43 protein-coding genes (1 of these 43 running past the window's edge) are annotated in these 57,671 nt (G+C 69.3%); 27 read left to right on the plus strand and 16 right to left on the minus strand.

The window, feature by feature from the left end:
• Positions 1-498: 498 nt before the first annotated feature.
• The 3 genes from ACTMTF_RS39885 to ACTMTF_RS39895 all read right to left on the minus strand — a co-directional run bounded on the left by ACTMTF_RS39885 (position 499) and on the right by ACTMTF_RS39895 (position 3,643).
• The gene (locus ACTMTF_RS39885; protein ID WP_441115303.1) at positions 499-792 is read right to left on the minus strand and encodes a helix-turn-helix domain-containing protein; all 294 of its coding nucleotides are present in this window, start codon (positions 790-792) and stop codon (positions 499-501) included.
• Between the two features lie 758 nt (positions 793-1,550).
• The gene (locus ACTMTF_RS39890; protein WP_441115304.1) at positions 1,551-2,486 is read right to left on the minus strand and encodes a Gfo/Idh/MocA family protein; all 936 of its coding nucleotides are present in this window, start codon (positions 2,484-2,486) and stop codon (positions 1,551-1,553) included.
• The gene (locus tag ACTMTF_RS39895; protein ID WP_441115305.1) at positions 2,483-3,643 is read right to left on the minus strand and encodes a Gfo/Idh/MocA family protein; all 1,161 of its coding nucleotides are present in this window, start codon (positions 3,641-3,643) and stop codon (positions 2,483-2,485) included. The genes ACTMTF_RS39890 and ACTMTF_RS39895 overlap by 4 nt, the downstream gene beginning before the upstream one ends.
• A 141-nt stretch (positions 3,644-3,784) precedes the next feature.
• Between ACTMTF_RS39895 and ACTMTF_RS39900 the strand changes: the two genes are divergently transcribed.
• Genes ACTMTF_RS39900 through mftF form a run of 5 tightly spaced genes read left to right on the plus strand, consistent with a single transcriptional unit; the run spans position 3,785 to position 9,449 of the window.
• The gene (locus tag ACTMTF_RS39900) at positions 3,785-5,125 is read left to right on the plus strand and encodes an MATE family efflux transporter (RefSeq protein WP_441115306.1); all 1,341 of its coding nucleotides are present in this window, start codon (positions 3,785-3,787) and stop codon (positions 5,123-5,125) included.
• Entirely contained in the window at positions 5,122-6,168 is a 1,047-nt protein-coding gene (locus tag ACTMTF_RS39905) for a hypothetical protein (protein WP_441115307.1), read from the plus strand. Before ACTMTF_RS39900 ends, ACTMTF_RS39905 begins: the two co-directional genes overlap by 4 nt.
• Entirely contained in the window at positions 6,155-6,724 is a 570-nt protein-coding gene (locus ACTMTF_RS39910; protein WP_441115308.1) for a hypothetical protein, read from the plus strand. The genes ACTMTF_RS39905 and ACTMTF_RS39910 overlap by 14 nt, the downstream gene beginning before the upstream one ends.
• Positions 6,721-8,076, plus strand: coding sequence for a condensation domain-containing protein (locus tag ACTMTF_RS39915; protein WP_441115309.1), 1,356 nt, complete (start codon positions 6,721-6,723; stop codon positions 8,074-8,076). The genes ACTMTF_RS39910 and ACTMTF_RS39915 overlap by 4 nt, the downstream gene beginning before the upstream one ends.
• Positions 8,073-9,449, plus strand: coding sequence for a mycofactocin biosynthesis glycosyltransferase MftF (gene mftF, locus ACTMTF_RS39920; RefSeq protein WP_441115310.1), 1,377 nt, complete (start codon positions 8,073-8,075; stop codon positions 9,447-9,449). Before ACTMTF_RS39915 ends, mftF begins: the two co-directional genes overlap by 4 nt.
• Here mftF and ACTMTF_RS39925 read toward each other — a convergent pair.
• Positions 9,421-10,047, minus strand: a complete 627-nt coding sequence (locus ACTMTF_RS39925) for a LuxR C-terminal-related transcriptional regulator (RefSeq protein WP_441115311.1) — start codon at positions 10,045-10,047, stop codon at positions 9,421-9,423. The two genes, mftF and ACTMTF_RS39925, sit on opposite strands and share 29 nt — an antisense overlap.
• On the minus strand, positions 10,028-10,894 hold the full coding sequence (locus ACTMTF_RS39930) for an inositol monophosphatase family protein (RefSeq protein WP_441115312.1): 867 nt from the start codon (positions 10,892-10,894) through the stop codon (positions 10,028-10,030). Before ACTMTF_RS39930 ends, ACTMTF_RS39925 begins: the two co-directional genes overlap by 20 nt.
• Positions 10,895-11,028: 134 nt before the next feature.
• Here ACTMTF_RS39930 and ACTMTF_RS39935 point away from each other — a divergent pair, with 134 nt between their 5' ends.
• The 15 genes from ACTMTF_RS39935 to ACTMTF_RS40005 all read left to right on the plus strand — a co-directional run bounded on the left by ACTMTF_RS39935 (position 11,029) and on the right by ACTMTF_RS40005 (position 25,308).
• On the plus strand, positions 11,029-12,342 hold the full coding sequence (locus tag ACTMTF_RS39935) for an aspartate aminotransferase family protein (RefSeq protein WP_441115313.1): 1,314 nt from the start codon (positions 11,029-11,031) through the stop codon (positions 12,340-12,342).
• Entirely contained in the window at positions 12,339-13,328 is a 990-nt protein-coding gene (locus ACTMTF_RS39940; protein ID WP_441115314.1) for a Gfo/Idh/MocA family protein, read from the plus strand. Before ACTMTF_RS39935 ends, ACTMTF_RS39940 begins: the two co-directional genes overlap by 4 nt.
• Positions 13,329-13,331: 3 nt before the next feature.
• Positions 13,332-14,399: a polysaccharide deacetylase family protein gene (locus ACTMTF_RS39945; RefSeq protein WP_441115315.1), complete on the plus strand. Its 1,068-nt coding sequence runs from the start codon at positions 13,332-13,334 to the stop codon at positions 14,397-14,399.
• Between the two features lie 86 nt (positions 14,400-14,485).
• A complete protein-coding gene (locus ACTMTF_RS39950; protein WP_441115316.1) occupies positions 14,486-15,448 on the plus strand; it encodes a hypothetical protein in 963 nt (320 codons plus the stop codon).
• Positions 15,441-15,965, plus strand: coding sequence for a hypothetical protein (locus ACTMTF_RS39955; RefSeq protein ID WP_441115317.1), 525 nt, complete (start codon positions 15,441-15,443; stop codon positions 15,963-15,965). The genes ACTMTF_RS39950 and ACTMTF_RS39955 overlap by 8 nt, the downstream gene beginning before the upstream one ends.
• 97 nt (positions 15,966-16,062) lie before the next feature.
• The gene (locus ACTMTF_RS39960; RefSeq protein WP_441115318.1) at positions 16,063-17,823 is read left to right on the plus strand and encodes a fatty acyl-AMP ligase; all 1,761 of its coding nucleotides are present in this window, start codon (positions 16,063-16,065) and stop codon (positions 17,821-17,823) included.
• Positions 17,824-17,982: 159 nt separating this feature from the next.
• Positions 17,983-18,222, plus strand: a complete 240-nt coding sequence (locus tag ACTMTF_RS39965) for an acyl carrier protein (protein WP_441115319.1) — start codon at positions 17,983-17,985, stop codon at positions 18,220-18,222.
• Positions 18,219-19,151, plus strand: coding sequence for a 3-oxoacyl-[acyl-carrier-protein] synthase III C-terminal domain-containing protein (locus ACTMTF_RS39970; RefSeq protein ID WP_441115320.1), 933 nt, complete (start codon positions 18,219-18,221; stop codon positions 19,149-19,151). Before ACTMTF_RS39965 ends, ACTMTF_RS39970 begins: the two co-directional genes overlap by 4 nt.
• An 11-nt stretch (positions 19,152-19,162) precedes the next feature.
• Positions 19,163-20,494 (plus strand): ATP-binding protein, encoded by a 1,332-nt coding sequence (locus tag ACTMTF_RS39975; RefSeq protein ID WP_441115321.1) that lies wholly within the window; start codon positions 19,163-19,165, stop codon positions 20,492-20,494.
• Entirely contained in the window at positions 20,491-21,765 is a 1,275-nt protein-coding gene (locus tag ACTMTF_RS39980; protein WP_441115322.1) for a type III PLP-dependent enzyme, read from the plus strand. The genes ACTMTF_RS39975 and ACTMTF_RS39980 overlap by 4 nt, the downstream gene beginning before the upstream one ends.
• Entirely contained in the window at positions 21,762-22,025 is a 264-nt protein-coding gene (locus ACTMTF_RS39985; protein ID WP_441115323.1) for an acyl carrier protein, read from the plus strand. Before ACTMTF_RS39980 ends, ACTMTF_RS39985 begins: the two co-directional genes overlap by 4 nt.
• Before the next feature lies 1 nt (position 22,026).
• Positions 22,027-22,815, plus strand: a complete 789-nt coding sequence (locus ACTMTF_RS39990; protein WP_441115324.1) for a hypothetical protein — start codon at positions 22,027-22,029, stop codon at positions 22,813-22,815.
• 8 nt (positions 22,816-22,823) lie between these two features.
• On the plus strand, positions 22,824-23,441 hold the full coding sequence (locus tag ACTMTF_RS39995) for a hypothetical protein (protein ID WP_441115325.1): 618 nt from the start codon (positions 22,824-22,826) through the stop codon (positions 23,439-23,441).
• Positions 23,438-24,592, plus strand: a complete 1,155-nt coding sequence (locus ACTMTF_RS40000; protein ID WP_441115326.1) for an acyl-CoA dehydrogenase family protein — start codon at positions 23,438-23,440, stop codon at positions 24,590-24,592. The genes ACTMTF_RS39995 and ACTMTF_RS40000 overlap by 4 nt, the downstream gene beginning before the upstream one ends.
• Before the next feature lie 53 nt (positions 24,593-24,645).
• Complete coding sequence (locus tag ACTMTF_RS40005) at positions 24,646-25,308, plus strand: 4'-phosphopantetheinyl transferase family protein (protein WP_441115327.1); 663 nt, start codon at positions 24,646-24,648, stop codon at positions 25,306-25,308.
• A gap of 53 nt (positions 25,309-25,361) precedes the next feature.
• Here the strand turns inward: ACTMTF_RS40005 and ACTMTF_RS40010 are convergent, their stop codons facing one another.
• The gene (locus ACTMTF_RS40010) at positions 25,362-26,405 is read right to left on the minus strand and encodes a hypothetical protein (protein ID WP_441115328.1); all 1,044 of its coding nucleotides are present in this window, start codon (positions 26,403-26,405) and stop codon (positions 25,362-25,364) included.
• A 173-nt stretch (positions 26,406-26,578) separates the two neighbouring features.
• The gene (gene lexA, locus ACTMTF_RS40015; protein WP_441115411.1) at positions 26,579-27,187 is read right to left on the minus strand and encodes a transcriptional repressor LexA; all 609 of its coding nucleotides are present in this window, start codon (positions 27,185-27,187) and stop codon (positions 26,579-26,581) included.
• A gap of 219 nt (positions 27,188-27,406) precedes the next feature.
• On the opposite strand from lexA, the gene ACTMTF_RS40020 reads away from it, so the two are divergent.
• On the plus strand, positions 27,407-34,315 hold the full coding sequence (locus tag ACTMTF_RS40020) for a DUF2341 domain-containing protein (RefSeq protein ID WP_441115329.1): 6,909 nt from the start codon (positions 27,407-27,409) through the stop codon (positions 34,313-34,315).
• A 50-nt stretch (positions 34,316-34,365) separates the two neighbouring features.
• Here ACTMTF_RS40020 and ACTMTF_RS40025 read toward each other — a convergent pair whose 3' ends face one another.
• The 5 genes from ACTMTF_RS40025 to ACTMTF_RS40045 all read right to left on the minus strand — a co-directional run bounded on the left by ACTMTF_RS40025 (position 34,366) and on the right by ACTMTF_RS40045 (position 43,521).
• Positions 34,366-35,388, minus strand: a complete 1,023-nt coding sequence (locus ACTMTF_RS40025) for a LacI family DNA-binding transcriptional regulator (RefSeq protein WP_441115330.1) — start codon at positions 35,386-35,388, stop codon at positions 34,366-34,368.
• Between the two features lie 77 nt (positions 35,389-35,465).
• The gene (locus tag ACTMTF_RS40030) at positions 35,466-36,917 is read right to left on the minus strand and encodes a non-reducing end alpha-L-arabinofuranosidase family hydrolase (protein WP_441115331.1); all 1,452 of its coding nucleotides are present in this window, start codon (positions 36,915-36,917) and stop codon (positions 35,466-35,468) included.
• A gap of 33 nt (positions 36,918-36,950) precedes the next feature.
• A complete protein-coding gene (locus ACTMTF_RS40035; RefSeq protein ID WP_441115332.1) occupies positions 36,951-38,966 on the minus strand; it encodes an RICIN domain-containing protein in 2,016 nt (671 codons plus the stop codon).
• Entirely contained in the window at positions 38,963-41,689 is a 2,727-nt protein-coding gene (locus ACTMTF_RS40040; RefSeq protein WP_441115333.1) for a beta-L-arabinofuranosidase domain-containing protein, read from the minus strand. The genes ACTMTF_RS40035 and ACTMTF_RS40040 overlap by 4 nt, the downstream gene beginning before the upstream one ends.
• A gap of 335 nt (positions 41,690-42,024) precedes the next feature.
• Positions 42,025-43,521: an endo-1,4-beta-xylanase gene (locus ACTMTF_RS40045; protein ID WP_441115334.1), complete on the minus strand. Its 1,497-nt coding sequence runs from the start codon at positions 43,519-43,521 to the stop codon at positions 42,025-42,027.
• A gap of 501 nt (positions 43,522-44,022) precedes the next feature.
• Between ACTMTF_RS40045 and ACTMTF_RS40050 the strand changes: the two genes are divergently transcribed.
• The 3 genes from ACTMTF_RS40050 to ACTMTF_RS40060 all read left to right on the plus strand — a co-directional run bounded on the left by ACTMTF_RS40050 (position 44,023) and on the right by ACTMTF_RS40060 (position 47,619).
• Positions 44,023-45,354, plus strand: a complete 1,332-nt coding sequence (locus ACTMTF_RS40050) for an extracellular catalytic domain type 1 short-chain-length polyhydroxyalkanoate depolymerase (protein ID WP_441115335.1) — start codon at positions 44,023-44,025, stop codon at positions 45,352-45,354.
• Between the two features lie 134 nt (positions 45,355-45,488).
• Positions 45,489-46,724 carry a cellulose binding domain-containing protein gene (locus ACTMTF_RS40055; RefSeq protein WP_441115336.1) on the plus strand — a complete coding sequence of 412 codons (1,236 nt, stop codon included), beginning with the start codon at positions 45,489-45,491 and terminating at the stop codon, positions 46,722-46,724.
• A gap of 13 nt (positions 46,725-46,737) precedes the next feature.
• Entirely contained in the window at positions 46,738-47,619 is an 882-nt protein-coding gene (locus ACTMTF_RS40060; RefSeq protein WP_441115337.1) for a hypothetical protein, read from the plus strand.
• Between the two features lie 30 nt (positions 47,620-47,649).
• Here ACTMTF_RS40060 and ACTMTF_RS40065 read toward each other — a convergent pair whose 3' ends face one another.
• Positions 47,650-49,272, minus strand: coding sequence for a GH39 family glycosyl hydrolase (locus ACTMTF_RS40065; protein ID WP_441115338.1), 1,623 nt, complete (start codon positions 49,270-49,272; stop codon positions 47,650-47,652).
• A 127-nt stretch (positions 49,273-49,399) separates the two neighbouring features.
• On the opposite strand from ACTMTF_RS40065, the gene ACTMTF_RS40070 reads away from it, so the two are divergent.
• Positions 49,400-50,593, plus strand: a complete 1,194-nt coding sequence (locus ACTMTF_RS40070; RefSeq protein WP_441115339.1) for an RNA-guided endonuclease InsQ/TnpB family protein — start codon at positions 49,400-49,402, stop codon at positions 50,591-50,593.
• A 70-nt stretch (positions 50,594-50,663) separates the two neighbouring features.
• Here ACTMTF_RS40070 and ACTMTF_RS40075 read toward each other — a convergent pair whose 3' ends face one another.
• The 3 genes from ACTMTF_RS40075 to ACTMTF_RS40085 form a co-directional block, all read right to left on the minus strand.
• Positions 50,664-51,479 carry a carbohydrate ABC transporter permease gene (locus ACTMTF_RS40075; RefSeq protein WP_441115340.1) on the minus strand — a complete coding sequence of 272 codons (816 nt, stop codon included), beginning with the start codon at positions 51,477-51,479 and terminating at the stop codon, positions 50,664-50,666.
• 88 nt (positions 51,480-51,567) lie between these two features.
• Positions 51,568-52,509: a carbohydrate ABC transporter permease gene (locus tag ACTMTF_RS40080; RefSeq protein ID WP_441115341.1), complete on the minus strand. Its 942-nt coding sequence runs from the start codon at positions 52,507-52,509 to the stop codon at positions 51,568-51,570.
• 93 nt (positions 52,510-52,602) lie between these two features.
• The gene (locus tag ACTMTF_RS40085) at positions 52,603-53,916 is read right to left on the minus strand and encodes an ABC transporter substrate-binding protein (protein ID WP_441115342.1); all 1,314 of its coding nucleotides are present in this window, start codon (positions 53,914-53,916) and stop codon (positions 52,603-52,605) included.
• 175 nt (positions 53,917-54,091) lie between these two features.
• On the opposite strand from ACTMTF_RS40085, the gene ACTMTF_RS40090 reads away from it, so the two are divergent.
• Positions 54,092-55,135, plus strand: a complete 1,044-nt coding sequence (locus ACTMTF_RS40090) for a LacI family DNA-binding transcriptional regulator (protein ID WP_441115343.1) — start codon at positions 54,092-54,094, stop codon at positions 55,133-55,135.
• Between the two features lie 396 nt (positions 55,136-55,531).
• Positions 55,532-57,671: the 5' portion of an alpha/beta hydrolase gene (locus ACTMTF_RS40095; RefSeq protein WP_441115344.1), read on the plus strand. Its footprint extends 26 nt past the window's final position; the window shows 2,140 of its 2,166 coding nt (coding positions 1-2,140); the start codon lies at positions 55,532-55,534; its stop codon lies beyond the right edge, outside the window.

Consider the following 57,671-nt stretch of genomic DNA (forward strand, 5'->3'; position numbering starts at 1 on the left):
AGCAGTACTCCGACGACGAGGCGCGCGACTACGTCGAGAAGTTCATCCGGGGCGAGGTCGAGCGCTGAGCCCCGCTGCCGCCCGGGACCGGTATGTCAGCACCAGCCAGGTTCCCAGGCAGGGTGCCTGCTGCCATCTCGTACGAGGCGCGGAACCGGACCACTGACCGCGAGCTGCCGACGGCGGGTGACGGTGTCCGCTGAAGGGGTTCATCGCCAACACCGGCGTCAGCTGGACCGGCCGACTCAGGCAGATTTCTTCCGCGTACGCTCACCGAGCCGATCGCTCACCGAGACTGCCCCCTGGACCAGTCCCTGGCGTCCTGCGGAACTTCTGGGGATGCCGCTCAGGGCTTACGGATGACATCTTGCCGGCGGCGGTGAGCATGTGGGAGGTCAGGCGGCGTAGGGCATGCCGCGCACACGTTGTGTCCCTCCCGGGCGAACTCGCCGGCCAATGTGCGGGTGGACTTGATCGTCCAGCGCACGCTACAAGCCCTCAGCCGGTCGCCGATTTCAGAGCGAAAGACTGCCGGTTCGACTGGGCTCTGCGCATCACCCATGACTGCGCGCTGCTGGACAGCAAAATACCAAGCTCGAGGCGGCTTCGCGCGCCCACAAGAGCCATGGTGCGGGATACGTGCCGCTGGACAGTGCGCGAGGAGATGTCCAGCTTGTTGCCGACGGCCTCATCGGTCCAGCCGTCGGCGAGCAGCAGGATGACCTCCTGCTGCGTCCTGCTGATCAGTCCACCACGCATGCAGGCGTTGAGCCATTCAATCAATACGTACATGTGTCTCCCCTATGCAGGCTTCGAACATTCGGGCGAGAAGTACGGACAATGCACGTCACCGGCTGGGCAGCCTGATTGTCGCCCCTGGTCCCCGCCGGCCAGCGGGGTACAAGGAACGTTCGAGCTCGTGAGCTGTACGCCGGCAGCCGCTTCGGTCAATGCCATGAGCCGGGCATTCTTGGCCATCTCTTTCGGGACCTGACGCACCGAGCGCCGAACGCGATCATCCAGCAGGTACGGTTGCGCGCCAGTAATTCGGCCTGCCTGGGGTTATCGCCGGTTTCCGCATCGATTCCACTCCTTGGGCAAGGAAGCATGGAGTAAATGCTTTCTAGCAGTTCCTGGTATAACCCGGGTATGCTCCGAGTAGTCTTTGGGTATAAGCGCGCGTATATCGCTTCCGCGTCCGCGCAGCTGAGTGCCGAGCTTGCCGACTGCGAGGGCGGCCCAGGTGCGAGCTAATGCATGACACGCGGCGTGCGCTGGTGGTCAAGGATGCGTTAATCGCGCCGCGGAGTTCGGGACCGGTCCAATTCTTCGTCGCAGATGTCGCAGATGTCGCTGAGCGAGAAAACGGGACTCAAGCCGGGGAATGGTGGTCGGCATCTTCCCCCCGGCCGCGTCGGCCAAGAGCCGTCTCCGGGTGATCGCCGGCGACACACCGGCCTCTCATCACACGTCCGTGGACGTCACCGCGCAGGCAGGCAGCGGCAGGGCGGCAGGGCGGGCACCCCGGGCACATCGGAAAGCCGTTTCCCCTAACGCAGGTTCTCCGCGACGCTCACCCAGCGCAGGGTTTCGGAGAGGGGGATACGGAGGTCCGCATCTCCCCTGACCACCGCGCTGAAGTGTTCCACCTGCGTGCGGAACTGGTTGCCCGCCGTGGGCGTCCACGTCCGGTCGTCGTGAGCCGTCGCGAGGCGGACGGGGCCCGCTCCAGACGCCAGGAAGGGGAGCTCCAGATCGAGGACGCCGGCGGAGCCCACCAGCATGAGCCGTTCGGCGAATGTCCCGGTGAACCCCCAGGACGCCGTGCCCGTCGCACCCGAATCGAAGCGCAACCACGCCGAACCCGCCATGTCCGGCTCGCCGGTGAACGTGCCATGGGCCTCCGACACATCGCCGAGCAGCCACATCAGAGCGTGAACGCAGTAGCAACCGAGATCCCAGAACGCTCCGCCGCCCAACTCGGTGGAGAGGCGGATGTCGTACGGGCTCTCGAGCGGAACGGTGAAGTGCGCGTGCGCGGTGGTGATCTCGCCGAGTTCGGCGAGGATCGCTGTGAAGGCAGGTGTGTCGTACTGGGGGTGGAAGCGGTACATGAACCCCTCCATCACCACCCGTCGGCCTCGATCAGCGGCGGCGGCGATCTCCTTCACCTCGGCCGACGATCTCGCCATCGGCTTCTCGCACAGGACGTGCTTGCCGGCCTCCAGCGCGCGCACGGTCCACTCGGCGTGCAGGGAATTGGGCACTGCCACATAGATCGCGTCGACGGCGGGGTCGGACAGGACCTCGTCATAGGAGCCGTACGCGCGGGCGCCGGGATGGCCTTCGACCAGCTCCGCGGCCCTGCCGAGATCGCGGGCGCCGACGGCGGCGAGGCGCGCGGAGGGGGACGCCGCCACCGCCGGCAGGAAGTCCGAGCGAGCGATGCGGGCTGCCCCCAGCACGCCCCAGCCGAGCGCCGTCATGCCGGAAGGCTCGCCCACGGCATGGGTGTCACGGGTTCGAACGTGGACTCGATCTTGGTTGAGCCGCACTCCATCATCGCCAGGATGATCTCCAGCACATGCAGGGCCTGCCGGGCTGACACGCGGGCGCCGCGGCGTTCGACGACGGCGTCGGCCACTTCGGCCACCCCCCGCGCGAAGTCCATGTCGTGCAGGTCCTGCTCGGGAGACTGCTTGTAGCGGTGGCGGTAGTCGGCCGGCCGGACCAAGGGGAAGGGGACCGGCGGCTCAAGGTAGTGATCGCACGACTCGCGCTTCTCGGCGGGCACCAGCGTCCGCAACGTGACACCGGCACCGTAGTCCCAGCACTCGGCGACGCGCAGCACGCCGTCGTCGCCGATGATCCGCAGCGCACGGTCCTCGGGGGCCAGCGTGGAGCAGGTCAGCCTGGCGATCACTCCGGATGTGAGGCGCAGGGTCGCGGTCGTGAAGTCGGGCGCGAAGTCCGAGCCGGTCATGCCGGGCACCTTGTCAGGGACCACCAGCGCCGAGAACGACGTGACCTCCGTGACCGGGCCGAAGAAGGCGGTCAGCCAGTTCAGGTAGTACGCCGCGTGTTCCAGGGCCGGGCCCACGCGGAACTCGTCCAGGTAGGGCCACGGCGCGCCGGACTCACTGGTCCAGGTCCGATACGGCATCTGGTGGATGGCCCCGTCGTCGAGTTCGGCGTAGACCAGCCTGGGAAGCCCCACGGCACCGTCGCGCAGCGCACGCCACAACGTCTGCGCGGTCTCACCCAGTAGGGTGCACGGGCCGGCGCCGAGAATCAGGCCGCGGGACTCGGCCAGCTCCACGAGCTCGCGCGCCTCGGCGACAGAAAGGGCGAGAGGCTTTTCCGAATAGACGTGCCGGCCCGCCTCAAGAGCCGACCTGGTCACGTGCGCATGGCTTCGCGGGTTGGTGAGATTGACCACGATGCGGACGGATTCGTCGGCCAGCAGATCGGCCATGGACGCGAAAACGGGAATGCCGTGGTGGCGGCTGAAAGCCGCGGCCCGGGCCGGATTCCTGTCATGGACGCCGACCGCTTTGAGCTGCGGGTGGTTGGGGAGAGTGGTCGCATAGTAGTCGGCGACATATCCACATCCCACTATCGCGACGCCCATTGTTTCCTGCATGTCCAGCACCTTAACCCGTTCCCTATTCCGGTAATAGGACCCTGAACGGGCATAGCCATTCAGGGAGCTGGTCGCCCTTCTCCGCCATGGCTATGGTGGCCGAAATGCAGCGTGTGATGCATTCACCCGGAAGGGGAGATCGTGACGCAGGTCGCTCGTCCACCTGAGTCCGCGCCGTGGGGAGGCCGCCAGGAGATCGCCCGCCTGGCTTTTCCGATCTTTTACGGCGAGGTCGTGGGTGTCGTCACGCCGCTCATCATCCTGGCCATCATGGGCCGCGTGGACGAGGAGGCGCTCTACCTCAGATCGCTCTACATGCCGCTCGCCTTTCTCTTCATCGCCATGCAGATGGGTCTGGACATCAGCAACCAGGTCGCCGCCGCGTTGAGTCGTGGCCGGCGACGGCCTCAGGACGTGCTGCCCACGGCGGCGAGCATGGCCGTCGTGGGAGTGGCGCTGTGGGGGGTCGTCGCTCTCGCCGTCATCGCGGGCGCTCCCTGGATCGCCTCGCTGCTCGAAGTACCGCCCGGTTCCACGGCGGACTTCGTGTCCTTCGTCCGCTGGATCTGCTGCGCCAACGTGTTGTGGTTGCCGGTGTCCTTGTGCGCGTCCAGCCTCAGGGGATACGGCCACGCGCGCAGCGCGGCAGGTGCGGTCCTGCTGGGCGCCGGTGTGGAGATCGCCACGGCAGCCGTCCTCGGGTTCGGCACCGGCCTCGGCATGTACGCACTGCCGATCGCCATGGCGGCCGGAGGCGTCGCCGCGCTCTCCTACGCTGTCCTCGCGTTGGCCAGGACCGACGTATGGCGAGCGAGGGAAACGCTCAGCTGGCGGCCGGAGGCGCTCACCCACCTGGCCGCTGTCGGCGGACCGATCACGATGTCGTTCCTGGTGATCGCGGTGAGCAACTTCGGCCTGATGTGGGTGGTGGCACCGTTCGGCCCCGATGTCGTTTCCGGGTTCTCGGTGGCCGTGGCCCTGGAGACGCTCATCCTGGTACCGTCCACCGCCATCGGCTCCGCGACGGCGATCACGATGAACCGGTTGCGCGGAGCCGATCGGCCTGACCTGGTGCTGCCGGTCATGAAGGCGGGCATGGGCCTGGCGTGGCTGACCTACTCGGTGCTCGCCCTCGCGGTGTGGCTGCCTCGCGCTCCGCTGGCCTCGCTGATGGCCGGGGCGCCCGACGTCGCCGCGCAGACTGAGCTCTTCCTCGGCATCGTCGGGCTCACGTACGGGTGCATGGGAATCACGGTCACCATCATCGTGACCATCGAGCAGATCGGCGGTGGGTTCCTCGCCCTCCTGCTGAACATCCCGTATTTCCTGGGAAGTGTCGTCGTCGGAGCCGTGCTGGCCCGAGTGGTCGGCGTCCAGGGCTTCTACTGGACGCTCGCCGTTCTGAACGCCGCAGGGGTGTCGGTAGTGCTGCTCCTCGCGCACAGATTCGTCCGCCGCCGGTTCCCCGAGGGGGAGCGATGAAGGTCAGCGTCGCGATCATGCATCATCCGGCCCGAGCCCATCTGGTGGATGCCCTGGTCAGAGCCTGCCTGCCGCTGGTCGCCAGGGTAGTGACCGATCCTGAGCCGGCAGGCGTGCGCAGCCCTCTGCGCACGGCCAAGCGCGCGTGGGCCGCCGTGGGCGAGGGCGCCACCCATCACCTGGTCATCCAGGACGACGCGTTGCTCTGCGACGGTTTCGCCGCGCAGGTCCAGGCCGCCGTCGCGGCCAGGCCGCGGCACGTGGTGGCCCTGTACTCCGACTGGAACAGCCCGCAGAACTCCTATCTCGTACGCCGGGCCGCGGCGGCGGGCGCCGCGTGGGCCCCGCTCTCCCGCACCGACTGGGCGCCCGCCGTAGCCCTCCTGATGCCCGCCGATCGGGCCCGTGAGCTGGCCGCCTATCTCGCACCCATTCCCGACGAGGTGATCGACGACGACGAGCTGATCGCTCAGTTCTGCCGTGAGCGGCGGCTGCCGATGCTGGCCACCGTCCCGCACCTCGTGGAGAAGGGGAACGTTGAATCTCTCACCGCGCACGAGGACCTGTATCACGCGACCGTGTTCGCCGGCCGGACGCCGCCGCCGGCGGCTCACTGGGCGCGCGATTCCGCCCAGGACGCCGCGCTGGCGGCCAGGTTCGAGCGGGCGGACCCCTGGGAGCACGTGGTCGAGCTCCGCGGCTCGCGTTGTTACCTCCGCTTCACCCGCCCTCGCACGGAGGAGCCGGCGGGACACGAGTACGGCTGGTACTGGCACGATTGGGCGCCGTTGATCGGCATCGATCCGCGCGTGGTCCGGGGACAGGGCGTGCGGGCGGAGGTCTGGGCGGCGGGATACCTGCTCGGAGCGGACACTCCCGAGTTCGACCGCGCCGACTGGCTCCGGCCGGCGCTGGCCACCTGGGTCGAGTCCGGCCTGCGGCCCGCCGACCGTTCGCGGCTCGGCCCTGAAGGTCAGGCCGCGCTGACGGAGGCGTGCCTGGAAGGCTTCTCGGTCTGGAGGACCGCCGATGTCGCCGGTTGAGGACCTGTGGTCGGTGGCGGCGCGGATGGCCCGCAGGGAGGCGGGGCTGAACCGGCTCATCGCCCCCGACCAGCCACCCGGCGTCATCCGGCCGCCGGCTCCCGACGTGGTGATGCGGATGGTGCCGTGCCCTGTCTGCGGTGCCGCCGGCGCCGATCCGCCGTTCGACCACTGGAGAGTGACCGGCGAGGAGACCGGTCTGCCCACCCTCGCCGTGCTCGGTTGCGAATGGCTGACTCCGCGGGCGGTGCTGCCCATGGCCATCGCGATCGAGCAGGGGACGGGGCCGCTCGCGTACCGGACGCGGGCCGTCGCGCGGCTGGGCGGCCTGGACCTGCGGGCCGTCGACCGGAGCGAGACCTGGGCGGACGCCCTCGCGGACGGGCACGGCACCGCGGGCGACGCCGGCGAGGCGACGTTGCCGGCGGTGACCAGGGCGCGAGACGGCGATCTCCGGCCGATGTTCACCGGCCCGCACGCGCCGGAACCCGAAACCGAGCTCAACGACATGTACCTGGACGTCCGGCTGACGGCCATGGCTGAGGAAGGGATATGAACGATCTGACCTGGCACAAGGTGTCCTTCACCGGGACGCGCGCGGAAACGGGGCCGGCCACGTGGGGCCAGCGACAGGTCTGGCGTGACATACGTCAGATGCCGGACGGCACGCCGTACAACGTCGCCTGCCCGCTGGCCGTCGCCGAGGGGATCAGCCTGGACGACGTGCTGGAGCTGACCACCGAGCTGGTCGGGCGGCACGAGTCCCTCCGCACCGTCTTCACCGAGGAGGGCGGGCTCATGCAGCGCGTGCTCGCCTCCGGCGACATCCTGGTCGGCGTCCTGGACGATCCGGAAGCAGGCCAGGAACAGGTGGACGCGCTGGCAGCCCGGCTCCATGACGCGGACTTCGACCACGCCACCGATGCGCCCTTCCGCGCGGCAGCGGCGGCGCGCGACGGTGTGCCGTACGCGGTCGTCGTGTGCGTCACCCATCTGGCGGCGGATCTGCAGAGCATCCGGCTGCTCGCCGCGGAGCTGGAGCGCATGCTCCGCTGCCGGGCGGAAGGGGCCCCGTTGCCCGCGCCCGCGCCGGCGGCCCAGCCGCTCGACGTGGCGGCCGCGGAGCAGTCCGACTCGGGGCAGCGGATGGAGTCGGCCGCGCTGGCCGACGTCCGCTCCACATTGAGCGCCTTCCCACGCGCCAACTTCGCGCGGCCGGCCGGGCCCGCTCAGACGCCTCGCTACCGGCAGGGCGGCCTGAGCTCGTACGTGGCCGCCGCCGCGCTGGACACGCTGGCCGCCCGTTACCGCGTCGGCAGCTCGGCCGTGGCCCTGGCCGGTGCGGCCGCGATGCTCGGCGCGGTCACCGGCCGTGACGAGGTGGGCCTGCTGCTCGTGGCGGGCAACCGGATCCGGGCCGAGTTGCGGCATGCCGTGGGCACCCTCACGCAGGACGTCCCGGCGCTGATCAAGGTGGCCGGCCCGGCGTTCTCCGACGTGATCCAGGCGACCTGGAAATCGTCCATTCGTGCTTACCACCGCGGCAGGTTCGATCCGGACAAAGCCTGGGACATCATCGACGAGCTCGGTGCGGAGAGGGGCGGGCATCCGGAGCTGCGCTCCTTCTTCAACGACTACAGGACGAACTCCGCCCCGGTGACCTCGTCCGGCGCCCCGGCCGCCTCCACATTCGGCTGGGCGGACCGCACCGACGAGGACGGCGTCACCTTCTTCGCGCAAGTGGGAGACACCCCCGGGCATCCCGGCGCGGTCATGCTGTCGCTGTGCGCCGACACCACGTACCTGCCTCCTGACGCCATCGAACGGTATCTGCGGGGCTTCGAGCGATTGCTGGTCGACCAGCTTTCCCGGGATGTGCAGGTGGCGCGGCTCGGGGAGTACACGTGATCCCGCGGCTGGACCCCGGCACGCTGGTCCTGGCGCAGGGACGCATCCTGGTGGGCGGCCATCCCCGCCGGGTGCTGCGCCTCGATCGGGTTCAAGCCGACGAGGTCGCCCGTTGGCGGGCCGGGCGGCCGCTCTCCGGCTCGCATCGCGCACTCGCCCGTCTGCTGGTGGAGGCGGGGATGCTGCGGCCGGAGCCCGAAGCCGGCGGGCCCCCGGAGGCGGAGGTGACCGTCGTCGTTCCCGTGCACGCGCGGGTGCGAGAGCTGGCCGCGTGCCTCGCCGGGCTGCGCGGGCTGGCGGTGATCGTGGTGGACGACGGTTCTCCGGACGAGGAGGCCGTGTCGAAGGTCGTTTCCGATGCCGGGGCCACCTATGTGCGCCGGGACACGCGAGGCGGCCCGGCCGCCGCCAGGAACACCGGGCTGGCCGCCGTGACCACGCCCTACGTGGCGTTCGTGGACTCCGACTGCGTTCTGGAACCCGGCTGGCTGGACCGGCTGCTGCCGCACTTCGCCGACCAGGAGGTGGCGGCGGTCGCCCCGCGTATCGTGTCGCACGGCGTCGGTCGTGGGTGGTTGTCGCGTTACGAGGCCGCTCGTTCCGCGCTCGACATGGGGGGCGCCGCTGCGGTGGTGCGGCCCGACGGACTGGTGCCGTACGTGCCCACGGCAGCGCTCATGGTCCGGCGAGCGGCGGCGGGCGCCGGCTTCGACGAGCGGCTCTCCCTGGGAGAGGACGTCGACTTCGTCTGGCGGCTGGCCGCTTCGGGGTGGCAGGTCCGCTACGAGCCCGGCGCGAAGGTCGCCCACCGTCACAGGATCCGGCTGGGTGCCTGGCTGGCCCGCCGGGTCGAGTACGGCACCGCGGTGGCGGCGCTCGACCGCAGGCACCCCGGCGCCATCCCGGCGCTCGACGCGTCCGCGTGGGGTGTCCTGGCCTGGGCCGCCGTGGTGTGCGCCCCTGGCCGGGCGTCCGGCGTGGGCCTGGCGGCCTCCTGTGTGGCGGCCCATGCGGCCGGCTTGGCCAGGGAACTGCCCGGCGAGCCCGTGCGGGCGGCCGCGCTGGCCGGCGCGGACGCGCTGACGGCGGGTCGCCTGGCCGGAGCGTCGATCGCGCAGGTGTGGTGGCCGCTGGCGCTCCCCGCCGCGATCGTCGTCCCCCGGCTGCGCCTCCCGCTCGTCGCCGCGCTGGCGTTGCCCGCGCTGGCCGAGTGGGTGGAGCGCCGCCCGCCGCTCGACCCGATCAGGTACGTCGCCGCGCACGTGCTGGACGACGTCGTGGGCGCGGTCGGGTTGTGGAAGGGGATGCTGCGCGAGCGGAGGTTCCGGCCGCTGTTGCCGCGCCTCAGGCGTACTCGATCAGGCGAGCCTTGATCGCCGTGACGACCGCCGCGGTCCTGTTGGGTGAGTCCAGCTTCAGCAACACGCTGGCCACCAGCCTTTTCGCGCCGTGCTCCGAGATCGACAGGCGTCGCGCGATCTGCCTGTTGCTGAGACCGTCGGCGAGCAGGGACAGAGTCACGCGTTCGCGGGCGGTGAGGCTGACCGGCGGCCGGTGCTGCGGCGCTTCCGCCGCGGACGGCGGACCCGATGCTCGCGTGAGCAGCACCCGCGCCAACCGGTCGGGGATCGCCAGCTCGCCCGCGACCACTCGGTGAATGGCGTCGCGCAGATGGTTCGCCGTTATCTCCTCCTGAATGAGGTAGCCGTCGAATGCCGATGAGAGGGTGAACGCCGGGGCGGCCACCTGGGCCTCGTCGAGCAGGAGAATGGTTTTGACGTCCTTGTCACGCGTGCGGGACAGCGGGTCCGTGGTGATCAGGACATCGCAGGTGTCGTCGTTGACCATGAGGTTCACCATGGGGAGCTGCCGCAGAACGGTCTCCAGACCCCGATGAAGCAACTCGCTGCCGATGAGGATCGCGACGTTGATCTGTCCGGTTTCTGTGCCTTCAGGAAAGGTCGGCGTCATGACTCACATCAAATACGTTCGTCGTTCGACAGGGCCAGGCATCTGACGAGTTCCGGACAGAGAGCTCCGCGAATTCCGCGAGGCGGTCAGACAAGCGCCTCCCGTGCGCGGCGAAGAGCGGACCCCAGGCCACGAAACCAGACCGGCTCTCCGTCCCTGGTTCCCCGGGCACTCCCGTGAAACCCCCTCCGGCCGCGGTGACCAGCGATCGCCCGGCGGCTACGTCCCAGATGTATACATCCGCGTTCACGGCCAGGTCGGCCCGGCCCGCGGCCACGTAGGCGAGCGCCAAGGCCGAGGACCCGATCCTTCGCACGTCCGCCGTCTCCACCAGCTCCGCGTGCAACCGGGCCTCGGCCGGGTCCCGGACCCCGGGCGTCGGTATGTCGGTCAGGACGATGGGCAGCGGATCGGGCTCCGCGACGAGCGGGTGCGCCGGCCGGCCGTCGATCCGGAGGACGCCGTCCGCCGAGGTGAACAACTCGCCGCGCGTCGGCTCGTAAACGGCTCCGCCGACCGGCTCGCCGCGCACCGACACTCCGATCGAGACCGCGTACAACCCGAGGCCGCGCGCGAAGTTGTGCGTGCCGTCGATGGGATCGACGTACCACTCGACCTCGCCCGCTCCGCTCGCGCCGGTCTCCTCACCGACGATCACGCTGTCGGGACAGGACGCCGACAGCATGGTACGGATCAGCGACTCGGCCTGCCCGTCCGCCTCCGTCACGACGTCATGCCGGCCGCTCTTGGCCCGCGTCCTGACGCCGGGGCCGTAGCGGGTGACGAGGAGCGAGCCGGCTTCGACGGCGGCCGTGGCGGCGAGAGCGACCAACCCGACATGATCCATCGCCTCACCCTAGGCGGGTGAGGGGCCTGCGGCACCGGCTCGTTCGGGTATGCCCTCTCGCCCGGCCGATCGACGCTTATGTCCCCTCTGGACAGTCGGCACTCTGGAGCGCACACACCTGGAAGGGCCTGGAGATGGCAATTGGACTGACGTCCGAGCGCAGCAGGTCGGACGCTCACTGGGCCGCGGAGCAGCGGGTCATCGGGCCTGGCCTGCAAGCCGTGATGTTGTGGTCGAAGCTCTGCGTCGAGCGTGCGGAAGGCGCCATGCTCACGGACGCCGACGGGCACGAGATCGTGGACTTTCAGGGCGCCGGCGGCGTCAACTCGATCGGACACTCCCACCCCCGATACGTCGCGGCGCTGGCCGCCCAGCTCACCGCCACACCGGCGGGCGCGTTCGGCTCGCCCGCCCGACTCGACATGGTGAACGCCCTGCGCCGCGTGCTCAGCGCACCCCTCGACCGCATCCAGCTCTACAGCGGCGGCACCGAAGCCGTGGAGGCGGCCCTGAGACTGGCCAAGTCGGTCACCGGGAAGCACGAATTCCTGTCCTTCTGGGGTGGCTTCCACGGCAAGACGATGGGCAGCCTGGCGCTCACGTCAGGAGCCAGAGCCGGGCTGGGCCCGCTGCCCGCCGGCTTCTTCAGCGCGCCGTACGCCAACTGCTACCGCTGCCCGCTGAAGCTGAAGAGCCCCTCCTGCGGATTCGCGTGCGTGGACCTGGCGCGAGACGTCATCAAACGCGAATCGACGGGCGCGTTCGCGGCCATCGTGGTCGAGCCCGTGCAGGGCCGCTCGGGCAATGTCGTTCCGCCCGACGGCTATCTCGCGGCGCTCAAGGAGGTGGCCGAGGAGTTCGACGCCCTGCTCATCGCCGACGAGATGATGACCGGCTTCGGCCGTACCGGAGCGCCGATGGCCTACCAGCACGAGGACGTCACCCCGGACATCGTGACGGTGGGCAAGGGAATGGGCGGGGGATACCCGGTCACCGGGGTGATCTCCACCGCGGCCCACATGTCCGCCGCGCCGTTCTCCGACCCGAGCGCCAGCTCCTCCAGCTTCGGCGCGTTCCCCATGGCCTGCCGGGCGGTGGCCGCCACCACGGACGTGCTCGTCGAGGAGGACCTCGCGGAACACGCCCGCAAGCTCGGCGCCGAGCTGCTGGAACTGCTCCGCCCGCTGGTCGACGAGGCGCCGCTGGTGGGAGATGTACGCGGGCTCGGCCTGGCCATCGGCATCGAGCTGGTGGCCGACAAGGCCACCAAGGAAACCGTTTCCGGCCAGGTGCTACGTGAGACGTTCCTCGCGCTGCTGAGGGCGGGGGTCCTGGTCATGACGGGTGGCAACACGTTGCGGCTCTATCCGCCGCTCAACGTCGACGCCGACCTCGCCCGCGAAGCCGCCGGCGTGATCCGCGCGACTCTGACAGGAGGTTCCCGATGAAGGTGGCGATCGCGGGCTTCGGCGTCGCCGGCGCGGCCCGGCTGTCGGCCTACGACCGCCTGGCGGGCGTGGACGTGGTCGCGGTCGCCGACCCGTCGCCGGCCAGACGCGAGACAGCCAGGCAGGCCGGGCTCCGCGCGTACCCCGAGCTCACCGAGCTGAGCGCCGAACACGCGCCCGACGTCGTGGACGTGTGCGCACCGCCGGGTCACCATCGCGCTCTTGCCCTGGCGGCGCTGGAATCCGGCAGCCACGTGGTCTGCGAGAAGCCCGTCGCTTTCCGCACGGCCGACGCGCTCGACCTGATCGAAGCGTCGAAGCGGACCGGGCGCCTGCTCTACCCGGCGCACAACTACCTGTACTCGCCGATGATGCGGCTGCTGGAGGAGTGCGCGGCCGCCGCCGGGACACCGCGTACGCTGTCCTTCCGCATCGAGCGGCAGACCCACGCCAGGGGCAACGACGCCTACCGGCCGGACTGGCGGCGTGACCCGGAGCTCGCCGGCGGGGGCATTCTGCTGGACCACGGCTCGCACTGCGTCTACATGGCCGCCCGCCTCTTCGGGGAACGCCCCGCCAAGGTCTCCGCCGTGGCGCGCTGGCAGACCGAAGGCCTCGACGAGGCCATCGACGTGCGGTTGCACTTTCCCTCCGGAACCGCCGACATCGAGCTGAGCTGGGTCGGCGACCGGCGTACGAACCGCTACACCCTGGCGGGCCCCGCCTCCTCGGTGACCATCACGGACGGCACCGCCGTGCTGACCGGGCCAGGCGGTGACGAGGAACGATCCCTGGAGTCGCCGACGCAGAGCTCCACCCACGAGGAGTGGTTCGCGGACCTCTTCACCGACTTCACCGCCTGGCTGGGGAGACCCGCGTCGTGGGCGGAGCCTCTCCACGACATCGTCTCGACCGCCGAGGTCATCGAGGCGGCGTACACGTCGGCCCGGCGGGACGGCCAACCCGTCCCGCTCCGGCAGGGCTGACGGATGTGGTACGCGGGCGTCGGATGGGAGAAGAGCGCGTACGAGCTGGCCGTCCTGGATCACACGGGAGCCCACATCGTGCCCCCGCTCCGCCTCGAGACCGTGGGCGTGGGTGACGTCGTGGCCCGCCTCCTCCGGCTGGCCGAACGGGAACCGCTGATGTGCGTCATCGACGGCACGAACGGAGTCGTTGACGGCTACCTGACGGCCGCGGGACTCGACGTCTACCGTGCCGACGGGGATGTCGCACCGTTGCGGCGGGCGTTCGGATCGCCGGATGCGGACATCCTGGCGGAGCTGGGCCGTGCCCACAGGTCACGATTGACCAGGATCGCCCTCGACTCGGGCACGCTCACCGGGCTCGACCAGCGGATCGAGGAGGATCTGGAGTCGGCCGCGCTCGTCGAGGCCGAGCAGGTCGCGTCGGGCAGGTGCCTGGTGCATGGCCGTCGTGTACACCCGAGGGTGGCGCTCACCTTCGACGACGGCCCCGACCCCGATCACACGCCGCGCCTGCTCGATGTGTTACGCCACTACCAGGTGCCCGCCACCTTCTTCTGCCTCGGGTTGCACGCTGCGGCCCACCCCCGCCTGGTGGCGCGGATCGCGGAGGAAGGCCACAGCGTGGCCAACCACACGTGGTCGCATCCCTACTTGCCCGACCTCACCAGACAGGAGGTCCTCGCCCAGGTGGACAGGACAGCCGAGATGCTGGCCGGGATCACCGGGAAGGTCCCTACGTTGTTCCGGCCACCTTTCGGCGGCCGGAACGCCGACGTGCTCGGGTGGCTTGCCCAGCATGGGCAGACCACCGTGCTCTGGGACGTCGAGGCTGCTGACTGGGCGCTTCCCGGCGCTTCGGCGATCGCCCAGCGGGTGATCAGCGACACGGATTTCGGATCAGTCGTGCTCCTGCACGACGGCGGTGGCGACCGTTCGCAGACGATCGAGGCGCTCCCGCGGATCCTGGAGACCCTCATGGTGAGCGGGTGCGGATTCGTGCCTGTCGAGGACCTGATCGATGTCGCCGAGCAGAAGGGGCGCGTGGCATCTTCATGGACATCCGCATAAGTGTCGCGATCATGCATCATCCACGTCGAGCCGATCGGGTCGCCTCGTTGCTCGCATCGTGCGCCCCGCTTCCGGCGCAGGTGATCGTGGATCCCGACCCTTCCGGAACTCCCAGTCCGCTGCGGACGGCCAAGCTCGCCTGGGCGGCCGTGCCGCACGAGGCCACCCACCATCTCGTCCTGCAGGACGACGTACTGCTGAGCGCCGGATTTGCCGCCCACCTGGCCGACGCCATCCGGGCGCGGCCGCGGCATGCCGTCGCCCTCTACTCCAACTGGAACAGCCCGCAGAACTCGTATCTCGTCAGGCGGGCGGCGGCGGCCGGCTCCGCGTGGGCGCCGCTGTCGCGAGCGGAGTGGATCCCGACCCAAGGGCTCGTGCTCCCCGCCGAGCGAGCCAGGGATCTGGCCGCGTACCTCGCCCCCATCAGCGACGACATCCGCGACGACGACGAGATGGTCGCGCTCTTCTGCGCTGAGCGCGGCCTGCCCGTGGTCGCCGCGGTGCCGCACTTGATCGACCATGAGGACACGCCCAGCCTCGCCGGACATCCCGGTTCCTTCCACGCGACGGTCCACGCGGACGGTCGGCGCCTCGACCCCGGCCACTGGCGCACGTGTGACGACCGGGAGTGCGGAACATTCGCGGTCGAGCTCATCGACTCCCGGTGCTTCCTGCGGCTGTTTCGTGAAGGCGAGCCCGTGGAGCATCCCTTCGCCTGGTACTGGGCGGACTGGTCCGCCCTGATCGGCCTGGATCCCCGGCGGATCCTCGCCACCCTGCCGCGCCGGGACCTCCCCGCGTACGCGCGGGAGTTGTGGGCCGCGGCCTACATCCTCGGGGCGGACGCGGGCGAGCGCGCGGGTCCCGGCGCGGACTGGATCCTCCACCGGGCGATCGCCTCGTGGGTCGCCTCGGGACTCGGCGACGCCGACCGCGCCCGCCTGGACGAGCGCTCGTCGGCGGCTCTGACCGGGCTCGGCGTCGAGGCCGTCGAACGCGGTCGCGCGGCGGCCCGGCCCCGGCTGGAGGAGCTCGTCCGTGCGTGAGGCGGCGACCATCATCGAGCGGATGGCACGGCGGGAGGCACGGGCGCTCTTGCTCATCCCGTCCTCGATCCCCGCGCCGCCAGGGGTGCTCGATCCCCAGGTCAGCTTGCTTACCGTCGCCTGTCCCCGATGTGGCGCCCGGCCCGAGCCGCCGCTCGAGCAGCCGGATGACCGGCCGGTCGTGACCATCCTGGCCTGCGAGACGCTCGCCAACCGGGCACTGCTCTCGGTGCTCGCCGCGGGCGCTCCCGGGCGCTACCTGTCCCGAGGGGTGTTCGTGGCCAGGCACCGATCGTTCGAGAACGTGACCGAATTGCTGATCGCCCTCGACACGGCCGAGAGCTGGGCCGATTCGAGGAGGAGCGGGCCGAGCGTCGACGCGGTGGTGCCGGCCTCGACCCGGGTGGCGAACGAGGTGCCCTCGCACTTCCTATCGCCCCACCCGAGCTCCGAGCTCGATGACCTGAACACGCTCTACGCGCGGGTCAGGTACGCGGCCGTCCGGGCGGGGCTATGAAGCCGATCAGGCATAGCCCATGAGCCGCCCGAATGCGGCTGCCGCCGCCGAGAACCGAGCGAAATCATCCCATCAGGTCTCCACCATGGAGGGTTGCATGCCTGACCATGACACCTTGACGGCACTCCTGCGGGACTGGGCCATCGTCCGCGGCGATCAGGAAGCGGTCGTCTTCGCGACAGCCCCGACAGACGCGGCCGGCGACCAGCGCGTCACCTACGCCGAGCTGGATCGAACCGCGCGCCGCGTGGCCGCGCTGCTCCAGCTGCACGCCGATCCGGGCGATCGGGTCCTGCTGCTCAACGAGCCGGGTCTCGGCTTCGTCGCCGCCTTCTTCGGCTGCGTCTACGCGGGCCTGATCGCGGTGCCGGCGCCGCCGCCCGGCGGTCACCGCAGTCACCAGGCCCGCCTGGCGGGCATCGCCAGAGACGCGGGCGTCAAAGTGGCACTGTCCGAGCGAGCAGGGCTGCACACCGTCCAGGAGTGGGCCCACGACGCCGGTTTGGAGACGATGACCTGCCTGGCGGTCGATGGAGCGCTTCCGCCGGCCGAGCAGTGGGCCGACCCGGGGCGGATCAACGCGGAGACCCTCGTCTTCCTGCAGTACACGTCCGGTTCCACCGGAGACCCCAAGGGCGTCATGGTCGACCATGGCAACATCCTGGAGAACACCGAGATCTTCTGCCAAGTGACCGGCGCCACATCAAGGACGCGCTTCGGCGGCTGGCTGCCTACCTTCCATGACTTCGGGCTGATCGGCCTGCTGCTGTCCCCGTTGTGCCTGGGCGCCACGACGGTGCTGATGGCCCCTCTCGCCTTCGTCAAGCGGCCGTACACCTGGCTGCGGCTGCTCGACCGGCACCGTGTCAACCTCACCGCTGGTCCGAACTTCGCCTTCGACCTCTGCGTGCGAGCGGTCACCGAGGCGCAGGCGGCCGGGCTCGACCTCTCCTCGCTGACCCAGGTGCTGAACGGATCCGAGCCGATCCGCGCCGCGACCCAACTGGCCTTCATCGAGCGCTTCAGATCGCACGGGCTCGATCCGGCGGCCATGCTGCCGGCGTACGGCCTGGCCGAGGCGACTCTGGCGGTGACCTGTACAGACTCTCGGCGCGGCATGGTGACCACCGACGTGGACGCTGTCCAGCTCGCCCTCGGCCTCTTCGTGCCCGCTGAACCAGTGGCGGGAACGGAGGAGCGTACCCGGATGCTGGTCTCCAGCGGGCTGGCCCGCGACGGGATCGTCATCGTGGATCCCGTGACAGGCAAGATCTTGCCGGACGGGCGGATCGGTGAGATCTGGGTACGCGGTCCCCAGGTGGCGCGTGGTTACTGGAACCGTCCGGACACGACCAGGGCCGTCTTCGGTGCGACCAGCGACCGGGGCGGCGGAGATTATCTGCGCACCGGCGACCTCGGGACGCTTCACGAGGGTCAGTTCTATGTGACCGGCCGCATCAAGGAAGTGCTGATAGTCCATGGGCAGAACCTCTACCCCCAGGACCTGGAGGCCACGGTGCGCGAGGCGCACCCGGCGCTCGCTCGCGGGGTCGGCGCGGTCTTCACGGTTCCCACCCCTGACGAGGAGATCGTGATCGTGCAGGAGTGCCGCGCCCATGCCCTGACGGACATGACGCCGTCCGGCCTCGCCGCGGAGATCCGCAGCGCCATCCGGCGTGACTTCGGCGTGGCGGTCGGCGGCGTGGTCCTGGTACGGCCGTCCCAAGTGCGACGGACCACCAGCGGGAAGATCCAGCGCGGGCTGACGCGCGACCTGTTCACCAAGGACCGGCTCACCGCCCTGCACGAGGAGCTCACGCCCGCAGTGCGCGCCCGCTACCGAGACAGCGCGACATGACGGCCGCAGACCCGGACCGGTTCGGCCCGCCGGCGCGGCGCCCCCGCTGATCACGCGTGGGAGGTGGCCACGCTCACCCGGCCGGCCGCTACGTCGGCGCACGCGCTCCCGACCTGGCAGACAGCCCGGTACCCGGTGACATGAGTGAAGGAGACGTCCGTGGACGATCTACGTAGCTGGCTGACCCAGCGGGTCGCGTCCTACCTCAGCAAGGATCCGTCGGAGATCAGTCCTTCGGTGTCGCTGGTGACGTACGGACTGGACTCGGTTTACGCGTTCGCGATGTGCGGCGACATCGAGGACCATCTGGACCTGCATATAGAGCCGACCGTGGCCTGGGACTACGAGACCATCGACGCGCTGGCCGATCACTTGAGCGCGTTGGCGGAACAGCGATGACCGACCTACGGGAAGTCGCCGTCTACCTGCCGCCGCAACGCGTGGCGATCGCCTCGATCCAGGACGAACTGGGGCTGACGGACGGGCAGCTCAGGGCGTTCGGACGGTTCTTCGGTCTCTCCCACATCCGGCGCGAGCCTGGCGGCACCGGCTACGACCTCATGCTCGCCGCCGCCGGCAAGCTCAGCGAACTGCGCGGCCAGGAGGACCGTATTCGCTACGTGATCCAGGCACGAAGCATGCCGGTCGTAACCGTCTACCCGAGGAGCGACGTTCACGAGGTGCGGCGGGCTCTCGGACTGCGCCGGGCGGAAGCGTTCACCATGGTCCACCAGGTGTGCGCGTCGGGGCTGCTCGCGGTCGACCTCGCCGGTCGGCTGCTGGAGATGGGAGGCGATCCTGACGCCCTCGCCCTGATCCTGGCCGGCGAGAAGACCTTCACCACCATGGTGAAAACGGTGCCCGGCTCGGCTGTGAACGGTGAAGGGGCGGTGGCGCTCCTGGTCGGCATCGGGGGCGGACACGATCGTGTGCTCGGATACGCCACGCGCACGTACGGCAGGTTCAACTCCGGGCTCGTGCTCACTGACGAGGCGAACGCCGACTTCCAGCAGGTCTACCCGAACGCGGTGGCCGAGGTGCTGACCACCGCCGTCGACCGGGCCGGGATCTCCCTCAGCGACGTGGCCCTGGTTCTCCCGCACAACGTCAACCGCGTCTCCTGGGTGCGGGTGTGCCGGCTCATGGACTTCCCGCTGGAACGCGTCCTGCTGGACAACGTCCCGGAGACCGGTCACTGCTTCTGCGCCGACTCCTTCATCAATCTCCGGACGGCCCAGGAACTCGGCCGGTTACAGCCGGGCGATCGGTACGTGATGGTCGCCGTGGGCATCGGGGGGTTCTTCTCCGCCATGGTGTTCGAACACTGAGGAGGCAGGCGATGTTTCTCAACCGTGTCAAAGCGGCGCTGACGGGTTCGCCGGACGCCCCGCTGGCCTTCGTCGGCAATTTCGAGGTCGAGGACCACTGGGCGGTGGGGGAGAAAGGTCTTCCCCGCCCGGGATTCTCCGCCGGAGCCGCCATCGTCCACCGGATGGACGAGTTCACCCTGCTCCTGGCGGGCCCCGGCGACCACGTGATCCTCAAGGAGGCTCCCGATGAGGACTACGTGGCCCATCTGGCTGAGCTGGGTGTCTCCCTGCCTCGGATCCACACTGTCGCGCGCAACGACCCGCGACGCACCGTGACGCTCGACGCGCTCGACGACCCGGACCTTGTGGAGACCCTGTCGGCGCTGGAAAATGTTCGGCTGGCCCCTCACGGCACCTCGAAGGTGGAGGAGCGGCTGTCCGCCGCCACCGGGTTGCCACTGGTCACACCACCGGCCGACGTGTGCAAGGTGGTGAACAGCAAGATCTACAGTCGCCGGGCCGCCGACGACACCGGACTGCGCCAGGTGGCCGGGTGGACGGCCGAAACCATGGCCGAGCTGGAGGCCGCGCTCGATGAGGCCAGGCTCCTGCTCGAACACGGCAGGAGCCTGGTGATCAAGGATGCCTTCGGCGTCTCCGGCAAGGGCATCGTGGTGATCGAGGACCGGCAGAGGCTGGAGCGCCTGCATACGATGATCCGGCGCCGGGCCGACAAGTCAGGCGACGACACAGTCGCGCTGGTCATCGAGGAGTGGGTGGCCAAATCCGCCGACCTCAACTATCAGTTCACCGTGAGCCCGGACGCGAACGCGCGCTTCGACTTCGTCAAGGAGGCCATGACCGAGAACGGCGTGCACAAGGGGCACCGCATCCCGGCCACGATCACGGCCGCTCAGGTCGCCGAGCTGGAGGAATCCTCCCACCGGCTGGCGAAGATCCTCGCGCGGGACGGCTTCTACGGCGTGGTCGGCGTGGACGCCATGGTGGACACGCGCGGGCGGTTGTATCCCGTGGTCGAGATCAACGCACGGTACAACATGTCGACCTACCAGCTGCCCCTCCAGGAGCGCTTCATGGCGCCGGGGCAGGTGGCGCTGGCCAGGCAGTACCCGCTGCGGCTCGACGAGCGCCTGCCGTACCGGGTACTGCGCCGGAAGCTGGCCGGTCTGCTGCTGGAGGGCCCGGGCGGCACCGGCCTGCTCATCAACAATTTCGCCACCGTGAACGCGGCCGCAAGGGAGGGCTCGTCCTTCGACGGGCGCCTGTACGGCCTGCTGATCGCCGACGGCCACGATGCCCGGACCGCCCTCGACCACGAGATCGTGAGGAGACTGACATGACGGCGTACCAGGTCCAGGGGATCGGGATCGGTGAGCTGGCCGAGCAGTACGGCACGCCGTTCTACCTGTATGACGGTGACATCTTGCGGGACCAGTACGAGAGGCTGCGCGCCCGCTTGCACTCACGGCTCGAGATCTTCTTCTCACTGAAATCGAACCCGAACCTGTCCATCTGCGCCCTGCTCGGCTCGTACGGCGCACGGGCCGAGGTGTCTTCCCTGGCCGAGCTGACCACCGCCGTGCGGGCCGGCATCGCGCCCGAGGACATCATCTTCCTCGGCCCGGGCAAGAGCGAGGCGGAGCTGCGCGCCTGCCTCGACACATCGGTGCGCGCCATCGTGTGCGAGTCCTTCGGCGAGCTGGAACTGATCGACCGCCTCGCCGCCGAACGAGGCGGGACCGCGGCCGTCGTGCTCCGCGTCAACCCTGCCTTCTCCGTCAAGGGCTCGAAGCTGACGATGGGCGGAAAGCCCCGCCAGTTCGGCATCGACGAGGAGCAACTCCTGGGAGCGCCGGACGTGGTGGGCAAACATGCCAACGTCCGGGTCGTGGGCGTCCAGGCGTACATGGGGACCCGGATCCTCAGCGAACACGTCGTCGCCCAGAACACGGCGCTCATCCTCGACATGGCGGAGCGGCTGTCGGCGAAGCTCGACTTCCCCCTCGACATCGTCGACGTCGGCGGCGGGCTCGGCGTGGCCTACTTCGACGGTGAGCGAGACCTCGACGTGGAGCTCCTGGCCGGCCTGCTCAACCCGGTCATCGAGGAGTTCGCCGCACGCCGTTCCGAGACTCGGATGATCATGGAGCTGGGCCGCTATCTCACCGCGCCGGCCGGTGTCTACGTCGTACGGGTGCGGTACGTGAAGTCCTCGCTGGGCGAGCGGTTCGCGATCGCCGACGGCGGCACCAACCACCACATGGCGGCCGTGGGCATCGGGTCATTCGTCAAGCGCAACTTCCCGATCCGCCTGCTCGACCGGACTGACACGCCATCAGGACCCTGGAACGTCACCGGGCCGTTGTGCACACCCAACGACACGATCGGCAAGGCGGTGTCGCTCCCCGAACTGCACCCCGGAGACCTGCTCGGGGTGTTCAACTCCGGCGCGTACGGCCCCAGCGCGTCGCCGGTGCTCTTCCTCAGCCACGGACATCCTGCGGAAGTCCTGGTCGTCGACGGTGTGGCCCACCTCGTCCGGGTCCGGGACAGCGTCCACGACCTACTGGACAGGCAACGACTCATCCCACGTAAGGAGACCAGCTCATGAGCGAAACCCAGGAGCTCGAGCGTTCCGCGATCACCGGTGCCATCGCGGGCGCCCTCGGCGCCATGCTCGGCAGGGAAGGCTCGGAGATCCACGAGCAGACCCGTCTGTTCGACGACCTCGGACTCGATTCGACCAGCGTGCTGGAGCTGCTGATGCGGCTGGAGGATGAACTGCGTGTCGAGTTCGACACCGACACGCTGGAGCAGCGGCATTTCGAGACGGTCGGCTCGCTCGCCGATTACGTCGTCGAGCAGGCCTAGCGTGCGGTTGCACCGGATCACGACCCGGATGTTCGCAGAGGGACGGCCCTTCCCCTCCGGCAGGGCCTACGCGCTGATGAACAGCTACATCCACGACGTCACCGATGTGTACAGCCGTGCCCTCCGCCCCGGCTACATGTCCACCCGGCGCAACAGCTACGCGGAGATGGCAGAGGCTGTGGTCCCCGAGCTGGAGCCGTGGCCGGCGCCGGTCGACATGTTCGCCCTGGCGACCGCGGTGCCCGACGCCGATCTGATCCGGTCTCCGACCTCGCTTCTCGCGGAACTGCTTCCGGGAAACCCCTTCCCGCTCGGGGTGACCGACCAGGGTGTGATCGCTCCCTTCACCGCCCTGAAGATCCTGAGGACGTACGGGGCGTCGAACTGCCTGCTGATGGTGATGGACCAGCAGAGCCTGCCGTATGACGTGGCAGGGACGGAAGAGATCGTGCCGCTTCGCGACTGCACCGCGGGACTGGTGTTCACCGACGGCGGCGACATGGCGGAGGGCTTCGAGGTGCGTCACTGGACCGAGGTTCCCCCCCAGCGGGTCGCCGGCCTGGTCGCCGCTGAGCTGGGAGGGCACACGGCGCTGGTCGCGGGCCGGGGCCTGGCGGCGACCCTCTCGAACGAGTTCGAGGACATCAGGGTCGCGCCGCCCGGACTGCCCTGCACCGGGGTCTGGGTGGCGCTGGCCGCCGCGTTGCCGGGGTGGCCAGGCCGGCGGGTCGCCGTCGCCGACTACGACCGCATGATGCGCAACCTCAGCGTCTGCACACTCGACACGTAATGCGAGGCATGATGAATTCCCACGACGAACCCTCCTACGCGACCATCCGAGCCACCGCCAGGACTGAAGGGCTGGTCGCCGCGGCGCTCCTGCTGCACGCGGGGCCGGCGGCGGGCAGGGTCGTCTACGGTCCGGCCGGTCATGCCCTCGTCCCGCGCGAGCTGGCGAGCGCGGAGGCCACGGCCACCTCCCTCCGTGAGGTGGCTCTGCACGGGCGGTCACTGGTGGCCTTGCGCGAACCGGCCAGGGCGGGAACGAACCCCGAATGGACACTGGGGCTGGCCTGGCTGCGATACGGCCTGTCCGAAGGGCTCCTCGAACACTGCCGGTCCTACCTGGGCGGGCGCAGGTCTGACGGGTCTCCGCTGCTGCTGCTCCAACTGGTCAAGGCCCAGCTGGCCGAGGCGGTGATCGAGCAGTTGGAGGTCCTCACGGTGATCGAGGGGGCGCAGCCCGGCGATCTCGACCACGACCATCTGACGGCGCTCCACCAGCGGATCACGCTGGCGGACCGCATGCTTCTGAGACTCCTCGGCGGCAGCGGCTTTCGCGCCGATGGCCCCGGCCAGAGTGCCCACGTCTCCGAACTCCTGGCCGACGCCTATACCGGAAGGGCAACGAAATGATCGAGTTGACCGAGCCGCAGTCGGTGCTGCGTGCCCATGTCCGCGAGTGGGCGCAGGAGCTCGCGAAGTGGGCGCTCGACCTGGAGCGCACACCCGACATGGTGTACGAGCTCCTCGACCTGCCCGGCATGCGACTGCTCTCCAGGACCTCGATCCCCGAGGAGTACGACGACGATCCGATCACGCTCGACGGCCACCCCTTCCGCGGAGACGGGATGGAGCGGGTCACGATCTGTGAGGAGTTCGGGGCGGCCGACGCGGGCATGATGCTGGCCGCACCGGGCCCCTCGATGTCCGGGGTGCTCGTCAGGCAGCTCGGGAACAAGGCGCAGCAGGAGCTGTTCTTCAGGCGCATCGCCGAGCGCCCAACCTGGACCTTCTTCGCGCTCACCGAACCCGAACGCGGATCGGACGCAGGCGGGATGCAGACCACGCTCACCCAGGACGGCGGTCGCCTGCTGCTCAACGGGGCGAAGCGCTTCATCGGCAACGCCATCCGCGCCGACCTCGGCGTGATCTTCGCCCGGGTGAAGCCGGGTCCGCTCGGCGTCGTCGCGGTGCTCGCCGACACCGGCCACCCGGGCTTCGTCGCCACGCCGATCCCCACGGTGGGTCTGTGCGGCAACCAGGTCACCGACGTGCGCTTCTCCTCCGTCGAGATCCCAGCCGACCGGCTGCTCGGCGCGCACCTGTCTCCATCCAGGCGTGGACTGCTCGGCGCCGTTCGCGCGCTGAACCAGCTGAGGCCTGGTGTAGCCGCCCTCGGTCTCGGGATCGCCCGCGGCGCCTACGACTACGTGCGCGCGCACCGGAGTACGCTCACCGCGTGGGAACGCGCCGAGCTCGACGGCATCGGCCTGCGCATCGAAGGCGTGCGTCAGCTCGTCCGCCGCGCCGCCGTCGCGTCGGACAATGACGATCCGGGTCTGGGCCCTCTCGCCTCCGCGGCGAAGTCGCGCGCGGCCTGCCTGGCCGAGGAGGTGACGTTGAAGGCCTCCGGTTTCTTCGGCACCGGTGCGCGGCTGGAGCATCCGCTGCTCGACAAGTTCGTGCGGGACGCGCGCGGCATCGAGTACATGGAGGGCACGCGGAACATCCACCATCTCAACGTTTTCCAGGGCATCTCCCAAGGCAGAATCGTCCAGGAATGACGCGGTCGACCCGGTGCCCCGCCCGTCGTCAGACGACGTGCCGGGGGAGCATCGTGACCTTGTGGCGAGACGTGGAGATCTGGCGGATTCCCACCGCCCGACCGGCGGATCTGGACCGACTGACGAGCTGGCTCGACGACCACGAGCAAGCCCGGGCGGCCGATCTCACCGACGCGGCCGCGAGGCGGCGCTTCATCGTCTCCCATGCCGGCATGAGGCGTGTGCTCGGCAGGCGCATGGGCGTTCGCCCCGGTGAGGTACGCATCGCCGTGGGCAGGCACGGCAAGCCGTACTTGCCGACGAGGCCCGATGTGCAGTGGAACCTGTCGCACTCGGGGGACCTGGCATTGCTGGCCGTGGCGTATGGGCGCAGTGTGGGCGTCGATGTGGAGCGGCTGCGTCCCGAACTCGACCGGGCGGCGTTCGCTCGCAGGTTCTTCCCGGTGGAGGACGCCGAGTTCGTCGATGGGTCGCCGGAGCGCTTCGCGTTGCTCTGGGCGCGGCGCGAGGCCTGCGTCAAGGCGGCCGGCGGGCGGCTGGCGCAGGGGCTGCGGCTACCGGTCAACGGGCCGTCACCTGCGTTCGTCCGGGACCCGGCCGGGACCTTGCCTGGACCGTGGCTGGTGCTGGACGTGCCGGTGCCGCGCGGGTTCCGGGCGGCAGTGGCGATCAGCGTGTGGCCTGCCCGTCAACGCCGGGCACTCATGACACCTTGATAAGGCCGAGGCGGTGCAGGCTCTCGGCGGTGTCGCCGATGGTCGTCTCAGCGTCAGACGTGTTTCGGCGCTTCTCGTTCTGCCCCGTGATCGTCCTCGGTACGGGGAGCCGCCGGCGCTTTCGGGACGCCGAGGTCCTTGGCACGGTGCTGGTCGACGAGGTGGTCGCGGAGTCTGACGTGGCGGAACCGGTACACCGCGCCGGACTGCCGCAGTACGCCCCGGTCGTGGGCGTCGTCGAGGAAGAGCTTCGGCCGCCACGGCAGGCGGCCGGTGAGCGGGAGCCACAGGCGTGCGAAGAGCAGCCAGCCTCCCCACGCCGAGAGGAAGAGCCGGGTCAGTGCGGCGAAGGATCCGTACAGGAAGCCGTAGAGGAAGCCCTGCCTGAGGAACGATTCCCAGTTGCCGTACTGGCCGCCGTACTGGCCGCCCACCAGGATGAAGTTCACCAGAAAGACCGAGAGTCCGACCAGGCCGACGCGGAAAAGCGTCACCCCGCGGTCTGTGGACAGTAAGTCCCAGGTATTCACCGCGGAATTCCCGTCGTTCGGCCCGCTGAACATGTACACGAACGCGTACGAGATTCCGACCAGCAAGCCGAGGATGAGACCGGCTGCCACATAGGTGGGCGCGCCCGTGGGGGAAAGCCAGGTGGCCGGCCACGGTGCGAAGGCCTGCACGAAAACTTCGGCGGAATGGTGCGAGAATTCGTACGCGAAGCCGTAGGCGAACCACGAGGCGAGCGAGAATACGAGACCTGCCGTAAGCCCGATGACGAGTTCGGCGCCGATATCGCGCGAAGTCCGCGATGGCGCGGGGACGGGCTGTCGGAAAGGACGCAGGCGCAGCTGTTCGGGGTGTAAATCCGTGTCGGTCACGTCCGGACGTGAGGGCGACTGCGTCGCTCGGACCTGGAGGAACAAGGCCGTCGCGGCGAAGAGCGCCGAAGCTATGACCGCGACCTGGTCACCCGTGTCCGTGCCACCGTCGAAGAAGGCCAGGCCCACCCATATCAGGAGAGTAATGATTGCAGCGATAAGGAGCAGAAACGCCCAGCGGCCTGCGGTATTGCGCCGGCGACCCACGGCACCACCCATCCGATCAGCCTATTGACTCGCATTCATCCAGGCAGGCGTCTGTCAAGTCGAGTTTACCGTAGGCGTGATCTGAATGCGTTTGCATTTCCGCCGTCGTCAGCTGATTACCGGCGCAGTTCGGATACCCGGATTGTTTTCGATCGCACGCCGGTGGATTTTCGGGCGTACCGGGTTCAGACGCTGCGCAGGACCGAGACCACGATGCCCAGCACCACGGCGCTGTCGCCGTCGATGATGTCGTAGAGGGGATTACGCGGTTCGAGATGGACGTGCCCGTCGCGTCGGCGGTACACCTTGACGGTGGCCTCACCGTCGATCATCGCGGCGACGATCTGGCCGGAGTGCGCTTCGGGCTGCTGCCGTACGACGACGAGGTCGCCGTCGCAGATGGCGGCGTCGATCATTGAATCGCCCCGCACGCGAAGGCCGAACACGTTGCCCCGCCCGGTGAGGTCGCGGGGGAGCGTCAGCGTGCCGTCCATGTGTTCGTCGGCCGGGATGGGACTGCCTGCGGCGATGTCTCCGACCACGGGCACGGTCACCAGGTCGTCGGCCGGTTCGGGGGCCGGGGCTCGCAGGAACGGGCGCACGTCGATCGGCCGGGTCATCGCCGTGCCCCGATGGAGGAGCCCCTTCTCCTCCAGGCTCCTCAGGTGTTTCAAGACCGACGAGGATGACCGCAGCCCGACCGCGCGGCCGATCTCGCGTGTGCTCGGGGGGTGTCCATACTTGACCACCCAGTCCCGGATCGTGACCAGGATCCGCTGCTGGCGCTGCGGCAGGGACGAGTAGTCCAGGTGATCGAACGTCTCATGATCGTCGTAGGTGGTCACCTGCGCAATGTTAAAGGCCGGCACCCTGTCCCCGCCTTCGGGACAGATCACCGTGCTCGTCCTGCGAATCGGCGCCGATACCAAAGCGTTGTGTGCGAAGCTGTGATGTTCACCGTGGCGTTGCCGGGCCGCCGGAGGGCATTCAGCGTTGATCGATGAACTCCCAGCATGCCTTCCCACGTGCTGTCACGCACCCGCGCCCGCGCACCCTTAGCCGTCGTGCTCGGCGTAGTTCTTGCCCTCGGAGCGGGTCTTCCCGCGGCCCAGGCGGCAGCAGCCCCGCTGCCCGGGATCGATGGCGGCGGCACGCCCCGCGACCCCTACCAGATCGACTCGGCCGACGACCTGCGCACCGTCGCCGGCGCGATCAACGGGGACCTGGGCGGCTACGGCGGCGCGGCCTACCGGCTGACCGCCGACGTCGACTTCGGCGGAAGCACGTTCGGCGGCATCAACTCCTTCACGGGCACGTTCGAGGGCGCGGGTCACACGATCAGCGACCTCCAGCTCGTGCGGGAGGCGTCGGCGGGCGGCGAGGCCGACCGTCTGGGCCTGGTTCGCCGTCTGGACGGCGGCACGGTCCGGAACCTCACCCTCGACGGTGTGCGGGCCGACGCCGGGACGAGCACCAGCGGTTGGATCGGCGCCGTCGCCGTCGTGGCGACCAACGCCACCCTGACGGGCAACTCCGTGAAGAACGCGGCGCTCACGGCGAACAGCGCCGAGAAGGTCGGTGGCATCGTCGCCGAGCTGCGCAACGGGACCATCGAGGACAGCCTCGTGACCGGCTCCCTGAGCGCGAACAAGATGCCCGCCGGCATCGCCGCCTATGTCAACCAGAACTCCCAGGTCCGGCACAACCTGGTGGCGGCCGACCTGACGCTGGCCGCCCCGGGTGGGGACGGCGGCACGCGCGGCATCGACGCGGGGCTCATCGCCGGCTACCCGGGCACACCCAACGGCTCCACCTTCGCCGGCAACGTCGCGCTGTCCGGCTCGATCACCTATGCGGGCAAGGTCGACGGTTTCGTCGGCCGCGTCATCGGATACACCGGCTACGACGGCTGGACGGCCGAGAACAACCTGGCCAACGCCGCCATCACCATCAGCGGAAACCCGGTCACCGGTCCGGGCACCAAGAACCAGCACGGTACGGACGCCACGGCCGAGCAGCTCGCCCAGCGAGCGACGTACGAGGGCCTGGGCTGGGACTTCACCAACGCTTGGCGCTGGGACGACGCGCTGGGCCACCCGGTGCCGCAGTACACCTCGACGCTGTTCGGCAGCGGCACCGCGCAGCAGCCCTACGAGCTCGCCTCCGCCGAGGACCTGGAGCTGCTCACCGCTCAGCTCAACGCCGGCAACACGCGGTACACCGGCGACAAGCACTTCGTCCTGACCGCCGACCTCGACTTCGCCGGGCGCGAGCCGTTCGGCGGCATCAACCGCTTCGAGGGCGTGCTGGACGGCGCCGGGCACACGGTCAGCGGCCTGGTCTACGCCCCGCAGCAGAGTGCCGGCGGCGAGGCCGACCGGCTCGGCCTGGTGCGGCAGCTCAATGGCGGCACCATCCGCGGCCTCACCCTGGCGAACGTCAAGGCCGACGGCGGCACCCGCGGCGGGTTGGTGGCCGGCCTCGCCGTCGTCGCCACCGACGCGACCCTGACGGGCAACACCGTGCTCGACGCCGACCTGACGGCCACCAGCGCCGAGAAAGTGGCGGGCCTGGTCGCCGAGCTGCGCGGCGGCTCTGTCACCGACAACTGGGTGCGCGGCACGATCAGGGCGCACAAGATGCCGGCGGGTCTCGTGTCCTACACGAACAACGGCGCGACGGTCCGCAACAACCTCGTCGACGCGGACCTCACCGTGGCGGCCGACGGCGGCGCGGGCGGCACCCGCGGCATCGACGCCGCCTACGTCGTGGCATACCCGGGCAACCCGAGCTCGGGCAGCTCGTTCACCGGCAACGTCGCGCTGCCCGGCTCGATCGACTACACGGGCAAGACCGACGGTTTCGTCGGCCGCGTCGTCGGCTACACGGGGTACGACGGCTGGACCGCGCAGGACAACCTCGCGAGCAGCGAGATCACCATCGGCGGGCAGACCGTCACCGGCCCTGGCACCAAGAACCAGCACGGAACCGACTCGACGGCCGACGCGCTCGCGCGTCAGGACACCTACACCGCCCGCGGCTGGGACTTCGCCGAGAAGTGGAGCTGGGACGGCAAGCTCGGCCATCCCGTGCCGAAGTACGTCTCCTCGGACGAGGCGCCGAACCGGATCACCACCACCTTCTACGGCGACCCGGGCACGCAGCGCGCCTTCACCTGGTATTCGACGCTGGACACGGGCAGCGCCGCCGCCGTGCTGAGCACGGACCGCGAGTTCCCCGAGGGCTCGGCCACGGTGACGGTCGGGGCACAGCGTGAGGAGAGCGAGGACGGAGAGACCTTCTACCGCGCCATCGCCCGCGACCTGCGGCCCGGCACCGCCTACTACTACCGCGTGGGCGACGCGGCCGGGCAGGTGTGGAGCGCCACCGGCACGTTCGTCACGGCGGACGGCGGGAACGAGGACTTCACGTTCGTCGACCTGACCGACACGCAGTCGCAGAACCTGGCCGAGGCGCAGCTCTCGGCGCAGACCATCGCCAAGGCGCTCAAGCACGTGCCGGACGCGGAGTTCGTCATGCACAACGGCGACGTCGTCGAGGACGGCGGCCGGGAGCAGGACTGGATGGATCTGATCGACTCCGCCCGCCCGAGCCTGCTGAGCACCACGCTCGCGGTGGCGTCGGGCAACCACGACGCGGCGACGAACGCGTTCGCCGACCACTTCACGCTGGAGGGCCCGCAGGACCAGGACCGGTCCAGGGGCGTGTACTACTCGTACACGTACAACCGGGCGCACTTCATGGTGCTCAACACCAACGAGGGCGGGGCCGAGGGAATCTCCCAGAAGCAGATCGACTGGCTCCGGGCCGACGCCGAGGCCGCGCGCGCCGCCGGTGCCCAGTGGCTCATCCTGTCCATGCACAAGGGCACCTACACGACGGCGACCCACCTGGACGACCAGGACGTCATGGCGATGCGCCGCACCCTCGTGCCGGTGATCGACGAGCTGGACATCGACCTGGTCCTGCAGGGCCACGACCACGTGATGAGCCGGTCCAAGGTGCTGGCCGCCGACCCCGACGGGGTCGAGGGCGCTCGCCCCGTCAAGACCACCAAGATCACCGAGGTCCGCAACGGGAAGCGCGTCGAGTACGCGGTGGATCCCGAGGGCACCATCTACTTCCTGCCGAACACCGCCGGTGCGAAGCACTACACGCAGGCCACCAACCCGCAGGGCGTGGACCTGGAGCCCTACCTGCGGCTGTTCGACCGCACCGGTGAGCAGGCAGGCGAGAACTTCACGGCGGTGAACGTCACGGCCGGCCGCCTCACGGTGAACGTCTACGACATCCGCGACCGCGGCGTGCCCCGCCTCTTCGAGGGCTTCGGCGTCGACCGCGCGATCTCCCTGGTCGCCGCCCAGGTCGACAAGCTGCCGGCCGTCGACGACGTCACGCTGAAGGACGCCGAGGCGGTGGCCGTCGTGCGCGACGCCGTCGACGGTCTCACCGAGGCGCAGCGCGGTGCCCTGACCGGGCTGTCACGCCTGGAGGCCGCCGAGCGGCGGCTGCGCGAGCTGGGCGGCCTGGTGTCCAAGGACGGCAAGACCGTAGCCTGGGCCGACCCCGGCGCGACCGCCCGCCAGGTGGTCACCGTCCGCAACGACACCGCGTCGGACTTCACGGGCACGCCGGTGCAGCTGCGCATCCCGTCGGCGCCCGGCGTCGAGCGGGACAAGCTGGCCTTCTTCGCCGCCGACGGCGCACCTCTGCCGTTCGAGGTGGAGACCTGGCAGCCGGGTAGCACCTCGACGGTGTGGGTCCGGCTGCCGAGCCTGCGCGCCAGGTCGGCGCAGCAGGTGTGGGCCTACTTCGGCGGCGGGGCCCCCGGCAACGACCCCACGGCCGTGTGGGGCGAGGCGTACTCCCTGGTCGAGCACTTCGGCAGCGGCACCGCCAGCGGCGAGCGCCGCACCGACTCCACGGGCCGGCAGGCCGGCCTCGTCCTCGGCAAGGACCTGGCCACCGGCGCCTCGGAGCGGGGCACCGGCCAGGCACGGTTCGAAGGTTCGCGCCTGCAGTATCCGGGCGACGTCGGCGGCGGTCACGACCGCATAGCGATCAGCGGCGTGTACTCGCTCACCGAGGAGGACCTGGCCGCACTGGGCTCGGCGGCTCCCGTGGTCGCGAAGGAGAGCGCGACCGGTGACGGGCAGCTCACCTTCTGGCAGGGCGTGCGGTCTGCCGAGCGGCAGGTCGGCACGCTCCTGGCGGGCAACAGCTTCGAGTTCGGGAACGTCGACCTGAGCCACCGGTTCGGCTTCCCGGCCGACGGCAAGCCGCACCTGGTCACCCAGACCTACGACGGCATGACGTACTCGGTGTTCGTCGACGGCCGCGAGGTGCACAGCCAGATGGTCGAGTACCGCAGCACCTTCTCGGACCCGGCCGTGCAGACGACGATCGGCGACTACTACACGAACGACGGCACCCTCCGGTCGCCGTTCCGTGGCCTCGTCGACGAGGTGCAGATCGCGGGCGTGCCGTTCACGCCCGACTTCGAGGCCTTCCGGTACGCGAACCTGTTCGGCGACGCCGTGAGCTTCGGCGCGCGGGTCGAGCGTGCGGACGAGCGCCTGACGCTGGTGGTCGGCACCCCGCGGGCGAACAGCTCGCTGGAGGCAGGTCTGGTCGAGGTGACCGGTACGGTCAGCCGGCGCGCGGTGCTCACCGCGCAGGTGGCCGGCAAGCGGGTGCTCACCCAGCAGGTCGACGCCGGGCCGTTCACGGTCAGCGTGCCCGTGAACGAGATCGGCGAGCAGACGCTCACGGTGGACGCCGCCGCAGTCGGCCGGCCGGGCGGGACCGGTAAGGCCGGTAAGGCCGCTTCCGATCAGGCCGGTTCCCGTGGGGCCGGTTCCGGTGGGCCGCGTGATGTGGCCGAGCCGGTCGAGGTGCCGGTCACGGTCAAGGACACCGTGGCGCCCGCCGCGCCGAAGGTGAGCGACGACGCGTCGGCGGCCTCCGGGCAGAAGCCGAGCGTCACGCTGAACGCGACGCCGCAGACCAAGGACCGCGAGCGGGTCGAGGCCACGTTCTACGCCGGCCCGACCATCCCGCTCGACGACTCGAACGTCGTGGTGCGCAGCGGGACCACCCCGGACCGGGTGCCCGACGCGCTGACGCCCGCCAGCGGCACCGTCAGCGAGCAGCGGCTGCCGACGACGGTGGGCACGAACGAGAACCCGTTCCAGGTGTACGAGATCTCGCTGACCGGCGAGCAGGCTGAGCAGAAGGAGTTCCATCTGACCTGGACGGGCTCGGGGGACGAGCGCACCGTCTCGGCCCACGTGTACGACCACACGGCCCGCCGCTGGATCCTGAAGGACTCCGGGGCGGACCCGTCCGGCGCCGCGGTCGAGCTGGACGTGACCGCCCGCGCCGAGGAGAACGTCGTGGCCGGCGGGAAGCTGCACCTGCTGGTCTGGCGCGGCCTGACCGTGCTGCCGGGGCAGGCCGGCGACGACATCCAGTCGCCGCCCGCCGCCGACCGGTACGACTGGGCGTTCGACCACGTGCCGGACTCCCAGCTCTACGCGCAGGCGACGCCCGACCTCATGACGCACCAGTTCGAGTACGTCGCCGACGTCGCGGCAGCGCGCAAGACCAAGCTGGTGCTGCAGTCGGGCGACTGGGTCAACCGCGAGTACCTGTCGCAGGAGTACCAGTGGGTGAACGCCGAGCCGTCGGCGCGAGCGCTGGAGGACGCAAACCTGCCGTACATGATCTCGTGGGGTAACCACGACTACTCGGACGCGCGCAACGGCCGGGTCATGCTGCCGAAGTACTTCCCGATGGAGCGGTTCGAGAAGAGTCTCGAAGGCAGCCCCTGGCGGTTCGGCGGCAGCGACAACATCGACAACTACTACTACACGGCCGAGATCGACGGGGCGAAGCTTCTGCTGCTCACCGTCGGCTTCTTCTCCGCGGACAACGCCGGCGACGCCGGACTGGCCTGGGCCAAGGGGGTCATCGAGGCCCACCCCGACCACGCGGTGATCCTCGCCCCCCACAACTCGGTGAACCAGGGCGTCAACGGCTGGTCGAACGACAACGTCACCAGGGCGCTGGTCGATCCGCACCCGAACGTCAAGCTGGTGCTCGGCGGCCACATCGCCGGCACCGGAGTCGCCTCGCGGCAGACGGCGGGCGGCAACCGTGCCTACGGCGTCCTGACCGACTACCAGTCGCGTGTCTACGGCGGGCAGGAGTACCTCAAGCACATCAGCGTCGACACGGAGAACGACCTGATGTACTTCAACACCTGGTCGCCCCTGCTGGGCAAGGCGACGTCCGACGGGAACTGGCACCACAAGGTCCCCGCAGGCGCGATCCCCGGCTTCCACGGCGCGGACACGGAGAACTTCGCCCTGGAGATCGACCTCGGCGGCAGCACGACGCGGACCCTCGCGGCCGAGTCGCTCACCGTCGCGGCCGGCGCGCGCCAGCAGGTCGGGGACGTGCGGTCGGCGGTCGGCGCCGAGCAGGTCTCGGTGGTGCTGGACGACCTCAAGGGCGGCGGCTCCTACGAGTGGTACGCCGAGCTGCGCGACCCGGCGGGGCACGTGACCCGCAGCGCCGTCAGCACCTTCACCGTGGCCGAGGCGCCGGCGTTGCCCGCATGGGACGCCGGGACCGCGTACACCGCGGGCCACGAGGTGGCCTACCGCGGCGCCGTCTGGCGGGCGTCGTGGTGGACCCGCGACCAGGAGCCGGGCTACGCGTACGGGCCGTGGCAGGAGATCGCCACGACCGCCGACGGCACCGCAGTCTGGACGCCGAGCCGTATCGCCGAGGCCGGTGACGTGGTGGAGCACCGCGGGCAGCGGTACGAGGCCGCGTGGTGGACCCGTAACGAGGAGCCGGGCAAGCCGAACGGGCCGTGGCGCCTGCTGACGTGAAAGCTCGGTGACCGGGGTGGCGCCGTGGTTCCGGAGGATGACGTCCTGGCTCAGGCGAACGGGAGTGTGGGGGGCGCGGTGCTTTCCCGCACGACGAGTTCGGTGGCCAGCTCGACGCGGCTCTGGGGCTGCGGCTCGCCCTGGGCCAGCTTCAGCAGCATCGAGGTGGCCGCGGCGGCCATCTCGGTGAAGGGCTGGCGGATGGTGGTCAGCGGCGGAATGGCCCACCGTCCCGAGGGCATGTCGTCGAAGCCGACCACGCTGAGATCGTCCGGGATGCGCAGGCCGAGCCGATGGGCCGCGTGGTAGGCGCCGATGGCCTGGCCGTCGTTCGTGGCGAAGATCGCGGTCGGCCGGTCGGGCAGGCGCAGCATGCGGTGCGATGCGGCCAGGCCGCCCTCGATGAGGAAGTCCCCCCGGCCGATCAGCTCCGGGTCGACGGGCACGCCGGCCATGTCGAGGGCGGTCCGGTAACCGTCGAGCCGGGCCCGGCTGGACAGCGCGGAATCGGGCCCTGTGATGATGGCGATGCGGCGGTGCCCGAGCTCCAGGAGGTGGCGGGTGGCCGTGAGCCCGCCGTTCCAGTTGCCGGCGCCGACCGACGGGATGTCCCGCGCGGGGGCGTCGGCCGGATCCAGCAGGACCAGCGGGATCTCGCTGCGGGCGAGCCGTTCGAGTTGGGGCTCGGCCAGGCCGGAGAACACCGCTATCACGCCGCTCGGACGGCGCCGCAGCACACCCTCCAGCCAGGCGTCCGCGGCGGAGTGGCCGCGCCGCAGAACCGATATCCCCACCGTGAGGTCGTGCTCCCGCGCGACCTCCGCCACCCCTTTGGTGATCTCGACGGGATAGTCGCCCTCCAGCGCGTGGAAGACCAGCTCCACCAGGGCCGTCGGCGTGGAGCGGCGGCGCTGGCGGCGGTAGCCGTGCCGGCGGATGAGCTCCTCCACGGCGGCGCGGGTCTCGGACGAGACCTCGGAACGGCCGTTCACGACCTTGGAGACCGTCGCGGTGGAAACTCCTGCCAGCTCGGCGAGCTGAGCGATGGTGAGACGGGACGACTCCGTGGTCATGGCGGCAGTCTAGTCAGGGCGGCCCGGAGCACCGGGCCGCCCTGAAACGGTGTCCGAACCGGACCCGTCTCACGCCATCAGCGCTGATGCGTCAGCAGACCCGGCCGGTAGGGCAGGAGGCCGTAGTCGCCGCCGGAGTTGGGGTTGCGTCCCTGGTAGAGCAACTGCAGGTTGCAGGGATCAACGGTCATGGTCTGGTCGGCGTTGCTGCGGACCAGCTCGCCGTGGCTGATGTCGTTGGTCCAGGTGGCGCCGCTGTTGGCCTTGCCGGCGAAGGGATTGCCCTCGGTCGCGGCCTGCGGGGTCCACGAACCGCCCAGGCTGGTGGCCGTGAACGAGCGGAAGTAGCGGCCCTGCGAGCCGATCGCCTCGACGAGCATGAGGTATCGGTTCTGGTCCTTGAGCTTGTAGACCTGAACCCCTTCGAACAGGTTGTTCGTCGTGTCGCTCATGATCACCGTCGATGACGTGCCGAAGCTGCCGGGGAAATTCCCGATGGGCATACTGGCCCGGTAGATCCTGCCGTTGTCCCCGGCGAAGAACAGGTACATGTTCGTGCTGTCACCGATGAGCGTCTGGTCGATGGGTCCTGTTCCGGAGCCGGAGATGCTTCCGGAGAAGAGCGCCTGCTCGGATGACCAGCCATTCGGATTGGTGGGGTCGCTGGAGGTCCTGTAGGAGAAGGCGGTCCCGCCCCACTGGTAGGCGAGCACCCAGATGTTCCTCGGCGCGAAGTAGAAGAGCGTGGGCGCGACGGTGGAGGCGGACATCGTGTTCTGGCTGGCCGAAGCCATGTCGGACCAGTTGGTGAAGGTGCTGAAGTTCATCGAACCCCATCTCGTGCCCGTGTCGTGCGTCGTGGCGTAGACGAGATGCCTCCCGTTGTAGGGGGCGACGGTGAAGTCCTTGAGCGAGACCCAGCCCGACTTCGGGCTCGCCAGCGGGCCCGTCGATGTCCAGCGGTACGTCGACGGAAGATCACACGCACCGGGGTTGCCGCCGTCGATCCGGACGAGCTGCCATTGCTGGTTGGCGCCGCCCCAGTCGTCGTACTGGACGATGTTGCCGCCGTCGGCGGTGGAGGCGCCCTGGACCTCCAGGGCCTTGCCGCTGTGGCGTGAGATGAGCCGTACGTGGCCGTCGGAGCTGTCGGCCAGCCGCCACTGCTGGTTGGTCCCGTTGAGGTCGGCCCATTGGACGATGGCGCCGCCGTTGGCGGTGGAGAAGTTGTAGACGTCCAGGACCTTGCCGGAGTGGCGGGACTTCAGCCGGTAGTAGCCGTCGCCGGAGTCGACGAACTGCCATTGCTGCTGGTTGCCGTTGTTACGGGTCCACTGGGTGATGCGGCCGCCGTCGGCGGTGGACAGGTTGTAGACGTCCAGGGCCTTGCCGCTGTTGCGGTTGACCAGGACGTACCAGGCGTTGGTGTCGACGGTGGCCGCGTTGGCGGCCTGCGTCTGAAGGGCGACGAACAGGCTCGCCAGTAAGGCGACCACCGTCGCGAGGACGGTCAGGGGTCTGGATCTCATGATGTTCTCCGATTCAGCTGTCGATGTGCCGGGTCAGGGGGTGGTGAGGTCGAAGCGGCGCACGGTGACCGCGCCGCCGAGGGACTGGGTGGCGTAGTTGAAGATGCCGAAGCGGTAGCCCATGAAGAACTGCCAGGCGTTGTTCAAGGTGAAGGCGGGGCCGAGGCTGGTGAAGGTGCTGCCGTCGGTGCTGTAGGAGAAGCGGGCCTGCCGGCCGGAGCCGGGCCGGATGTCGGCGTTGACCCGCAGCCAGAGCCGGTCGCCCGAGATGTTCGCGCTCGCCGCCTCGGTGCCGGTGCCGGTGGTCTGCCACGAGCTGTTCATGGTCAGGCCGTTGGTCATCACGACCCGCTTGACGCCGTTGTCGCGTTTGACGCCGATCCAGGCCGACTGGTCGCGCAGCATCGCCAGCCCGGCGCGGTCGCCGTTGGTCATCTGCGCGTGGTCGAGCTCGATCGTCGCCGTCGACGACGGGCCCTGGATGCGGTGGGTGAGCGTGTTGCGGGCGTTGTAGAGGTCGCCTGTGACGGTCGCGGTCTGCAGGCGCAGGCCGTTGCCGGTGGAGTAGCGGCCGGTGTCGGGGTTGTGGTTCCACTCCCAGCGGTGGCCGAGGCTGCCCGAGGTGAAGGTGTCGGGTCCGATCATGGACGCCACGGTGCGGCTGGTCTGGATGTTCGGCTTCGGGTAGTTGACGCCCCATCCGCCGTTCACGGTCTGCACGGTCGGCCAGTCGCCGGTCCAGGTGATCGGCGCGAGGGCGGGGACCCGGCCGCCGGGGTAGGCGTCGACGAAGGACATGTAGTACCAGTCGCCGTTCTGCGTCTGGACCAGCCCGCCCTGGTGAGGCACGCCCCCGCCGGCGATGGGGCCCGGCATGTCGAGCAGGACCTGACGCATCTCGTACGGGCCCCACGGCGAGGTGGAGCGGAGCACGTACTGGCCGTTGGCGGGGCGGGTCAGCCAGATGTAGTAGTAGCCGCCTCGCTTGTAGAAGCGGGCTCCCTCCAGGGTGCCGACGCTGCTCGGGGTCTGGAACACCTGCTGGGCGCGCACCTGGCTGAGCCCGTCGGCCGAGAGCTGGGCGACGCTGATGGTGCCGTTGCCGTAGGCGACGTACATGGTGTCGTCGGTGTCGACCAGCAGTCCGGCGTCGTAGTAGCAGTTGTTGATCTGTGAGCGCTTGGTCCACGCGCCGTCGACGGCGGAGGCGGTGTAGACGTAGGTCCGGTTGAACTCGACGCAGCCCATCCAGTAGTAGGTGTCGTTGCTAGGCCGGTGGTTCAGGGTCGAGGCCCAGATGCCCTTCACGTACGCCCGGCCGCCGGTGAGGTCGTAGGCGCCGGAGTTGAAGTCGAGCCTCGGGACCGAGTGGCCGGCGTACTCCCAGTCGACCAGGTTGTAGGAGCGCAGGATCGGCGCGCCCGGCGAGTAGTGCATCGTCGAGGCCGAGTAGTAGTAGGCGTCGCCGACCCGGATGATGTCGCCGTCGGCGAAGTCCTGCCAGACGACCGGGTTGGTGTAGCCGCTGTTGCCGCCGTCGATCCGGACGAGCTGCCATTGCTGGTTGGCGCCGCCCCAGTCGTCGTACTGGACGATGTTGCCGCCGTCGGCGGTGGAGGCGCCCTGGACCTCCAGGGCCTTGCCGCTGTGGCGTGAGATGAGCCGTACGTGGCCGTCGGAGCTGTCGGCCAGCCGCCACTGCTGGTTGGTCCCGTTGAGGTCGGCCCATTGGACGATGGCGCCGCCGTTGGCGGTGGAGAAGTTGTAGACGTCCAGGACCTTGCCGGAGTGGCGGGACTTCAGCCGGTAGTAGCCGTCGCCGGAGTCGACGAACTGCCATTGCTGCTGGTTGCCGTTGTTACGGGTCCACTGGGTGATGCGGCCGCCGTCGGCGGTGGACAGGTTGTAGACGTCCAGGGCCTTGCCGCTGTTGCGGTTGACCAGGACGTACCACGCGTTGGTGTCGACCGTCGCGGCCGATGCCTGGGAAGGTGTGAGGAACACACCCACGAGAAGCAGCGAGGAGAGAACCGCGAGCACGCGTCTCACAGGAACCTCCAGAGGTTGTCGTTCGCGCCGTTGTCGTCGGCGAGCACGACCTGCGCGCCCTGTGCGGTGCCGGCCAGGCCGAGGACCCGGCCGCCGTTGGCGCACTGGATGCGGAAGGCGGCGCCCGACCCGTGGCGCAGCCGCCAGCGGTGGTCGGCGGTGCCGTTGTCGGCCCACTGCACGACGCGCGACCCGGCGGCGGTGCCCATGTTCTGCACGCCCAGCACCTTCTGGCTGCCCGAGTTGCGCAGCCGCAGGTAGCCGCCGGTGTCGACGATCGCCGTCCACAGGTGGTCGGTGGTGCCGGTGTCGCCCCACTGAATGACGAGCGCGCCGTCGGCCGTGGACATGTCGGTGACGCCGAGCACCATCCCGGTGCCCACGTTCTGGATACGCCGTGCGCCGTTCGGCACGAACCGCCACTGGTTGTCCGGGCTGCCGTTGTCGGAGTCCTGGACCACCTGGGCGCCGTTGGCGGTCGACCCGTTCTGGATGCCGAGCAGCTTGGCGCTGTGGACGTTGCGGATCTTGACGGAGCCGTCGCCGGCGTCGCTGATCGTCCAGCGGTGGTCGGCGGTGCCGGTGTCACCCCACTGGAGCACCCGGGCATTGTCCGCGGTCGACATGTTGTCGACGCCGAGCACCTTGCCGCTGTGCACGTTGCGGAACCGCAGGGCATTGCCGTCGACGACCGGGACCCAGTCGTGGTCGGCGGTGCCGTTGTCGGTCCACTGCAGGGCCAGGCCGCCGTCGGCGGTGGACATGTTCTGGATGCCGAGGGCCAGTCCACTGGCCGCGTTGATCAGCCGGAAGCTCGCCGCGCCGGTGTCGCCCGGGCCACCGGTGTTCCAGTAGACGACGTAGTTGTGGTCGTGCGCGTCGTAGAACGGCCCCAGCCGCACCGACGCCCCGTTGGCCGTGGCCGTGAAGGACAGGGAGGAGGTGCTGGTCCGGGTGATCGAGGAAGGGGTCAGGGCGGGGGCCGCCGACAGGCCGGTGTCGCCGTAATCGCCCGACAGCACGACCGGGCCGTAGGTGATGGCCTGCATACCGGGGTTGTCGTTGGCGGCCTTCATGACCACCCGCATGGGCAGCCGCACGGTCACGGTGTCGCCCGAGGTCCACGACCGGGTGAGGCCGGCGTAGGTGCCCGGGGTGGTGGCGATGTTCTGCTGGGCCCCGTTGACGCTGATCGTCGCGCCCTGGGTCCAGGCCGGGATGCGGATGCGCATCGTCCACGCTCCGCTCACGTCGCCGGTGACCCGCAGCGAGGTGGTGTCGTCGGCCGGGTAGGAGGTGGTCTGGGTGACCGTGATGCCGCGCTGGGTCCAGTCGAGCGTGGCCGGTGCGAACAGGTTCACGAACAGCGTGGTTCCGTCGTGGAAGTAGATCGAGTCCATCAGCTTGGTGTTGGTCTCGATCCCGGTGCCCTGGCAGCACCAGAAGGAGTTGTAGGCCGTGCTCCAGGTGCCGCCGCCCCAGGCCGGGCCGACGCCTCGCCGCCCGCCGGGGTTGAGCGGGGTGAAGTAGGTGACGTGCCCGTGCGGGTCCGACGGGTTCTGCTGCCCGATCAGGTGGTTGAGCAGGGCGTTCTCGTAGTAGTCGAAGTAGTCGGCCCGGGTCGGCGACAGCAGCCACAGCTCCCGAGTCAGCTTGAGCATGTTGTAGGTGTTGCACGCCTCGCCGGTGTCCCTGGTCAGGTGGGCGGCGATCGCGTCGGGTGCGCGGAAGTGCTCGGCCTGGCTGTTGGAGCCGTTCACGTACGTGTGCGCGCCGACGGTGATGGACCAGGCGTTGGCGGCGATGTCGCGGTAGCGGGTGGTGCCCGTCGCCTTGTACTCGCGGGCGGCCCCGATCCACTTGGGCACCTGCGTGTTGGCGTGCGATCCGTTGAGCCGGTCCTGGTTCGCGGCCAGCGGGTCGAACACGGCCGCGTGGTCGAATCGCTGGGCCGTGGCCAGCCAGCGGGAGTCGCCGGTCATCTGGTACAGGTCCGTCAGCACGGCGTTCATGCCGCCGAACTCGGTGCCGAGCATGGCCTGCATCCGGCTCGCGCCGAGTCGTGACGTGCGGGCGTCCACCCATCCCGCCAGGGCCAGCAGCACGGTCCTGGCCTGGGTGTTGCCGATCAGCCGCCACACGTCCAGCAGCCCGGCCAGGGTCTTGTGGAGGCAGTAGTACGGCACGTTGCCGTTGGTCAGGGTGCGGTTCTCCACGGCTGTGATGTCCGACTCGGGGAAACCGGACAGGTAGCCGCTGGTGAATCCGGCGGCGCCGTTGTTCGCCTGGCATCGGGCCAGCTCGGCCACCATGTGGCCGGCCTTGTCCCGGCAGGTGGTGTCGCCGAGCACGGCGTAGGCCTGCGCCCACGCCGTCAGGAAATGGCCCTGCATGTGGGACCGGAACGGGAAGCCGGGCGCGTCCCAGCCGCCGTTGGCCGCCGCGCCGCCGGTGGACAGCCGGTGGTTGGCCCGGAAGACGTACAGGAGCCGGTCGACGTCGACGAAGCGCAGGTAGCTGAGGGTGCGGTTCTGGTTGTCCAGCCAGCGACCGGAGGTCAGCCGGACCTGGCCGAGGTCGAACTCGTACGCCGAGACGCCGATGTCGGATCTGGCCCAGGGGAGTGCGGCCAGAGCGGGGGAGGGGCCGGCTATCTGGTCGGCGACCGAGAGCGCGGCGGTCGCGCCCGCGGCCTGGAAGAGCTGACGACGGCTCAAGGACATCTGGAGCTCCTTGGAGATGGGGGGTGGTGACCGGCGTCTGCCGGTCACGGGTGCACCGGGCCAGGCCGCCCTCCGGACGAAGTGTTAGCGCTAACATTCGACCCTGTGAAACAGTGCGGCCTATTCCGTCGCGGAGTACATCCGACGATCAGGCCCGGAGTCAATGAGCGGCGCCCCTCGCCGGCCTGGGCCCTGCCGTCGGAACGCCGTCCCGCCTGGAGTTCCGCATCGCTCGCGCAGGTGAAAGTTTCACCGGGTCACCCGGCTCACCTTCCCTCGGCCGCCTCATCGGGGCCGAGGGAAGGTCGCGCCGGAGCGCGGTCAGCAGATGCGGTTCACGCCGTGTGGTGGGTCCACTTCTGGTTGTTACCGCCGTGGCAGCTGTACAGCTGCAGCCCCGTGCCGTTGGCGGTTCCGGCGCCGACGGCGTCCAGGCACAGCCCGGACTGCACGCCGGTGATGGTGCCGTCGGAGTTGACGCGCCATTTCTGGTTGTCGCCACCCCAGCAGGAGTAGATCTGGATCCTGGCGCCGTTGCCGGTGCCGGCGGCGTCCAGGCACTTGTTGCCGTACACCTTCAATTCCCCTGCTGAGGTCTGCGTCCACTGCTGGTTGCTCTGACCGTTGCAGTCCCACAGTTGCACCGCGGTGCCGTCGGTGGTGCCGGCGCCGGGCACGTCCACGCAGCGGCCGGAGGCGGTGCTCGTGATCTGCCCATCGCCCGGGGTGGGCGTCGGGTCGGGATCGGGATCGGGGTTCGGGTCCGCGGCGTTGAGGGCGTTGAGGACCGAGGTGTAGGCGGCCTTCTTGTTGCCGTTGCGGTCGAAGAGCAGGGGGCTGGTGTTCTCGCCCAGCCAGGAGTCGCTGTCGCGGACGCCCCACACGGTGATGCCGGTGCAGCGGGGGACGGCCAGGCAGTCGTTGGTCACGTTGGCGTAGGTGGTCGCCGAGCCGCCCTGGATGTCCAGCTCGGTGATCTGTACGTCGACGCCGAGGGCGGCGAAGCTCTGGATGGTGGTGCGGTAGTTGCTGTTGTAGGGGCTGTTGCCGTTGAAGTGCGACTGGAGGCCGACGCAGTCGATGGGCACGCCGCGGGCCTTGAAGTCGCGGACCATGTTGTAGACGCCCTGGGTCTTGGCCCAGCTCCAGTTGTCGATGTTGTAGTCGTTGTAGCAGAGCTTGGCGGCCGGGTCGGCGGCGCGTGCGGTGCGGAAGGCGACCTCGATCCAGTCGTTGCCGGTGCGCTGCAGGTTGGAGTCACGCCGGCCGCCGGAGTTGCCGTCGGCGAAGGCCTCGTTGACCACGTCCCAGGCGTAGATCTTGCCCCGGTAGTGGTTCATCACGCCGTTGATGTGGTCGATCATCGCCTGGCGCAGCGAGCCGCCCGACAGCGACTGCATCCAGCCCGGCTGCTGGTTGTGCCAGGCCAGGGTGTGCCCGCGGACCCGCTTGCCGTTCTGCACGGCCCAGTTGTAGACCCGGTCCCCGGCGGAGAAGTTGAACTGCCCCCGGTTGGGCTCGGTGGCGTCGATCTTCATCTCGTTCTCGGCCGTCACCATGTTGAACTCGCGATTGGCGATCGTCGTGTAGGCGGAGTCGCCGAGCTTGCCCGAGGCGATGGCGGTGCCGAAGTAGCGTCCGCTCTCCGCGGCGGCCGCGCCGAGCGTGCTCGCCGCGGCATTGGCCGGAATCGCCGTCGCCAGTGCCGTGATCAGGCCGAGTGCGCCGAGCGCGCCGGTGACCAGAGCCCGGCGGCGCGCCCTGAGCGGCAGTCGGGCGGTGGGTGGGGACATGGCGTTGACACGCATGATCGAGCCTCCGTAGAGAATCATGGGGAAAGGATCGTGCGGGACACACCCGCAGGACCGACGCCGCGCCCCGGTGGGGACGCACATCACAGGCGTCGTGACGGCGGTCCCCCCGTGAGCGCCACCGAGCCGGTAGGGGGATCACCTCGGCCATCAGTGTGAGAATCTCGCCGAAAATTGTCAAGGATGTCTTAGAAAGTTTCGGCGGCCCTCGGCCTTGCCCGTGTGGGTTTCGCTGGCTGGATGCCTGGCCGGGGCCCTTGAAAGTTTCGGCGCATGGTCGCCAGATGGGGGCGTACGTGAAAGTTTCATGACGACGCTCTCGCTGATCGACCGGGGTCCGCATCGATAATCCGAGGTCAGCGCACAGGGGTGCCGGCCCCGCCGGACCGCCGCACGTTAAGGCGCTCTTGACAGTATCTTTCCGCCTCGTATTTGCTCCTACCGCCACCACCTCCACCCCGCCCCGAGGGGAGCTCGACCAGCCAGCGGTTTGTTAGCGCTAACAAGCGGAGAGGCGAACCCATGAAGCGAAGCGCACCGCGTACGGGAAGGTACACGGGCATCCGAGCCGCCCTGGTGGCTCTGATCACGGCGGTGACCACCGCGCTGGCCCTGTTCCTCACGGCGGCGCCGGGAGCGTCGGCGGCGGTCCTGACCGAGGTGACGAGCTTCGGCGCCAACCCCGGCGGTCTGCGGATGTATCTCTACGTCCCGGACAGGGTGGCGCCCAATCCGGGCGTCCTGGTGGCGATGCACGGCTGCAACGGCTGGGCCCCGAACTTCCACCAGGGCACCGAGTTCGCCTCGCTGGCCGACCGGTACGGCTTCGTCGTCATCTACCCGCAGGCGAACAAGAGCGCCAACGGCATGTCGAACTGCTTCGACGTGTGGTCCGACGAGGCCCTGCGGCACGGCGGCGGCAGCGACCCGGTGTCGATCGTCTCCATGACGAACCACGTGCTGCAACGCTACGGCGGCGACCCGCAGCGGGTGTTCGCCACCGGCTTCTCCTCCGGCGCCATGGAGACCCTCAACCTGCTCGCCACCTACCCCGACGTGTTCAAGGCCGGCGCGCCGTTCGCGGGAGTCCCCTACGGTTGCCTCGGCCCCGCCGGGTGCGGCGACAAGACACCGCAGCAGTGGGGTGACCTGGTCAGGAACGCCTACCCCGGCTACACCGGGCCCCGCCCGCGCGTGATGGCCTGGCACGGCACCGCCGACTCGGTGCTGCCGTACACGATGTTGCAGGAAGAGGTCGACCAGTGGACCAACGCGCACGGACTGAGCCAGACCCCCGCCTCCACTGACAGCCCGCAGTCCGGCTGGACCCGGCGGGTCTTCGGCTCCGGGCAGGTCGAGGCGTACACCATCACCGGCGCCGGCCACGACCTGCCGCGCACCGGGATGGCCGCGTACGCCATCCGCTTCTTCGGTCTGGACGGCGGCTCGTCCACCACGACGCCGACGCCACCAGCCGCCGGGCGGATCACGGGAGTCGGCTCCGGGCGCTGCCTGGACGTGCCCGGCGCCGCCACCGCCGACGGCACCGCGGTGCAGCTGTGGGACTGCAACGGGCGCGGCAACCAGCAGTGGGACGCCACCTCGGCCGGCGAGCTCAGGGTCTACGGCAACAAGTGCCTCGACGCGGCCGGCACCGGCAACGGAGCCGTCGTCCAGATCTACTCCTGCCACGGCGGCGACAACCAGAAGTGGCGCCTGAACGCCGACGGCACCATCACCGGCGTGCAGTCCGGGCTGTGCCTGGACGCCGTGGGCCAGGGCACCGCCAACGGCACCCGGATCCAGCTCTACTCCTGCCACGGCGGCGCAAACCAGCGCTGGACCCGCACCTGACACACCGGTACGGCGACCGTGTCGTGGAGCGGATCGCCGACCGGCGCCACCTTCTACGTCGAGACGGCCGCAGGCACCGACGGCCGCTCCGTCGACGACGCCTCCTTCCAGTGATCCCGAGTGGGAGTCATGTGATGTCAAGGCACCGCACGTTCTTCGCAGCGATCGCTGTCGCGGCGCTCCTCGTCCTGGCCACGGGCCATGCGGCGATGAGCAGCGACGCAGGCACGGGCGCGGCGCCCGCCGGCGCCCTCGCGACGACCGCCGGATGCGGCAAGACCCCGACGCTGAGGAGCGGTACGCAGTCGATTCAGACCAGCGGCAAGAACCGCTCCTTCATCCTCCGGCTGCCCGACGACTACCACAACGGCACCCCCTACCGGTTGATCTTCGGCTTCCACTGGCTGGGCGGCACCGCCGCGGACGTCGACTCCGGCGGGAGCAGCGGATATCCCTGGTCCTTCTACGGCCTCAGGCAGCTGTCGGACAACGGCGCGATCTTCGTCGCGCCCCAGGGCTTCAACAACGGCTGGGCGAACAGCAACGGTGAGGACGTCATCTTCGTCGACGACCTGATCCGGCTCATCGAGGCGGATCTCTGCGTCGACACCTCGCAGCGCTTCGCCACCGGTTTCAGCTACGGCGGCGGGATGAGCTTCTCTCTCGCGTGCTCGCGGCCGACGGTCTTCCGGGCGGTCGCGGTCTTCTCCGGCGCGCAGCTCAGCGGGTGCAGCGGCGGCACCGAACCCGTCGCGTACATGGGGTTGCACGGCCTCGGCGACACGGTGCTCGGCATCGCGCAGGGACGGGCCCTGCGTGACAGGTTCGTCCGTAACAACGGCTGTACCGCGCAGAACCCGCCCGAGCCGAGTTCGGGCAGCCGCAGCCACATCATCACCACCTACTCCGGGTGCCGGGCCGGTTATCCGGTCGTCTGGGCCGCGTTCGACAACGGCCACACGCCCGGCCCGGTGGACGGCACCTACACCGACAACGGCGTCACGACCTGGACCAAGGCGGCGGTGTGGACGTTCTTCTCCCAGTTCGGGAGCTCCTCGACGCCGACCCCCGCACCCGGTGGGTGCACGGCCACGATGGAGACCGTCAACTCCTGGTCCGGCGGTTTCCAGTCCACCGTGACCGTCCGCGCCGGCGGCGGCGCCGTCGACGGCTGGACAGTCGGCTGGACCTGGCCGGGCGGGCAGACGATCAACAGCCTGTGGAACGGCGTCCGCTCCGGCTCCGGAGCCGGCGTGACCGTACACAACGAGGCCTACAACGGCTCCATCGCCCCCGACGGCACCACCACGTTCGGCTTCACCGCCGCCGGCGCCCCGGCCACCCCCGCCCTGACCTGCGACGCGTCCTGAAGGAAAGAGCCAGATGCGTAGGGTCCTGAGATGGCTCCTGGTGATGTCACTGGCCGCCGGTTCCCTGGTCGCGATCGGCGGTACGTCTTCGCCGGCCGCCGCGCTGGAGAACGGGCTCGCCCGTACGCCCCAGATGGGGTGGAACGACTGGAACACCTTCTTCTGCGACGTCAACGAGAGGCTCATCCGGCAGACCGCGGACATCATGGTCTCCAGCGGCATGGCGGCGGCCGGCTACGAATACGTCAACATCGACGACTGCTGGTCCACCAGGAGCCGCGACGCCAACGGCGACCTGGTGCCTGACCCGCAGAAGTTCCCCAGCGGCATGAAGGCCCTGGCGGACTACGTCCACGCCAAGGGGCTCAAGCTCGGCATCTACTCCTCGGCGGGCACGACCACGTGCGCGGGGTACCCGGCCAGCCTCGGGTACGAGCAGCGTTACACCGCCATGCGGGACGCGCTGGCCGCCACCGGACGCCCGATCGTGTACAGCCTGTGCAACTGGGGCCAGGAGAACGTGTGGACCTGGGGGATGCCGGTGGGCAACTCCTGTCGCACGACGGGCGACATCGCCGCGAACTGGAACTCCATCATGGGCATCCTGGACCAGCAGGTCGGGCTGGAGGCGTACTCGGGGCCGGGCGGCTGGAACGACCCCGACATGCTGGAGGTCGGCGTCGGCGCGCTCACGGCGACCGAGGGACGGGCCCACTTCAGCCTGTGGTCCCTGCTGAACGCGCCGCTCATCGCGGGCAACGACCTCCGGTCGATGAGCGCCGAGACCCGCTCCATCCTGACGAACACCGAGGTCATCGCGGTCAACCAGGACGGCACCAAGCTGATCATCTGGTCCTGCAACGGCGGTGCCAACCAGCGGTGGACCCGCACCTGAGGACTCCACGACCCCGGGGCGGTGATGCGCTCAGGCCCGCTGCCGCAGCGACATCACCGCCCAGGGCGCGAGTTCGACGTCCAGTTCGAGCACGCCGTCGGCGGGCACGGTCAGCGTGAACCTGAGGAGCGAGTCGGCGACCCCGCTCAGGTACTCGCTCTCGGCCCTGGTCAGGTTGAGGGGTGAGCCGAGCCGGTACCAGGCCTCGGCGGCGTTGCCGTGCTCCCAGTCCACGATCTCGGCCAGGAACGTCGTGCCGGGCTCCAGCCCGCCGATCGAGTGGCGGATCCGCCGGGGCGGCCCCACCTCGGCCGGCGCGCGTGCCGCCGGGTACGAGTTCGCCGAGCCCACGCCCTTCATGGCCATGTCCTCGGGGTAGTTGTAGAACACCGCCGACACGGCCGACGTCCGGCTGTCCCGGGTCACGACCCCGTCGGAGGTCGCGAGGAGCAGCCGGTCGCCGAGCCGGGCCAGCATGGTGAACGCGTGGAACGTGGGCTTGTGGATGCCGCCCTCGTTCACCAGCCCGAACCCGCCGTGGAACGGCCCGATCCCGGCGCCTCCCTCCTCGAACACGTCCGTGAAGGCCCAGTAGGAGATGGAGTCGGCGAGGGTCGCGCACTTCAGGTACGACCGCGTGATGGAGGTCGCCGCGAACGGCGTGTCGTGGATGAAGTCGCGGGCCGACGGCGACGTCGACCACTCGGTGATGTGGATCTCCGCCTCGGGGTACGCGCTGTTCCGCACCAGCTTGCGCAGGAGGGTCAGGTCGTCGAACGTGGCATCGGCGTACCGGGTGATGTGCACGGCCTCGCCGTTGGCGCCGTACGCGAAGTCGGTGGGGTAGAGGTGGGTCGAGATGAAGTCGATCGGAAGGTCGCGTTCCTCGCACCAGGCGATGAAGTCCTCGATCCAGACCGGCTGCCAGTCGAGCGCGTCCACGTCGGTCGCGGCAGCCGTCGCGAGCGTCGCGGAGCGGTCCTCGGTCTCGCCCTTGTAGCGGTCGTCGGGTACGAAGACGCTGGTGGCGGGCCCACCCACCTTCAGGGCGGGATCGATCTTCTTGATCGCCCGGACGGTCTGCTCGTAGAGCTCGAAGTACTCGGTCTTGGTGCCGGTCCAGAAATGGGGGACGAGGTTCGGCTCGTTCCACACCTCGAAGCGCCACTGCCGCACCTCGGCGAGGCCGTACCGGCCGATCCAGTGCTCGACCGCCTTCGTGACCAGCTCGACCCAGCGCGCCATGTCCTTGGGCGGGCTGCAGTGAGCGCCCCACCAGAACACGGTCTCGGTCTGCGTCGCCAGCTCGCGAGGCATGAAGCCCAGCTCGACGAAGGGACGGACCCCGCTGTCCACCAGGAAGTCGAACACCTTGTCCACATAGCTGAAGGTGTACACGGGCGCGGCAAGGGGCGCGTCCGGGCCGAAACCGCCACCGTAACTCTCCCGGTACACGAACATGTCGTCGTGAAAGACGCCGTGAAAGCGGATGTACCGGATTCCCAAGGCGGCGACTTCGGCGAACTGCCGTTGCCAGTCCGCGCGCAACGCCTCGTTCGCCCGCCCCGCGCCGATACACCAGCTCCAGACGTGCGGGAGCACACTCTCCCCGCGCAGCTCCCCGTCGATCCGGAGCCGGGGTTCCTTCTTCATGGCCGCACCCCCTTCACCAAGCACCTGCAGCGTGGATGCCCGGTCTTTCAGGGCGGGGAGGAAACGCGGATCGGTCGGGCACTTCTGTCTCCCGGTTTTGTCGGTGTTGATCGGTAGGTTGGTCGGCGTGTCCCGCTACCGGCTCCAGCCCTCGTCTGACCAGGAGGCGGCGCTTTTGGAGCATTGCAGGCACGCCCGGTACGTATGGAATCTCGCGGTTGAGCAGCACGCCTGCTGGATGCCAGGCCGCAAGTCCGCGCCGGGGTTCGCCGAACAGTGCCGCCAGCTGACCGAAGCGCGGGCGGAGAACGAGTGGCTGCGAGCCGGGTCGATCACTGTGCAGCAGCAGGCATTGAAGGACTTCGCTCAGGCCATGTCCAGCTTCTTCGGCAGGACCCAGCGCAAGCCGACCTGGCGCAGGCGCGGTCAGGGAGAAGGGTTCCGGATCGTCGCGGTCAAGCCCGGCGATGTCCGCCGGGTCTCCCGCAGCGTGGGCGAGGTCAAGGTGCCGAAAGTGGGGTGGGTGCGGTTCCGCTGGTCCCGCGCCGTCCCCACGGGCGTCAAGTCGTATCGGGTCACCCGTGACCGCGCCGGGCGCTGGCATGTCGCCTTCGCCGCGATCCCGCAACCCGTCCCCGCGCCGGGTACGGGTGAGGTCGTGGGTGTGGACCGCGGTGTTGCCGTGTCGGCCGCCCTGTCCACCGGGCAGATGCTCAACGCGCCCACCCTGCGCGATGCGAAGAGAGCCCGCCTGCTGCGGCTCCTGCGTAAGCTCGCCAGAGCGAAACGGGGATCGAACCGGCGTGGCAAGGTCAAGGCCGCCATCGCCCGGCTCAAGGCGCATGAGACCGACCGGCGCAAAGACTGGGTGGAGAAGACCTCTACCGACTTGGCCCGGCGCTTCGACGTGATCGCTGTCGAAGACCTGAAGATCGCTGGCATGACCCGTTCGGCGAGGGGCACCGTTGCCGAGCCTGGCCGGAACGTTCGCCAGAAGGCGGGCCTGAACCGGGGCATCCTCGCCAGCGGGTGGGGCCGGCTGGTGGCGCGGCTGGAGGAGAAGGCTCCCGGCCGGGTCGTGAAGATCAGCCCCGCGTACACGAGTCAGCGTTGCTCGGCGTGCGGGATCGTGGATCGGCAGGCGCGCGAGAGCCAAGCGTCCTTCCGGTGCCGGTCCTGCGGATACGCCGGCAACGCCGACGTGAACGCGGCACGCAACATCCGACACGCGGCAGGGCATGCCGTGTCCGCGCGGGGAGGCCTGCCGTTGGGCAGGCCTGTGAACCGTGAACCTCAACGCGACCTCCTTTTTTGTGGGTAGTCGCTGCTGGAATCCCCCGCCTTCAGGCGGAGGAGGATGTCAAGAAAGACTTCAACGGACTACTTACTAGCTAGCCCTTGATGGCGCCCATCGACAGGCCCGACTGCCAGTACCGCTGCAGGCTGAGGAACGCGATGATCAAGGGGACGATGGTCAGCAACGCGGAGGTGATCACGAGGTTCTGGACGAGGGCGCCGTTCCCGGCCGCCGAGCCCAGCTCGTTCCACTGATTGATGCCGACCGTCAGCGGATACCAGTCGGGATCCTTGAGCATGATCAACGGCAGGAAGTAGTTGTTCCAGATCGAGACGAACGAGAACAGCAGGACCGTCACGCTCGCCGGCGCGAGCAGCGGGAGCGCGATCTGGAGGAAGGTCCTGAACTCCCCGGCGCCGTCGATCTTCGCGGCTTCCAGCAGGCCGGTCGGCACGGCCTCGGCGGTGAACACCCACATCAGGTACAACCCGAACGGGTTGATGAAGGACGGGATGAGCACCGCCCATGGCGTATCGGTCAGGCCGAGCTGCGCGAACAGCAGGAACTGCGGGATCGCCAGTGCGATGCCGGGGACCGAGATCGACCCCAGCACCACGAGAAGGAACACCCGTTTGCCGGTGAAGTCGAGCTTCGCCAGGGCGTACCCGCCGAGCGCGGCCAGGAAGGTCGAGACGGTCGCACCCACGACGACGTAGAGCACGGTGTTGAGCAGCCACCGGGAGAAGATCCCGTCCTGGTAGCCGAAGACCTGCACGATGTTGTCCCAGAGGGCGAACTCGCGGCCGGGAGCGAGCCCGAACGACGACACGAAGTCGGCTTGCGACTTGGTCGCGTTGATGACCAGCCACACCAGCGGCAGCAGGCAGTACAGCGTGAACAGGCCCGTCATCACGGTGAGCGTCGTGCTCTTCCTCGGATTGCCCACCGTGTGGAGCCGGCCCCCGCGACCGGAGGTCTGCCCGGCCCCGCCCGGTCGGCTAGTGGTCCGACGCATTGCGCAACCCCCTGATCTGGACGGCGTAGGCGACGGCGATCGTGATCACCGCCATGACGAGGGCGAGTGCGGCCGCATAGCCCTGCTGGGACCCGGTGAACGCCAGGTTGTAGGCGTACAGGTTGGGCGTGTAGAAGGTGGTGACGCCGCTGTTGGCCACCATCGAGGGCAGGATCTGCGGCTCGTTGAACATCTGGAACGTGCCGATGATCGAGAAGATGACCGTGACGACGAGCGAGCCGCGCAGTGCCGGCAGTTTGATCGCGCGCACGATCTGGAGCTCGTTCGCGCCGTCGATCGCGGCGGCCTCGTACAGCTCGCGCGGGACGGCCTTGAGCGCGGCGTAGAAGATGAGCATGTTGAAGCCGGTGAACGCCCACGTCACCATCACCCCGATGGAGATGAGCGTGGTGTCGGGGGCGAAGGGGTTGAAATCCGTGCCCAGAGCTTCGTTGAGGCTGCCGAACAGGCCGTACTTGATGCCCAGCAGGAATCCCCACATGAGCGTCGACACGATCGCCGGCACCGCGTAGGGAAGGAAGATCGTCACCCGCAGGAATCTCGTGCCGTGCAGGCGCAGGGAGTCCAGCGCGAGCGCCAGCGCCATGGCGAAGATCAGCATGACCGGCACCTGGACGAGCGTGAACCAGAAGACGCGTCCCACCCCGTCCCAGAACTGCGGATCCTGGAACAGCTTGCTGTAGTTGGCGAATCCGACGAACGTGGTGCCCCCGACGAGCTTGTCCTGGAAGAAGCTGAGGTAAACGGCGTACAGGATGGGCACGATGAACACGAGCGCGAACAGCGCCCCGAAGGGTGCGATGAACGCCAGTCCGATCTGTGGCCTGCGTCGCCTGCGTGTCGGCGTCGGATGCCGCTGTCTCGCGTCCGGCAGTGCCATGGCCGAAGCGGTTGCCTGGTCCATGTCGTGTTCCTTCCGATCCATCGCGATGCCCGGCTCCCTCCCGAGGGGGCCGCGACCTCTCGCGGGACCGGCCCCCGTCCTGATGCCGAGCCGCTAGTCCACCTGGAAGCCCTGCTCGTTGCCGTACTGGATGCAGCGCTGCCGCCACTGTTCGAGGATCTCGGCGAGCGAGCCCTTGCCCGTCGTGTAGAACGGCGATGCGAGGTCGCCGTAGATCGAGCGCGCCCACTCGAAGAACGGCGGGTACTGCCAGCCGCTCCCGACGATCTCCGTGGCCTCGGCCAGCACGACGCCGGTCTTCTGGTCGCCGAAGTACGTGTTGGCCTTGTTCCGGAACTCCTTGTTCTCCAGCACTGATGTGTTCGGCACGAAGGCGCCCGCGTCGACGCGGGTCGCGAGACCGCCGCCGTGCGTGAAGTACTCCAGGAACTTGAAGGCCGCTTCCTTGTGCTCGGCCGCGGCCGGGATGCCGAAGGAGCTTCCGCCGTTCGCCGCTCCGACCTTGTCACCTTGCTGCCACTGCGGCATCAGGGCGACCCTGAAGTCACCGCCGGCCTTCGGCGCGCGCTCGGGCAGGGTGGAGGTCAGCCAGCCGCCCATGGTCTGGGTGGCGAGGGTGCCGTCGTTGAGCGCCCGGTTCCAGTCGTCGGACCATCCCGTGATCTTGGTGTTGATCAGGCCCTCGTCGAGCATCTTCTGCCAGAAGGCCACGGCCTTGGTCGTGCCGGCGTCCGTGAAGTCGATGTGCACCTTGGTGCCGTCCACCGTGAACGGCCGGCCGCCGGCCTGCCAGATGAGAGAGAGGAGGAAGAAGATGTCGCCCGTGTCCTGGGCGATGTAGTAGTCGTCGCCGAGGGCGCGGATCTTCTTGGCGGCCTCGTAGTAATCGTCCCAGGTGGCCGGGGGCTCCTCGATGCCGGCCTTCTTGAGCGTGGCCGCGTTGTAGAACATCGCCGACGGGCCGTAGTCGGAGGGCAGCGCGTAAACCTTGCCGTTGACCGTCACGTCGCTCCACGCGGCCGGGACGTAGTCCTGCTTGAGCTTGTCCACCCCGAACTCCCCGAGGTCGGCGAGCTTGCCGGGAACGGCGAAGTAGGGGACCGCGAAGTATTCGAACATCACGAGGTCGGGCACACCGGAACCGGCCTGGATGGCGTTGTCGAGCGACTTGTACTGATCCTGGGACGAGCCCGCGTTGACGACCTCGACCTTGATGTTCGGATTCGCGGCCTGGAAGCCGGGAACGGCCTTTTCGACGGTGCCGTCCCAGCTCCAGACCGTGACCTTCACCTGCTCGTCACCGCCGCCACCGCCAGTTGCGCTGCCGCTGCCGCCCGAGCATGCGGTCAGCGCGAGCATCGGCACGAGTACCCCGGCAAGAAGCCTGACCTTCTGGGGGAGGCGCATGGGCCTCTCCTCTCGTCCTGAGCTGCTACCGAAAAAAGTTCGCAACTTGTTCGTTGTTGCGAGGACATTAGGTGGCGTGTCTGGGCCGTGTCAACGGGGGTAAAAGCGGAAAAGCCTAGGGAGAAAGGTTCGTGGTAGATTTCGAAATAATTTCGTAGCCCTGAAGGGAGCCCCGATGCAACGGCGAGGTCGTTCCGAGCGAGCCACGTTGGCGGATGTCGCCCGGCTGGCCGGCGTCTCGCCGACGACCGCCTCGAAGGTCCTCAACGGGCGCAGCGATGTAGGGGCGAAGACGCGCGAGCTGGTGCTCGGGGTCATGGCCGAGATCGGCTACAAGCCGACGGCGGTGCGGCACGAGCAGACCCGGGACCGCACCCTCGTCACCGTGCTCGACATTGTGGAGTCCCGTTACGCCGGAACGGTGCTCCAGGGGATCCTCGTGGCGGCGACCTCGGCGCAGGCGGAGCTCCTGCTCCGGCTGCCGCCCGGGGAGCCGATCAGCACGAGCCGCGCGGCGGCCCGGGCCTGGCTGGAGGCGGAGAGGGCGTCCGGGGTGGTCGGCATCATCGCGCTGGCCGTCGCCGTGCCCGACTCGGTGCTCCTCGCCGCGGAGGATCTCGGGGTGCCCATCGTGACGATCGATCCCATCGATACGACCGAATCACGTCTCGTCAGCATCGGCTCCACCAATTGGGCGGGCGGTCGTTCGGCGACCGAGCACCTCATCAAGCTCGGCCACCGCAGGATCGCCTGGATCGGCGGGCCGCTGGGCTCCGCCCCCTCGCTGGAGCGCTTCCACGGCTATCAGGCCGCGCTCGACTCGGCCGACCTGGCGCCGGACCGCGCGCTGATCCGCCACGAGGCGTTCTCCGTCGAGGCGGGACAGCGGCACGGCCATGACCTCCTCGCACTCGACGAGCGGCCGACCGCCATCGTCGCGGGCAACGACGAGATCGCCGTCGGGGCCCTCGCCGCGGCCAAGGGACTCGGCATCTCCGTCTCGGGCGAGCTGTCGGTCACCGGGTTCGACGACACGCCACAGACCGAGTGGACCACGCCCCGGCTCACCTCTGTCCGGCAGCCTCTCGTCGGCATGGGCCGGATGGCCGTCGAGACCGTTCTCGGCATGGCGGACGGCGTCCAGCCCGCCTCCCGGCACCTTCAGTTGGCGACCACCCTCAGCGTCCGCGACTCGACGGGCCCCGCCCCGTCCTCCTGAACGACCCGCTGCTGGAGGAGAGCGGGAAGCTAGGCATAAGCATGACGAACGCCAGCTGGAAAGGTCTTGTTTTCCACGATCGTCATCGCTTACCTTGGCCGCCTGCGAACGTTAACATCAGCGACTACGACCAGTGAGGACAGCATGGCCAAGGGCCCGTTCGGTCATCGAGCGGCTCGCCGGTCGCCACCGCAGCGCCGAAAACCCTAGGTGAGCGGGACGCCACCCAGGAGTACGGCGTCTCAGCGCACCTGACATTCGCGGCAACGAACGTCAGGTGGGCACATTGACCCCGCGACGGATGGAGGTGCGAACACCGACCACGAACTAGCCACCGCATGAATCAGGCCGGCCAGTCGGGCATCAACCGTGGCCGGCCATCAGGGGAGTTTACGTATGCCATTTTTAGTTTATCACGGCAGGTCACGCCCTCAGGGCGGGCGCCGGCTCACCGCGGTGATCGCCGCTGGGGCGATGGTGATCGCGGCGATGTTGCTCGCGCCGCTGCCCACGGCGGCGGCGGACACGCCGTGGCTCACTGTCTCCGCGGACGGCTACGCCTCCTTCAGCGTTCCGGTGGCCTCCGTCGAGGCGGCCGTGGGCCAGGTGTCGCAGGTCGTCATCGAAGGGAACTTCGGCCCCTCTTCCGCCTGGGCGGAGTTCGGGCTGACCCGCCGGGGCGACGCCTGGTCGGGCGTCCTCGGCCCGCTCGCACCCGGGCTGTACTCCTACCAGGTCACCGGCGACGGCACCAAGGGTGTCAAGGATCCGACGAACGACGCCGGCGTGGCGTCCAAGCCTCTCTGGAGCACCTTCTTCGTGGCGGGTGACGCGGCGCGCCTGCTCGCGGACGCGCCCGAGGGCCAGGGCGGCAAGGTCGAGACCCTGACCTACCGGGCCAAGCGCCAGGAACGGTCGGCTCTGGTGTGGACGCCCCCGGGGTACAGGGGCCACAAGACTTACCCGGTGCTGTTCCTGCGTCCCGGCGACGGCGCGAGCGCCACCGACTGGCTCGACCTCGGCCGGGCCAAGCAGATCCTCGACAACCTGTCGATCCAGCGGGCCATGGCGCCCATGGTGGTCGTGATCAGCGATGGGCCGGGTGATGACAAGGATCTCCGGAGAGCGGTCGCCGACCGCTACCGCGTCCATCGCGACCCGGCGCATCAGGCGATCGCCGGGGTGGCCGAGGGCGGGACGCAGGCGCTGCGTGCCGCGCTGACCCGCCCCCATCAGTACGCCTACGCCGGCTCGTTCTCCGGTCTCCTGAGCGATGGCGCCGGCCGGGCGGACGCGAACGAGATCAACCGCCACGTCAAGCTGTTGCGTCTGTACACGGGGAACGTGACGGACCCCGCGTACAACGTGGCCAACCGCCTGACGAAGGCGCTGGACCGCGCCCATGTCGCGTACGAATTCGACGGGGTCAACCCCGATGCCGGGGCGAACTGGAACGCCTGGCAGGAGAACCTGATCGACTTCGTGCCCCGGCTGTTCCGCAGGGTGTCGGACCACGGTCCGAGCGACGGTCACGGGCGGTTGAAGGGCGAGTTCAACCCGCCGGCGCCCGGCACCACTCCGACGCCGTTCGTGACCGAGGACGGCTTCGTCACCTTCGAGACCACGACGGACTTCCAGAACGCTCAGCAGGTCACCGTGTGGGCGAACTGGGCGCCCAACGGCAGCTGGCTGCGCATTCCGCTGACCCGCACGGGCGACCGGTGGCGGGGGACCGTGGGCCCGCTCGACCCGTGGTTCTACTACTACCGGCTGATGGTCGACCGGGTCGCGGTCAAGGACGCGTCCAATCCGACGAAGGTGACCACCGAGCCGACCTGGAGCACCTTCCTCGTCCCTGGAGACGAGGCGCGCCTGCTCACCGACGTTCCCGCCGGTCAGGGCGGAAAGGTGGAGAGCCTGACGTACCGGAGCTCGGTCGCGAACCAGGACCGGACCGCGCTGGTCTGGACCCCGCCGGGATACGACCCCGACCGCGCGGAGCCGTACCCCGTCTTCTACCTCCAGCACGGTGGGGGCCAGAACTACACGGACTGGGTCGAGATGGGACGCGCCAAACAGATCCTCGACCACCACTTCCTTGACGGGAACCTGGCGCCGATGGCGGTCGTGATGGGCAACGGCAACGTGTCCGACTTCAACAAGGAGCTGCTGGAGAACCTCGCCCCGGCGGCCCGCGCTCGCTACAACATCTCCAGCGACCCGTCGCAGCAGGCCCTGGCCGGCCTCTCGATGGGAGGCGGGCAGACGTTCGGCATGCTCAAGGCACACCCGGGTCAGTTCGCCTACGTCGCGGCGTTCTCGGCCGGGTTCGGCAGTGCCGCCGGCGTCGACGCGGAGGCGATCAACCGGGGCACCAAGCTGCTGCGCCTGTATGTCGGCGACCGGACCGACTTCGTCTACCCATCGTTCATGACGTCCCTCACCACCATGACCGACCTCGGCATCCGTTACGAGTTCGACGGGGTCACCCCGGGGCCGCACGGCTGGGACGTGTGGCAGAAGAACCTCATCGACC

Origin of the sequence: Nonomuraea sp. ZG12 (assembly GCF_052068115.1) — a bacterium.
Taxonomy (GTDB): domain Bacteria; phylum Actinomycetota; class Actinomycetes; order Streptosporangiales; family Streptosporangiaceae; genus Nonomuraea.

Bases quoted from the DNA above. Each gene is read 5' to 3' on its own strand.
- ACTMTF_RS40040 (WP_441115333.1), bottom strand. From the start codon at position 41,689: ATGTCCTTGAGCCGTCGTCAGCTCTTCCAGGCCGCGGGCGCGACCGCC.
- ACTMTF_RS40055 (WP_441115336.1), top strand. From the start codon at position 45,489: ATGTCAAGGCACCGCACGTTCTTCGCAGCGATCGCTGTCGCGGCGCTC.
- ACTMTF_RS39890 (WP_441115304.1), bottom strand. From the start codon at position 2,486: ATGACGGCGCTCGGCTGGGGCGTGCTGGGGGCAGCCCGCATCGCTCGC.
- ACTMTF_RS39970 (WP_441115320.1), top strand. From the start codon at position 18,219: ATGACCGACCTACGGGAAGTCGCCGTCTACCTGCCGCCGCAACGCGTG.
- ACTMTF_RS39935 (WP_441115313.1), top strand. From the start codon at position 11,029: ATGGCAATTGGACTGACGTCCGAGCGCAGCAGGTCGGACGCTCACTGG.
- ACTMTF_RS39985 (WP_441115323.1), top strand. From the start codon at position 21,762: ATGAGCGAAACCCAGGAGCTCGAGCGTTCCGCGATCACCGGTGCCATC.
- ACTMTF_RS40060 (WP_441115337.1), top strand. From the start codon at position 46,738: ATGCGTAGGGTCCTGAGATGGCTCCTGGTGATGTCACTGGCCGCCGGT.
- ACTMTF_RS40085 (WP_441115342.1), bottom strand. From the start codon at position 53,916: ATGCGCCTCCCCCAGAAGGTCAGGCTTCTTGCCGGGGTACTCGTGCCG.
- ACTMTF_RS40045 (WP_441115334.1), bottom strand. From the start codon at position 43,521: ATGATTCTCTACGGAGGCTCGATCATGCGTGTCAACGCCATGTCCCCA.
- ACTMTF_RS39975 (WP_441115321.1), top strand. From the start codon at position 19,163: ATGTTTCTCAACCGTGTCAAAGCGGCGCTGACGGGTTCGCCGGACGCC.
- ACTMTF_RS40025 (WP_441115330.1), bottom strand. From the start codon at position 35,388: ATGACCACGGAGTCGTCCCGTCTCACCATCGCTCAGCTCGCCGAGCTG.
- ACTMTF_RS40080 (WP_441115341.1), bottom strand. From the start codon at position 52,509: ATGGACCAGGCAACCGCTTCGGCCATGGCACTGCCGGACGCGAGACAG.
- ACTMTF_RS40010 (WP_441115328.1), bottom strand. From the start codon at position 26,405: ATGGGTGGTGCCGTGGGTCGCCGGCGCAATACCGCAGGCCGCTGGGCG.
- ACTMTF_RS39895 (WP_441115305.1), bottom strand. From the start codon at position 3,643: ATGCAGGAAACAATGGGCGTCGCGATAGTGGGATGTGGATATGTCGCC.
- ACTMTF_RS39945 (WP_441115315.1), top strand. From the start codon at position 13,332: ATGTGGTACGCGGGCGTCGGATGGGAGAAGAGCGCGTACGAGCTGGCC.
- ACTMTF_RS39940 (WP_441115314.1), top strand. From the start codon at position 12,339: ATGAAGGTGGCGATCGCGGGCTTCGGCGTCGCCGGCGCGGCCCGGCTG.
- ACTMTF_RS39915 (WP_441115309.1), top strand. From the start codon at position 6,721: ATGAACGATCTGACCTGGCACAAGGTGTCCTTCACCGGGACGCGCGCG.
- ACTMTF_RS40065 (WP_441115338.1), bottom strand. From the start codon at position 49,272: ATGAAGAAGGAACCCCGGCTCCGGATCGACGGGGAGCTGCGCGGGGAG.
- ACTMTF_RS39960 (WP_441115318.1), top strand. From the start codon at position 16,063: ATGCCTGACCATGACACCTTGACGGCACTCCTGCGGGACTGGGCCATC.
- ACTMTF_RS39995 (WP_441115325.1), top strand. From the start codon at position 22,824: ATGATGAATTCCCACGACGAACCCTCCTACGCGACCATCCGAGCCACC.
- ACTMTF_RS40050 (WP_441115335.1), top strand. From the start codon at position 44,023: ATGAAGCGAAGCGCACCGCGTACGGGAAGGTACACGGGCATCCGAGCC.
- ACTMTF_RS39905 (WP_441115307.1), top strand. From the start codon at position 5,122: ATGAAGGTCAGCGTCGCGATCATGCATCATCCGGCCCGAGCCCATCTG.
- ACTMTF_RS39930 (WP_441115312.1), bottom strand. From the start codon at position 10,894: ATGGATCATGTCGGGTTGGTCGCTCTCGCCGCCACGGCCGCCGTCGAA.
- ACTMTF_RS40000 (WP_441115326.1), top strand. From the start codon at position 23,438: ATGATCGAGTTGACCGAGCCGCAGTCGGTGCTGCGTGCCCATGTCCGC.
- ACTMTF_RS39980 (WP_441115322.1), top strand. From the start codon at position 20,491: ATGACGGCGTACCAGGTCCAGGGGATCGGGATCGGTGAGCTGGCCGAG.
- ACTMTF_RS40075 (WP_441115340.1), bottom strand. From the start codon at position 51,479: ATGACGGGCCTGTTCACGCTGTACTGCCTGCTGCCGCTGGTGTGGCTG.
- ACTMTF_RS39910 (WP_441115308.1), top strand. From the start codon at position 6,155: ATGTCGCCGGTTGAGGACCTGTGGTCGGTGGCGGCGCGGATGGCCCGC.
- ACTMTF_RS40030 (WP_441115331.1), bottom strand. From the start codon at position 36,917: ATGAGATCCAGACCCCTGACCGTCCTCGCGACGGTGGTCGCCTTACTG.
- ACTMTF_RS39885 (WP_441115303.1), bottom strand. From the start codon at position 792: ATGTACGTATTGATTGAATGGCTCAACGCCTGCATGCGTGGTGGACTG.
- ACTMTF_RS40020 (WP_441115329.1), top strand. From the start codon at position 27,407: ATGCCTTCCCACGTGCTGTCACGCACCCGCGCCCGCGCACCCTTAGCC.
- ACTMTF_RS39925 (WP_441115311.1), bottom strand. From the start codon at position 10,047: ATGACGCCGACCTTTCCTGAAGGCACAGAAACCGGACAGATCAACGTC.
- ACTMTF_RS40090 (WP_441115343.1), top strand. From the start codon at position 54,092: ATGCAACGGCGAGGTCGTTCCGAGCGAGCCACGTTGGCGGATGTCGCC.